Origin of the sequence: Micromonospora sp. NPDC007220 (genome assembly GCF_040634035.1) — a bacterium.
GTDB lineage: Bacteria > Actinomycetota > Actinomycetes > Mycobacteriales > Micromonosporaceae > Micromonospora > Micromonospora reichwaldensis.
In genome coordinates, this window is sequence record NZ_JBEYEU010000023.1 from 54358 (window position 1) to 102858 (window position 48501).

Sequence of the window (48501 nt, forward strand, 5' to 3'; positions counted from 1 at the left end):
CGGTGTGGGTCGTCGCCGCAGCGTCACCCACCGGTAATTCCCGTACCGCTCGACGGGCGTCCGACCGCACAGGTCGGGCGCCCGTTTCGCGTACGCCCGATCGTCTCGGTGCGCCCGGTTTCGCCCCCGCGCCCGGCCGCGCGTGATCGACCCGCTGCGGTACCGTCGCCTCTCTTTCGCCAACCGCCCACTGTCGTAAAGGAATTTTTCCTACTAAGGTGCGGCGGAGAAGGTTAGTGCCAAGCGGCGCGAGGGAGATGTGGCGTGAACAGGTGGAAGCGGCTGGCCCCGGTCACCGCCGTCGTGGCCTCGGCCGCGATGGTCCTGGCCGGTTGCGGTGGCTCGGATGACGACAAGGCCGCCGACAACAGCAAGCTGACGGTCTGGATGATGGGCGAGGGCAGCGAGGCGCAGACCAAGTTCCTCGACGGCGTCGAGACCGAGTTCCGGCAGAAGCACCCGGACACGGACGTGGTGGTCCAGTACATCCCCTGGCTCGAGGCGCCGAAGAAGTTCCAGGCCGCGCTCGCCGGTGGCGAGGGGCCGGACATCACCGAGCTGGGCAACACCGAGACCCAGGGCTGGGCGGCGCAGGAGGCGCTGGCCGACGTGACCGACCGGATGAACGGCTGGACCGAGGGCAAGGACCTCCTCCCCGACCTGGTCAAGAACGCCCAGCTCGACGGCAAGCAGTACGGCGTCCCGTGGTACGCCGGTGTCCGGGGGATGTACTACCGCGCCGACTGGTTCGCCGAGGCGGGTGTCAAGCCGCCGACCAACTGGGACGAGCTGGTCGCCGCCGCCAAGACCGTGCAGGCCAAGAAGCCGGGCACCTACGGCATCGCACTGCCGGGCAACTCCGAGCTGCCGTTCTACTCGTTCCTGTGGGGCGCCGGCGCGGAGATCGCCACGCAGCAGGGCGACTCCTGGAAGTCCGGCTACAACACGCCCGAGGCGCAGAAGGCCGTCAAGTTCTGGACGGACCTGGTGACCGTGCACAAGGTGGCCCCGCCGGCCGCCGCGGGCTGGAACGAGATCGACGCCCGGACCCAGTTCGCCACCGGCAAGGCGGCGATGGCCTTCGGCGGCAGCTGGCAGCAGGGCGCCATCAAGAAGGACAACCCGGAGATCGAGAAGGTCTGGGGTACGTTCCCGATCCCCGGCCCCGACGGCAAGGCGGCACCCGGCTTCGCCGGCGGCTCCGACGTCGCGGTCTGGAAGGACAGCGAGCGGCAGGATCTCGCCTGGGACTACCTGACCGTGCTGGTGAACAAGAAGAACGACCAGGCCTTCGCCGACAGCCTCGGCTTCTTCCCGGTCTACAAGGACCTGGTCGGCGGCGACAAGTACGCCAACGACAAGATCATGTCGGCGTTCGCCACCACGATGCAGAACACCAAGCTCACGCCGCTCACCCCGAAGTGGGTGGAGGTCAGCCGGACCAAGACGGTGACCCAGGCGATGAACAGCTCGGTCATGAAGGGTCAGAAGACGGTCGAGAAGGCTACCGCCGACGCGGCCGCGGAGATGGAAAGCATCCTCAACGCCAAGTGACCACGCTGACCGAGGCGCCGGAGACGGCCGCCGCGCGGGAGACCCCCGCGCGGCGGCGTCGCCGGGTGGACCGCCTGCCCTACCTGCTGCTCCTGCCCTGCCTGGTGATCATCGGCGTGCTGCTGCTCTGGCCGCTCGGCCAGGTGGTGGTGATGTCCTTCCACCAGCTCAACAACGTCCGACAGTTGCGCGGCGACCGTGAGTGGCCGTGGGTGGGCTTCGGCAACTACGCCGAGATCCTCAGCGATCCGTTCTTCCTGACGGTGCTGCGCAACACCGTGCTCTTCGCGGTGGCCAACGTCGTGCTCACGATGATCCTGGGCACCCTGGTCGGGCTGCTGCTCAACCGGCTCGGCAAGAAGATGGCCGCCTTCGTGGCCAGCTGCGTGATGCTCGCCTGGGCCACCCCGGCGCTGACCGGCACGATCGTCTGGAAATGGATCTTCGACGACACCAGCGGCCTGGTCACCTGGTTGTTCAACGCGCTGCCCGACGGGCTGTCGCAGAGCCTCTTCGGGCGCAGCGACTGGACGGGCTACGGCTGGTTCAACTCGCCGCTGCTGTTCTTCTCGATCCTGACGCTGGTGGTGGTCTGGCACTCGTTCCCGTTCATCGCGGTCAGCGTGCTCGCCGGGCTGAAGAGCGTGCCGAGTGAGCTGCACGAGGCGGCCCGGGTCGACGGAGCCGGACCGTGGAAGGTGTTCTGGAAGATCACCTTCCCGCTGCTGCGGCCGGTCTTCGGGATCCTGATCGTGCTCTCCACGATCTGGGACTTCAAGGTCTTCACCCAGCAGTTCGTGCTGGCCGGCGGCACGCAGGACCGGCCGACGTTCATGCTCTCCATCTACTCGTACGCCGAGGCGTTCTCACCCCCGCCGAAGTACGGTCTCGGCGCCGCGATCGCGGTGATCCTCACCCTGATCCTGCTGGTGGTGACCGGCCTCTACGTCCGCATGGTGCTCAAGCAGGAGGAGGACGCGTGACCCGACGCGGAGGCGGCGGGGGCGCGAAGCGACTCGCGCTCAACGGCGCGGGGCTGCTGGTGGCGCTCTTCGCCGCGTTCCCGGTCTACTGGATGATCGCGACCTCGCTGAAGCCGAGTTCGGAGATCTTCTCGTCCACCCCCCGGCCGGTGCCCACCGAGCCGACCCTGGAGCACTACCGGCAGATCCTCACCGGCAACCTGATCCCGGGCGTCACCTTCGGCGACTTCTTCCTCAACAGCGCGCTGGTGGCGGTCGCCACCGTGGTGCTCAGCGGTCTGGTGGCGCTGCTGGCCGCCACCGCCGTGGCCCGGTTCCGGTTCAAGCTGCGGACCACCTTCCTGATCATGCTGCTGATAGTGCAGATGATCCCGCTGGAGGCGCTGGTCATCCCGCTGTTCCTGATGATCCAGCGGCTCGGGCTCTACAACACCCTGCCGAGCCTGATCCTCACCTACCTCGGCTTCTCGCTGCCGTTTGCGGTCTGGATGCTGCGCGGCTTCGTCGCCGCGGTGCCCAAGGAACTGGAGGAGGCCGCCGCCATCGACGGGGCCAGCCGGGCGCAGATCTTCCGCAAGGTCCTCTTCCCGCTGGTGGCGCCCGGCCTGGTGGCGACGAGCATCTTCTCGTTCATCACCGCCTGGAACGAGCTGATCTTCGCGCTGACCTTCATCAACGACCAGGAGAGCTACACCCTGCCGGTCGCGATGACGTTCTTCTTCGGCCGCGACGACACCGCCTGGGGCCCGGTGATGGCCGCGTCCACGCTGTTCACCCTGCCGGTGATCATCTTCTTCCTGCTGGTGCAACGGCGGATGGTCTCCGGGCTGGTGGCCGGCGCCGTCAAGGGCTGACCCCCCGCACGGGGAGGAGCCGGCCCTGGCCGGCTCCAAACGCGCAGTGCAAGGAAGGGCCCTCGTGTACGAGGGCCCTTCCTTCGCGTGTCGGGGGCGTTCGGCAGCGGGCTAGGCTGACCGCCATGACGGGCAGGCTGGCTTCGGTGAACCTCGGCGGCGTGACCGAGGCGGAATGGGCGGGCGACGCGAGCGGCCGCAGCGGCATCGACAAGCGGCCCGTCGGCGGCCCGGTGCTGCTGCGCGTGGACGGGGTGGCCGGCGACTTCATCGGCGAACGCGCCCACCACGGCGGTCCGGAGCAGGCGGTCTACGCGTACGCCGAGGAGGACGCGTCCTGGTGGGCGGGGGAGATGGGCCGCAGCATCCGCCCCGGCGGCTTCGGGGAGAACCTGACCACGTACGCGGTGGACGTGACGGGGGCCGTGATCGGCGAGCAGTGGGCGGTCGGGTCCGCGCTGCTCCAGGTGACCAAGCCGCGCACGCCGTGCACCACCTTCGCCGGCTTCTGGGGCGTACCCGACCTGATCAAACGGTTCACGGTACGGGCGACGCCCGGGGCGTACCTGCGGGTGCTGCGCGAGGGGGAGGTCGGCGCGGGGGACCCGGTCGAGGTGGTGGACCGGCCCGCGCACGGGGTGACGATCGGCGAGGTGTTCCGGGCCCTGAGCCTGGAGCCTGAGCTGCTGCCCCGGCTGCTCGACGCGCCCGACCTGCCAGACGGGGTCCGGGAGAAGGTGCGCCGCCGGCTCGCCGGCCGGAGCTGACGGCGGGCGGGTGAACGGGAACGGGCCCCGTCCCGTGGGGGAGGGGGCCCGTCCGACGTCGGCTCGGCGCGCGCCGGGTGACCGGCTCAGCGCAGCCAGGGCACGTTGCGGTCGAGCAGGCCGCGCTGCTTGAGCTCCTTGCGCAGCGGGATCTCGTCGTCGATGTAGCCGTCCCAGTTGATGCCCCAGTAGTTGGCGGTGTGGGTGCCCTCACCGCAGAGCTGGCGCTGCACCGGCGTGCGGTTGGCCCACCACTCGCCGTCCTTGTCGATGTGCAGCTCGTCCAGCGGTCGGATCCACCGGTAGGTGTAGCCGACGAAGAGCATCTTGCGGGTGATGGTCGACAGGTTGGTGGACCGCGAGTGCCACTGGCGGCGGTCGAAGATGAAGGCGTCACCGGGGTTGGCGGTGATCTCCACCGTGCCCTCCGGGTCCGGGTTGTGCACGGAGGTGTCCGCCGGGCGGGGCAGCGAGTTCCACAGGTGGCTGCCCGGGATCACCTTGGTGGCGCCCCGGCCGTTCTCCGACAGGTCGGAGAGGACGTAGGCCACCTTGAGCGAGAACATCGGCCGGGGCAGGTTCGGGTCCATCGTCTCCGGGTCGGAGTTCTGCCGGTAGCCGTCCTGGTGCCACCCCCAGTAGGGCTTCTCCGGCTCCGCCGCCGGCGGGGTGACGTCCAGGTGGTTGTGGTGGGTGTAGATGTTCCAGCCGGCCAGGCCCCACATGTACGGGAAGGCGATCGGGTGGGTCAGCAGGTCGCCGAAGAGCTCGTCGCGCTCCAGGAAGCCCAACAGGTGCAGGGTGCCGTCCTTGGTGGTGGTGCCCTTCGCCTTCTCCTCGGCGTAGACGCGGTCCACCGCCGCCTCCAGCGCCGCCCGGTGGTCCTCCGTCAGGACGTTGCGCAGCAGGAGGAAGCCCTGCTCGTGGAACTCCTTGCGGTCGGTGTCACTGATCGGTTCGTAACCGGTCCGGTCGCCGTAGTCGAACACTTCGACGTACCCCTCCCCATGAGGCGAAACCATTGCTGGCACAGGCCGCCGATCGTAACCCGCTGGTTTCGGGGCGGGGTACTGCCCAGCACGATATGCGACCGTTGTCCGGACTGTGGGGAGCGGCGCGGTGACGATCTGTCAGAGCCGGGTGGCGTGGCGAGAGTTATCGCCGGTAATGCCGGTTTATGCGGTGACTGCCGGTAAGGAGATCGGGGGCCACTACGCCTCGGCGAAGACCTCCGCGACGACCCGCCCGGTGGCCGGCGTGTCGTCGGTCCGGTTCCAGGTGCCGTCGCGGGCCGTCCACTCCAGGTCGCCGAAGCGCACCCGCTTCACGCCGTGGTCCTGGGCGTGCGAGACCAGCCAGTGCGCGTACCGCCAGCCCCGCAGCTCGTCGGCGGCCGGGACCGTCAGGCCCGTCAGGTCCGCCGCGGTGGTCGCGCCGGCCAGGCCCCAGTCCAACGACAGGCCGCGGGTCAGCGCGGTCGCCGCGGCCTCGCCGCGCATCGCCGGGTCGCGGCCCACCGTGCAGGCGACCGCGCCGGTGGCGTGCCCGACCAGGGCCCGGGTCAGCACCTCGGACTCGTCGGCCCACTTCTCGTACGCCTCCGGGAAGGCCGAGCGCTGCACCTTCTGCGCCGCGTCGGTGACCCGCATCTGCTCCCAGCCGCGCACCTTCTTCAGCCCGGCGTAGAACTTCCTGGCCGCGTAGCGGGGGTCGCGGATCTGCTCCGGGGTGCCCCACCCCTGGCTGGGGCGCTGCTGGAACAGCCCGACCGAGTCGCGGTCGCCGCCCGCGAGGTTGCGCAGGCCGGATTCCTGGTAGGCGGTGGCCAGCGCCACGACGACGGCCCGCTCGGGCATCTTCCGCTGGATGCCGATGGCCGCGATCGTCGCCGCGTTGGCCATCTGGTCGGGGTCCAGCGCCACCCGGCCGTCCGCCTGCACCGTGCAGGTCCGGCTGGCCAGGGGAAGGCGCAGCTGCCCGCCCATCTGCCGGATGACGATCCAGATCCCGACCGCGACGAGGACGACGAGGACGACACCGCCCGCCACGACTGCCCGAGTACGCACCCACACCCCCTGATCGACAGTCCGACAAGCGTACGTCCCTCGTGGTGCCTTCCGGGTCGTCCGACCGGTTCTCCAAAAGCGCCGGGGCGTGGCACCGACCGCCGGGGCGGACGCCCGGCGGGCCGCCGGGACGCAACCCGCAGTCCCCGCTCACCGCGCGGCCACACCCCGCCCGACGCCACCCGGTGTTACCGGTCGGCGCCCGCGTCGCCGTCGGCGGGCACCCAGCGCGCCGGCCGCTTCTCCCGGAACGCCAGGACGCCCTCGCGTCCCTCCTCCGACAGGAAGTACCCGGTCGAGAGGGTGGACAGGTCGGCGATCTCCGCCCGCAGGTCCGTGGCGGGCGGCCGGCGCAACAGCTGCTTCGCCCCGGCCAGCGCGCCCGGTGCCCCCCGCACCAGAGAGTCGCAGTACCCCGCAACCGCCGCGTCCAGTCCGTCCGCCGGCACGGCGGCGGTGACCAGGCCGATCTCGGCCGCCCGCCGGCCGTCGAAGGTGTCGCCGGTCAGGTAGAGCTCGGCCGCCGCGCGGGGATGCAGGCGGGGCAGCACGGTCGCGGAGATGACCGCCGGCACCACGCCGATCCGCACCTCGGTGAAGGCGAACGTCGCCTCCCGCGCGCACACCGCCAGGTCGGCCGCCGCGATGAGACCGAGGCCGCCCGCCCGGGCCGGGCCGGCCACCTTCGCCACCACCGGCTTCGGGCACTCCCAGACCGCCGCGAGCACGTCGCCGAGCATCCCGGCCGGCACGCTCCCGCTGGCGTACGCGGCGGCCGTCTCCTTCAGGTCGGCGCCGGAACAGAAGACCGGGCCCGCGTGGTCGAGCACGACCACGCGTACGGCGTCGTCGGCGACCGCCTCGGCGAGGCCGGCCAGCAGCTGGGTCATCAGCGGCGTGGAGAGCGCGTTGCGATTGTGCGGGCTGTCCAGGGTGAGGGTGGTCACCCCACGGGCCGTGGCGACCCGCACGAGCACGTCTGGAGAGGTCATGCCGGGCACACTAGTGGCCATGCCCGGCGTCCTTCCAGAAGGCGAAACCGTCCCCGTCGACGGCTCGCTGCCCGCCACCGCCACCCGAGCCGTCGGCGCGCGCGGCTTCGGCGTGTACGTGCACGTGCCGTTCTGCGCCAGCCGCTGCGGCTACTGCGACTTCAACACGTACACGGCCGCCGAACTGGGCGGCGGGGCGGGCCGGGAGGACTACGCCGACACCGTGCTGGCCGAGCTGGCGCTCGCCCGCCGGGTGCTGGGCGACGCGCCCCCGCCCCGGGTGGACACGGTCTTCGTCGGCGGCGGCACCCCGACCCTGCTCCCCGCCGACGACCTGGCGCGGATCCTCGACGGCATCGACCGCACCTGGGGGCTCGCGCCCGGCGCCGAGGTGACCACCGAGGCCAATCCGGAATCGGTCACGCCCGAGTCGCTGAAGGCGCTGCGGGCCGCCGGCTACACCCGGATCTCGCTGGGCATGCAGTCCGCCGCGCCGGGGGTGCTGGCGATCCTCGACCGCACGCACAGCGCCGGCCGGGCCGTCGCCGCCGCCCGCGAGGCCCGCGACGCCGGGTTCGACCACGTCAACCTGGACCTGATCTACGGCACGCCGGGGGAGACCGAGGCGGACTTCGCCGCCTCCCTCGACCAGGTCGTCGCCGCTGGGGTGGACCACGTCAGCGCGTACGCCCTGATCGTGGAGGACGGCACGCGGCTGGCCGCCCGGATGCGGCGCGGCGAGCTGCCGTACCCCTCCGACGACGTCGCCGCGGACCGCTACCTCGCCGCGGAGGCCGCCCTCGGTGCGGCCGGCCTCTCCTGGTACGAGGTGTCGAACTGGGCCCGCGACGAGGCGGCCCGGTGCCGGCACAACCTGCTCTACTGGACCGGCGCCGACTGGTGGGGCCTCGGCCCGGGGGCGCACAGCCACGTCAGCGGCGTGCGCTGGTGGAACGTCAAGCACCCCACGACGTACGCGAAGCGGCTCGCCGGCGGCGAGTCGCCCGGCCTGGCCCGCGAGGTGCTCACGGCCGACGAGGCGCACATGGAGGACGTCATGCTCCGACTGCGCCTCGCCTCCGGGCTGCCCCTGGACGCCCTCGACGACGCCGGTCGGGCCGGTGCCGCACGGGCCCTCGCCGACGGGCTGCTGGCCGCCGACGAGCACGCGGCCGGCCGGGCCGTGCTGACCCTGCGGGGCCGGCTGCTCGCCGACGCGGTCGTCCGCGACCTGCTGCCCTGAACCGCGTGCCTGGGCCGGCCGGGGGAGCGGCCGACCCGGGTCACTTGGTGAAGGTGTAGGTCAACGGGTAGCGGTAGAGCACGCCCTCGTTGGCCTTGAGCCCGCCGATGATGCCGAAGATCAGCGGCACCAGCCAGACGAGCATGGGGACGAAGAACAGCACCCCGCAGGTGATCAGCGTGACCACCCAGCTCAGCACCCCGACGATCGTCCAGGTGAGCTGGAAGTTCAGCGCCGCGGCGGCGTGCGCCCGGGCGGTCGGCGACTGCTGCCCCCGGACCATCAGCGCGATGAGCGGCGCCAGCCAGCCGAGCATGCCGCCGCCGACGATCACGCCGGCCGCGCCGCCGAAATGGGCGATCAGGGCCCAGTTCTTGTCCTCGTTGCTGGCGTAGCCGCCCGTCGGTGGTCCGTAGCCGCCACCGGTCGGATAGCCGGCCCCCGGCGCTCCGTAGCCGCCGGGCGGTCCGTAGCCGCCGGGCGGCGGGTAGTCGCCGGGCGGTCCGTAGCCACCGGGCGGTGGGTAGTCGCCGGGCGGAGGGTAGCCGCCCGACGGCGGCTGGTCACCGGTGGGCGGCGGATAGCCACCGGGTGGAGGATGGCTGCCCGGGCCCGGTGCCCCGGACAGTGGTGCGGTGGGGTCGCCGGAGCCGGCGGGGCCGGGAACCCCCGACGGGGCGGTCGGGTCCGGCGGGAAGCCGGGGTCCCCCGCTCCGGGAGGGCGAGGTGGTTCAGTCATGAAGGTCACGGTAGGGGCAGCCGGCAAGGCGGCACCAGCGCGACACCGGCCGGGACGCCCGGAACACCGGCCCCACGGGGGCGTCGGGTGGGCCCGCGCGGTCGCCGATCGGACTGATCACCCCAGGTCGATCATCGCGCGGGCGGCCCCGCCGACGTAGACTGGCACTCGCTACAGTCGAGTGCCAGCAGCCCGCCCCGGCCCCCCGAGTGCCGGGGCCGACGTGCGACAGGAGGTGGGGAGGATGGGTCTCGACGACCGCAAGCTCGCCGTGCTGCGCGCGATCGTCGAGGACTACGTCGCCACGCAGGAGCCCGTCGGCAGCAAGGCGCTTGTCGAGCGGCACCAGCTGGGGGTCTCACCGGCGACCGTCCGCAACGACATGGCCGTGCTGGAGGAGGAGGGCTACATCCGCCAGCCGCACACCAGTGCCGGCCGGGTGCCCACCGACCGGGGCTACCGGCTCTTCGTGGACCGGCTGTCCCGGGTGAAGCCGCTCAGTCCGGCCGAGCGCCGGGCGATCGAGCGTTTCCTGGTCGGCGCCGTCGACCTCGACGACGTGGTGCACCGCACCGTCCGGCTGCTGGCGCAACTCACCCGGCAGGTCGCCGTCGTGCAGTACCCGAGCCTGGCCCGTTCCTCGGTGCGTCACCTGGAGCTGGTGCCGATTTCCACCACCCGGCTGATGCTGGTCATGATCGCCGACACCGGCCGGGTCGAGCAGCGGCTGGTCGAGCTGCCCGCGCCGATCCCCGCCGACGACGTCATGGACCTGCGCCGGCTGGTCAACGAGAAGCTGGTCGGCACCCGGCTGTCGGAGACCCCGCCGCTGGTGCAGGCGCTCGTCGAGGAGTCGGTGCCCCACCTGCGCCCGGCCATGACCACCCTCTCCACCGTGCTGCTGGAGACGCTGATCGAGCGGCACGAGGAGCGGATCGCGCTGGCCGGGACGGCCAACCTCACCCGCGGCGGCCTGCTCGACTTCCAGGGCTCCCTGCGCCCCATCCTGGAGGCGCTGGAGGAGGAGGTCGTCATGCTCAAGCTCATCGGCGAGGCGGAGCCGAGCACGACGCGGGTGCTGATCGGCGACGAGAACGAGATCGACAACCTGCGCGCCGCCTCGGTGGTCAGCACCGGCTACGGGCCGGGCGCGACCAGCGTCGGCGGCCTCGGCGTGCTGGGGCCGACCCGGATGGACTACCCCGGCACCATCGCCACGGTGCGGGCCGTGGCACGCTACGTGGGCGAGCTGCTGGCCCAGAACTGACCAGTCAGGGCCGACGGCCGGCTCCGGCCGCCGACCGGCGCAACGCGAGACGAACATGAGGACACGGAACGCAGTGGCCAGGGACTACTACGGCATTCTCGGCGTGAGCCGGGAAGCCTCCGACGACGAGATCAAGCGCGCCTACCGCAAGCTGGCGCGGCAGTTCCACCCGGACGTGAATCCGGATCCGGAGGCCCAGGAGAAGTTCAAGGACATCAACGCCGCGTACGAGGTCCTCTCGGACGACCGGAAACGGCAGATCGTCGACCTGGGCGGTGACCCGCTCGCCCCCGGGGGCGGGGGTGCGGGTGGCCCGGGCGGCCCCGGCGGCGCCGGACCGTTCGTCGGCTTCCAGGACATCATGGACGCGTTCTTCGGCGGCGCGGCCGGCGGTTCGCGGGGTCCGCGACCGCGTACCCGGCCCGGCGCCGACGCCATCCTGCGGCTGGAGCTGGACCTGCACGAGACCGCGTTCGGCGTCGAGGCGCCGATCACCGTCGACACCGCCGTGCTCTGCACCACCTGCTCCGGCGCCGGCACGGCGGCCGGCACCCACCTGGCCACCTGTGAGGCGTGCGCCGGCCGGGGCGAGGTGCAGTCCGTGCAGCGCACCTTCCTCGGCCAGGTGGTCTCCGCCCGGCCGTGCACGGTCTGCCAGGGCTACGGCACCACCATCCCGCACCCGTGCCCGACCTGCGCCGGCGACGGCCGCGTCCGCACCCGCCGCTCGCTGACCGTCAAGATCCCGGCCGGTGTCGAGGACGGCATGCGCATCCGCCTCGCCCAGCAGGGTGAGGTCGGCCCGGGCGGCGGCACGGCCGGCGACCTCTACGTGGAGATCCACGAGCGGCCGCACGACGTCTACTCCCGCAAGGGCGACGACCTGCACTGCCGCGTCACGGTGCCGATGACCGCGGCGGCCCTCGGCACCCGGCTCACCATCAAGACGCTGGACAGCGAGGAGACGGTCGACGTCAAGGCCGGCACCCAGCCGGGCAGCACGCTGCGGCTGCGCGCCCGGGGTGTGCCGCACCTGCGTGGCACCGGCCGGGGTGACCTCTACGTCCACCTCGACGTGCGCACCCCCACCAAGCTCGACGCCGACCAGGAGAAGATGCTGCGCGACTTCGCCAAGACCCGGGGCGAGGAGGTCGCCGAGCTCACCAAGCAGGGCGGCTTCTTCTCCCGGATGCGCGACGCCTTCAACGGCCACGCCTGAGCGGCCTGACCGCCCCGGCGTCCGCCGGGGCGGCTAGCCTGATCGTCGTGTCCGCGCCGCTGTTCCTGGTCGAGTCGCTGCCCACCGCCGACCAGCTCACCCTGGGCGGCCCCGAGGGGCACCACGCCGCCACGGTGCAACGACTGCGCGTCGGCGAGGAACTCCTGCTCGCCGACGGCCGGGGCGGCACCGCGTCCGCGGTGGTCACGGCCGTCGGCCGGGGCAGCCTCGAACTCGACGTCATCTCCCGGGGGTACGTCGACGCGGCCGTCCCCCGGCTCGTCGTGGTGCAGGGCATCGCCAAGGGCGACCGGGGCGAGCTGGCCGTGCAGGCGATGACCGAGGTCGGGGTGGACGAGATCGTGCCCTGGGCGGCGTCCCGCTCGGTGGCGCAGTGGCGCGGCGACCGGGGCGCCCGGGCCCGGGAGAAGTGGGTGGCGACGGCCCGCGAGGCGGCGAAGCAGGCCCGCCGGTCGTGGCTGCCCGTGGTGGCCGGCGCCCCCGACGAGTCCACCGCGACGGTGGCCCGCCGGATCGCGGGCGCCGCCGCGACGTTCGTCCTGCACGAGGAGGCGCGGGAGCGGCTGACCACCGTCGAGCTGCCCGCCGCCGGTGAGATCGTGCTGGTCGTCGGCCCGGAGGGCGGCATCGCCCCGGCCGAGCTGACCGCCTTCGCCGAGGCCGGCGCCCGGCCGGTGCGCCTGGGGCCCTCGGTGCTGCGTACGTCGACCGCCGGGGTGGCCGCCCTCAGTGTCCTGGCCACCCGCCTCGGCCACTGGTGACCGTCGGTACGCCGCAGCCGCATCGGGTTCCTTCCGGAGCTGTGCTCATCCCCGTGCGCCGGGCCGCTCGCGGCGGCGACGTGAACGCCTCGGGGGCTCAGCGCCGCAGCACCGCCATCGTGCCAGGGCTGTCGCGCATTCCGGTGGTCGGCGGCGGCGTCACGCCCGCGTGATCGCGGCGAGTCACTGCCGATCCGTCGGAGTGGCTTGACAGGGCCCCCTCACGCCTTCACCCTTTCACTATTGAAATAGTGAAAGGGGGCGGAGTTGATCGAGTTCCATCTGGATCGTGGGTCCGGGGTCTCCACCTATCTACAGCTCGTCCACCAGGTGAAACACGCGCTCCGGCTAGGGGTTCTTCAACCCGGCGACAAGCTTCCCACCGCCAAGGAGGTGGTGGCGCGGTTGGCGATCAACCCCAACACGGTGCTCAAGGCATACCGGGAGCTCGAGCGGGAGGGCCTCGCCATCGGCCGCCCGGGGCAGGGCACGTTCGTCCGTCGGTCGCTGCGGACCGCCGACGCGGGTGAGCAGGCCCGACTCGCCGCCCAGCTGTCCGCCTGGGTCGGCCAGGCCCGCCGCGCCGGCCTGGACCAGGAGGACGTGGAGGCGCTGTTCGCGTCGGTGTTGATGGATTCGTTCCGGCGGTCGGCGTGAGGACGAGTGAGGATGCGGTGGTCGTGAACATGCCAGGACTGGGCAGGTCTCCGGAGGAGCATCCGGCCCATGCGCGACGGGAGGGCAATGCGCTGGAGGCGACCGGGCTCGGCAAGCAGTACCGCCGTACCTGGGCGCTGCGCGAGTGTTCGGTGGCCGTACCGGCCGGTCGGGTCGCCGCGCTGGTCGGCCCCAACGGAGCGGGCAAGACGACCTTCCTCCACATGATCGTCGGATTGCTGCAACCCACTCGGGGGTCGGTCCGCGTCTTCGGCACGACGGTGGGACGCGACGGCGCCGCGCTGTCCCGGATCGCGTTCCTGGCCCAGGAGAAGCCTCTCTACGACGGTTTCACCGTCGCGGAGATGATGCGGTTCGGCCGGGTGATGAATCCGAACTGGGACGACGACCTGGCCCGCGGCAGGCTCGACGAGTTGAGGATCCCGCTCGACCGGCGGGTGGCGAGGCTCTCCGGCGGCCAGCAGACCCAGGTGGCGCTCACCCTGGCGATCGCCAAGCGGCCCGACCTGCTGGTGCTGGACGAGCCGCTCGCCGACCTGGACCCCCTGGCCCGACACGACGTGACGAGCAGCCTGATGTCCGCCGTGGCGGAGACGGGCATGACCGTCCTGCTCTCCTCGCACGTGGTGCCCGACCTTGCGGGCACCTGCGACTGGTTGGTCGTTCTCAACGGCGGCCGTGTGCAGGTCAGCGGGGACATCGACGACCTGCTCTCCGAGCACCGGCTGCTGACCGGTCCGGCGGACAGCGCCGAGGCGGTGGCCGCCCAGTTGCCCGTCGTAGCCCGTAGCAGCACCGGCCGGCAGGCCACGATGCTGGTCCGCGGCGCCGGTGCCGTTGCGGACCAGCGGTGGACCGAACGTCCCCTGTCCCTCGAGGACCTCGTCCTGACCTACCTGCGTGACCCCGACGCCGCAGCGCTGCCCCGCCCCAACATCGTCCGGGCGAACTGAGAAGGAGAGCAAGATGGTCTGGCTGACCTACCGTCAGCACCGCGCCCAGCTGCTGGTCACGTTCGGGGCGTTGATTCTGCTCGGCGGGACACTCCTGGTCTCCGCCCTCGAAGCCACCTCGTGGGCGGCAGGCCACGCTCCCGACGGTTGCCCGGGATCGTCGCCGGTGTGTCACGACTTCAACCGCGGGATGTTCGACCGTTACCACGCCGTCTACCAGGTCTTCGGCTACCTGCCCCTGGTGGGACCGGCACTGATCGGTGCCTTCTGGGGTGCGCCCCTCGTGGCTCGGGAGATGGAGCGCGGCACGTTCCGCATGGCCTGGACCCAGTCCGTGACGACGCTACGCTGGATCCTCGCCAAGCTTGGCCTGCTGTGCGTGGCCGTCGTGGTCGCCGGGGCAGCCCTGGCGGTGATGGTCGGTCGGTGGAACGCGGTGTTCGAGGGTGCCTTCCCTGACTCCTCCTTCACCAACCCCGGCAAGTTCAACATCGTCGGCCTCGCGCCTGCCGCGTGGTGGCTCTTCGCATTCGCAGTCGGCGCCGCCACCAGCGCCATCCTGCGCCGCACCGTGCCGGCCATGGCGGTCACCGTGGCGGTGATCGCCGTTGCCATCCCTGCGGTCATCGTCAGTCACGACCTCTACGCCAAGCCGGACCGGCAGGTCGGCGTGAGCCGGGACGCTCTCATCGCCAACGGGGACGTCATCGTCGCCGAGATGCGGGTGGCCCCGGACGGCCGGGTGGCGGACGGCGCGCTGTCCAGCGTGTGCCCACCCGCCGCCGGCGTCGACCCGTCGTCGAGCCGGGCCGAACTCGCCGAACAAGACTGCCTGCTCGCCAAGGGATACCAGGCGGCCTTCGACGTCCATCCAGCCAGTCGATTCTGGTTGTTCCAGTCGCTCCAGGCCCTCCTGCTGGTCGGCGGCGCTGTCGTCCTGCTCGTCGTCACGGTCCGCCGGACACTCCGGCTGCACTGAATCGTGAGCCAGCCTGTATTCGATACAGGACAGATCCTTTCGTACCCTGCTGTGGGCTGACCGCGACGACGGTGACCTCCGGCCCGGAGGCCGCGGCCCGACGGGTCGGTCACCAGCGGTGCGGGGCCCGTCCTTGACCGTCGCCGGCCAGGACATCTCGTCCGGCATGATCGGGGCGCGCGTCCGGCGGGGGTCAGAGCCTGGGAAAGACGTGCACCGTCTGCTCCTCCGGGTCCAGGTCCAGCCCGGCCGGGCCGATGATCAGCGGGTCCGGTACGCCGACCACCTCGTGGTCCTTGTCGTAGTAGTCGAAGCGGCTCAGTACGTGGCGCATCGCCTCGATCCGGGCCCGCTTCTTGTCGTTGCTCTTCAGCACCGTCCACGGTGCGTCGGCGGTGTCCGTGTAGAAGAACATCGCCTCCTTGGCCTCGGTGTACTCGTCCCACTTGTCGAGCGAGGCGATGTCCATGTCGGAGAGCTTCCACTGCCGCACCGGGTCCACCTGGCGGACGGCGAACCGGGTGCGCTGTTCGTTCTGGGACACCGAGAACCAGAACTTGACCAGGCGGATGCCCGAGCGCACCAGCATCCTCTCCAGTTCGGGGGCCTGGCGGAGGAACTCGAGGTACTCCTTGCGGGTGCAGAAGCCCATCACCCGCTCCACCCCGGCGCGGTTGTACCAGGACCGGTCGAACAGCACGATCTCGCCGGCCGCCGGCAGGTGCCCGAGCCACCGCTGGAAGTACCACTGGGTGGACTCCCGCTCGTTCGGCTTGGCGAGGGCCACCACCGACGCGCCGCGCGGATTGAGGTGCTCCATGAAGCGCTTGATCGTCCCGCCCTTGCCGGCCGCGTCGCGCCCCTCGAAGAGGATCACGAGCCGCTCACCGGACTCCCGGATCCAGTCCTGGAGCTTCAGCAGCTCGATCTGGAGCAGCCGCTTGTGGTGGTCGTACTCCGTGCGCTCCATGCGCTCGTCGTACGGGTAGTCCTCCCGCCAGGTGTCCACCGGGCTGCCGTCCGGGCGCAGCAGTACGGGATCGTCGTCGTGACCGTCGACCACCTGGTAGTCGTCGGTGAGGTCCAGCACGCTGTCCGTCATGCCGGCAACCCTTACCCCGGCACTGCCCACCGTCACCCCCGCCACGCTGGGAGTTTGTTGAGGAACGAAGCCGGTCAGCTGCGCAGGTAGGAGGCGCCGTTGAGGTCGACGATGGTGCCGGAGGCCCACTCCGCCTGCGGGGAGGCGAGCCAGTGCACGGCGGCGGCGATCTCCTCGGGGCGGGCCACCCGGTTGAACGGGCTCTGCGCCCGGATCGCGGCGCCCCGCTCCCCGCTCAGGTGTCCGGTGGTCATGTCGGTCTCCACGAAGCCCGGGGCGACCGTCGCGATCGTGATGCCGTACGGGGCGAGGGCCACCGCCAGCGACTGTCCCAGCGCGTTCAGCCCCGCCTTGCTCGCCCCGTACGCCGGCTGCTCCGGCTCGCCCCGGAACGCCCCGCGGGAGGAGACGTTGACGATCCGGCCGCCCCGGTCGCGCATGTGCTGCGCGGCGCACCAGATGACGTTGCCCGCGCCGGTCAGGTTGGTCTCCAGCACCTGCCGCCACTGCGCGCGCCACTGCTCGTAGGAGGCGCCGAAGACCGGGTGCGGGGCGTCCCGCTCGCCGTACACCCCGGCGTTGTTGACCAGTACGTCGAGCCCGCCGAGCAGGCCGGCCGCCTCGTCGACCATGGCCCGTACGGCGTCCGGGTCGGTCAGGTCGGCGCGGACCACGACGTGCCCCTCGCCGGGCAGTTCGGCGCGCAGCCCCCCGGCCAGTTCCGCCGAGTCCCGGTGGTGGATCGCCACCCGGTCGCCGCCTGCCGCGAACGCGGTCGCCACCGCCCGCCCGATGCCGCGCGAGGCTCCCGTCACCAGTACCGCCCGTGAAGTCACGCCGGCCATCATGCCTGGCCCACCCCCGGTGCGAGGAAGGGACCCTTCCGCTACCGAAGGCGTTGACAGGTGCCCTTCCTTACACTGCCCCGCATGGGAACCGACTGCCTCTTCTGCCGCATCGTCGCCGGGGAGATCCCGGCCACGATCGTCCGGGAAACCGCCACCACGCTCGCCTTCCGCGACATCGACCCGAAGGCGCCGGTGCACGTGCTGGTCATCCCGAAGGAGCACTACGCCGACGTGGCGGCGCTCGCCCAGGGCGATCCGGCGCTGGCCGGGGAGGTGCTCGCCACGGCCGCCGCCGTGGCCGAGGACGAGGGACTGCTCGGCGACGGCTTCCGGCTGATGTTCAACACCGGCGCGTACGGCGGCCAGGAGGTCTTCCACGTGCACGCGCACGTGCTCGGCGGGGCGCCGCTGGGCCCGATGCTGGCCCGGAACCTCGCGTGACGGTGGTCGACGACCGCCTGTCGCGGATGGTCCGGACGGTCCAGGCGCAGGCCCGGGTGCCGGCGGTGTCGGCGGCCCTGCACCGGGCGGACCGCCCGCTCTGGACGTGCGCCGTCGGCGGGACCGGCAACGACACCGAGCTGGGGCCGGGCACCCGGTTCCGGATCGGGTCGGTCACGAAGACGCTCACCGCCGTGCTGACCCTCCAGTGCCGCGACGACGGCCTGCTGGACCTCGACGACCCGCTGGGCCGACACCTGGACCCGCCGGCCCACGGCGAGCTGACGGTGCGCCGGCTGCTGTCGCACACCGCCGGCCTGCAACGCGAGCCGTACGGCGACGTCTGGGACACCCTGCGCATGCCGGACGCCGACGGGCTGGTCGCCGACCTGGCCCGGGCCGAGCGGGTGCTGCCCCCGGGCCGCCGCTACCACTACTCGAACCTCGGCATGGCGCTGCTCGGCCGGCTCGTCGGCCACCTGCGGGGCGGCACCTGGGCGGAGGTGCTCGCCGAGCGGGTGCTGACCCCGCTGGGGCTGGCCGGGACCTCGACGGAACCCGGGCCGCACGCCGCGACGGGGTTCCTGGTCGACGCCTACTCCGACGAGGCACGCCCCGAGCCGCCGACCGACTTCGGGGCGGTCGGCCCGGCGGCGCAGCTCTGGAGCACCGCCTCCGACATGGCCCGCTGGGCGGCCTTCCTCGCCGACCCGGCGGCGCTGGACCCGGCCGGCGCGGTGCTCGCCCCGGCCACGCTGGAGGAGATGCGCTGGCCGGCGACGGTCACCGACGAGACGCTCTGGGCCGACGGCTTCGGGCTCGGCCTGATCCTGGTGCCGCAGGGCGAACGGATCATGCACGTCGGGCACTACGGCGCGATGCCCGGCTTCCTGGCCAGCGTCTACGGACGGCGGGGCGGGGAAGGCACCCCCGGCGCGATGGGCGTCGCGGTGCTGGGCTCCTCCGGCACCGCCGGCGAGGTCCTCGACCTGCCGCACCGGCTGCTGGCTGCCGCGGTCGAGCACGACCCCGCCGACGTCACACCGTGGCAGCCGGGCCCGCCCGCCCCCGAGGGCGTACGCGGGCTGCTCGGCCGCTGGTGGGGGGAGGGTTTCGAGTACGTCTTCTCCTGGCACGACGGCGAGCTGCGGGCCCGGGGCGCCGACGATCCGGCGGGCAAGCCGCCGTCGGTCTTCGTCGCGCTGCCGGACCGGCCGGACGTGTTCCGCACGGTCTCCGGCCGGGAGGCGGGGGAGCTGCTCCGGCTGACCCGGGACGAGCACGGCACGGTGGTGCGGATGCACTGGGCGACCTACCGGTTCACCCGGCACCAGGAGACCTTCGAGCGGTACGACTTCCGAGCCGGCTCCTGACGCGCGCGACCGGACGGGCCGAGGACCTGCCCCGTCCGGTCCGCCCCGGCCGCGGAAGAGGTGACCGGTCCGCTCGTGCCCCACGCGCGGAAATGGGCAGGGTGCCACCGCTGTTGGAAAGATAAGATGGCAGTAACGTCAGCGCGCCGCGCCAGCAGGCCGGCGCCGAGATCGAGAGCAGGTGCGCAGGGCCCCTCGGCCCGACCTATGACCGGCACCCCACCTCCCGGCCCGCCCCGGGTGCAGACCAGGATCACCGTCCCGGATTCCAAGATCATGGTCAACCTGCTCGGCGCGGGTGACGAGATCCTGCGACTGGTCGAGCGCTCGGTCGACAGCGACGTGCACGTCCGGGGCAACGAGATCACCATCACCGGCGCCCCCGCCGACAACGCCCTCGCCGAGCGGATCTTCAGCGAGCTGCTGGAACTCATCGAGAAAGGCGAGACCCTGACCACTGACGCCGTGCGGCGTACCGTCGGCATGCTCGAGCAGGGCGGCGCCGAGCGGCCCGCCGAGGTCCTGACGCTGAACATCCTCTCCCGGCGCGGCCGCACCATCCGTCCCAAGACGCTGGGACAGAAGCGCTACGTCGACGCGATCGACGCGCACACCATCGTCTTCGGCATCGGCCCCGCCGGCACCGGCAAGACCTACCTGGCGATGGCGAAGGCCGTCCAGGCGTTGCAGGCCAAGCAGGTCAGCCGGATCATTCTCACCCGGCCGGCGGTCGAGGCGGGCGAGCGGCTCGGCTTCCTGCCCGGCACGCTCAACGAGAAGATCGACCCCTACCTGCGCCCGCTCTACGACGCGCTGCACGACATGCTCGACCCCGACTCCATCCCCAAGCTGATGGCAGCGGGCACGATCGAGGTCGCGCCGCTGGCATATATGCGGGGAAGAACCCTAAATGACGCGTTCATCATCCTCGACGAGGCGCAGAACACCACGCCCGAGCAGATGAAGATGTTCCTCACCCGGCTCGGCTTCAATTCCAAGATCGTCGTCACCGGTGACGTCACCCAGGTGGACCTTCCCGGCGGCACGACCAGCGGCCTGCGGGTGGTCCGGGAGATCCTGGAGAACGTGGAGGACGTGCACTTCGCCGAGCTCTCCAGCTCCGACGTGGTCCGCCACCGGCTGGTCGGGGAGATCGTCGACGCGTACGCCCGCTGGGACGAGCGGGAGAACCAGCAGGCGCAGAGCGTGCACGCCGTGCCGGGGCGGTCCGCCCAGGGCGGCCGGGCCGGCCGGCGCCGCTAGACCGAGGGAAGACTGTTGTCCATCGAGATCGCCAACGAGTCGGGTGTCGACGTCGACACCGACGCCGTGCTCGCCGTGGCCCGGCACGCCCTCGACGAGATGGGGGTCAACCCCCTCGCCGAGCTGTCCGTGCTGCTGGTCGACATCGACTACATGACCGAGCTCAACCACCGGTGGATGGGCGGCGACGGCCCCACCGACGTGCTCGCCTTCCCCATGGACGAGGGCAGCGTCGACCACGGGCCCGGTGAGACGTCCGCCGCCGGCGGCGAGCCCGCACTGCTCGGCGACATCGTGCTCTGCCCGGAGGTGGCGGCCAAGCAGGCGGCCACCGCCGGTCACGCCGCCGCCGACGAGCTGCACCTGCTCACCGTGCACGGGGTGCTGCACCTGCTCGGCTACGACCACGCCGAGCCGGAGGAGGAACGGGAGATGTTCGCTCTCCAGGCCCGGCTGCTGGCGAGCTGGCGGTCGACCCGGTCCCGGTGATGGCCACCCCGACACTGGCGGCCGCCGCCACCGGCCTGCCCGACCTGCAACTGCTGGTCTTCGCGGCCGGCCTGGTGGTGCTGGCCGGCCTCATCGCCATGACCGAGGCGGCCCTCGCCGCGGTCTCGCCCGCCCGTGCCGCCGAGCTGGCCCGCGACGGCGCGCGGGGCGCACGCACGCTCCAGGCCGTCGCCGGGGACGTGGTCCGCCACCTCAACCTCCTGCTCCTGCTGCGGCTGCTCGCCGAGCTGACCGCCACCACCCTGGTGGCGCTGGTCGCGGTCGACACCTTCGGCGCGGGCTGGCGCGCTGCGCTGGTCACCGCCGGCGCGATGACCGTGATCAGCTTCGTGGTGGTCGGGGTCGGCCCCCGGACCATCGGCCGGCAGCACGCGTACGTGGTCGGGCGGTCCGTCGCCCCGCTGGTCCGCTGGCTGGGCCGGGCGCTCAACCCGCTCGCCTCGCTGCTGATCCTGATCGGCAACGCGGTCACGCCGGGCCGGGGCTTCCGGGAGGGCCCGTTCGCCACCCAGGTGGAGCTGCGCGAGCTGGTCGACCTGGCCGAGCAGCGCGGTGTCGTGGAGCACGGCGAGCGGCAGATGATCCACTCGGTCTTCGCGCTCGGCGACACCATCGCCCGGGAGGTGATGGTGCCGCGTACCGAGATGGTGTGGATTGAGGAGCGCAAGACGCTCTCCCAGGCGTTGGCGCTCTTCCTGCGCTCCGGTTTCTCCCGCATCCCGGTCATCGGCGAGAGCGTCGACGACGTGCTCGGCGTGCTCTACCTCAAGGACCTGATCCGGCGGACCCAGGGCGGTGCCCCGGAGGACCGGCAGCTCCCGGTCGCCGAGCTGATGCGCCCCGCCACCTTCGTGCCCGAGTCCAAGCCGGTCGACGACCTGCTCTCGGAGATGCAGGCCGCCCGCAACCACCTGGTCATCGTCGTCGACGAGTACGGCGGCACCGGCGGGCTGGTCACCATCGAGGACATCCTGGAGGAGATCGTCGGTGAGATCACCGACGAGTACGATGTCGAGCGCCCGCCGGTCGAGCACCTCGACGACGGGGCGGTGCGGGTGACCGCGCGGCTCCCGGTGGAGGATCTGGGCGAGCTGTTCGACACCGACCTCCCCACCGACGAGGTGGAGACCGTCGGCGGCCTGCTGGCCCAGTCCCTGGGCCGGGTCCCGATCCCCGGGGCGCAGGTCGAGGTCGCCGGGCTCCAGCTGGTCGCCGAGGGCACCACCGGCCGACGCAACCGGATCGACACCGTGCTGGTGAACCGGGCGGAGTCGACCGACACGCAGAACGGCCCGGGGCGTGGCGAGCACGCCGAGCCCCGGGACGACACGAACCGATCCGAGGAGAGGCAACCCGCCGATGCCTGAGTCACCCGCCGTACCGGCCGCCCGGCCCACCCCGTCCGACCCGGTCGAGCTGAGCGCCGAGGACGGCAAGCTGGTCGTCCTGGCGCGGGGCGCGCGTGGCCGGGTGGGCGCCGTGGAGGGCGCGGCGGTCCGCGACCAGGACGGTCGGACGTACGCGGCGGCCAGCGTGTCGCTGCCGTCGTTGACGATCACCGCGCTCCAGCTCGCGGTGGCGTCCGCGGTGGCGGCCGGCGCGACCCGGCTGGAGGCGGCCGTGGTGGTCACCGAGGCGTCGACGCTGGACGGCGCGGGGCACGCGGCGGTACGCGACCTCGCCGCGGACGCGCCGATCCACGTGGCCGCCCCGGACGGGTCCGTCCTCGGCACGGTGGTCGAGTGAGCGATCTCCAGCCGCGCCCCTACCGGGCCGGGTTCGCCTGTTTCGTCGGCCGGCCGAACGCCGGCAAGTCGACGCTGACCAACGCGATCGTCGGGCAGAAGATCGCCATCACCTCGAACAAGCCGCAGACGACCAGGCACATCATCCGGGCCGTCCTGCACCGCCCGGAGTCCCAGCTCGTGCTGGTCGACACCCCGGGCCTGCACCGCCCCCGTACGCTGCTCGGCGAGCGCCTCAACGACCTGGTCCGGCAGACCTGGAGCGAGGTCGACGTGATCGGCCTCTGCATCCCGGCGGACGAGCCGATCGGGCGGGGTGACCGGTTCATCACCGGCGAGCTGGCCGAGTTGAAGGCCACCGTGCTGGCGGTGGTCACGAAGACCGACCTGGTGGACCGCAAGCGGCTGGCCGAGCAACTGCTCGCGGTCAGCGAGCTGGGTGAGTTCGCCGAGGTGGTGCCGGTCAGCGCGGTCTCCGGGCACCAGGTGGACACCCTGGTCGACGTGATGACCGGCTACCTGCCCGAGTCGCCGCAGCTCTACCCCGACGACATGCTCACCGACGACCCGGAGCAGGTGCTGGTCGCCGAGCTGATCCGGGAGGCCGCCCTGGAGGGCGTCCGCGACGAGCTGCCGCACTCCATCGCGGTGGTCGTCGAGGAGATGGTCCCCGAGGGCCGGCTCATGAAGATCTACGCCGATGTCTACGTCGAGCGCCCCAGCCAGAAGGCGATCGTGATCGGCCACCGGGCGAGCCGGCTCAAGCACGTCGGCACCACCGCCCGCCGGCAGATCGAGGAGCTGCTCGGCACCCGGGTCTACCTCGATCTGCACGTCCGGGTGGCGAAGGACTGGCAGCGGGATCCGAAGCAGCTGCGCAAGCTGGGCTTCTGACGCCAGGGGCCGGGACGCGCCGCGTCCCGGCCCAGAGCCCGTCCGACGCATGATCGGTATCGGTCGGACGTATGGAAGATGTCACCTTCTGGTGGGTTCTCTTCTGTTTGGCGTGCTCGGCCCGGAGGGTAGGGGGTAAGACAGCCCCCGTATCCCCGGACATAGATGCAGGCTGATGCGAAACCGATACCTGGACCTGCTCCGCTTCCTGGCCATCGTTCGAGTCGTCGTCTACCACGTCACCGGTTGGGCCACGCTGACCCTCGTCTTCCCGGCGATGTCGGTGATGTTCGCGCTCGCCGGCTCGCTGATGGCGGCCTCACTGCACCGGTGGGGGCCGGGGGCGGTCGTGCGCCGGCTGCGGCGCCTGCTGCCGTCGCTGTGGGTGCTCGCCGCCGTCTTCGTGCCGGCCATGCTGCTCACCGGGTTGCCGCTGAGCCCGAAGGTGCTGCTCTGGCTCTTCCCCATCGCCGACCCGCCGGCCAACGGCTGGGGCGCGATCGCGCTCAGCGTGATCTGGTACCTGCGCGACTACCTCTGGTTCGTGCTCGCCTCGCCGGTGGCCCTCTGGCTGTTCCGGCGCGCCCCGGTGCCCACCCTGATCGCCCCGTACGCCCTGCTCGCGGCGGCCGAACTGGGCCTGCTCCCGGCGCTGCCGGTGGCGCTGCACCAGTTCGGGCTCTACTTCGGGGCCTGGCTGCTCGGTTTCGCCCACCAGGCCGGCATGCTGCGCCGCCTCGCCAACCGGGTGCTGGTCCCGGTCGCGCTGGCCCTCGCCGCCGCCGGGGCCGCCTGGATCGTCACCCACCCCGGACCGCGCGGGTACGACCTGAACGACAACCCCCTGGGCAACGCCCTCTGGTCGGCGGCCTTCGTCCTCGTGCTGCTCGGTCGGGGTCCGGCGAGCGCACCCTGGGTGGACCGCAGCGCCGCGTTCGGCCGGGTGGTGACCATGTTCAACCGGCGGGCGCTCACCGTCTACCTGTGGCACATGCCGTTCGTGGTGGCGCTCACCCCGCTGGTCGACGTGGTGGGCTGGTCGCACCAGGACCCGCTCGGCCTGGCGATCCGGGTGGCGCTGGTCTTCGCGCTGGTCGCGGCGGTGACCGCCCTCGTCGGCTGGGTGGAGGACGTGGCCGCCCGCAGGCCGCCGGAGCTGGTCCCGGGCCGGGCCCGCCCCGGCCCGGCCACCGTCGACGCGGCCGCCGACGGCAGGACCGGCGGACCGGCCACCCGGCACGGGGTCGACGGCAGGGCCGGTGGACCGGTCAGCGGGCGGGCGGTGGTGCCGGCGCCCCGGGCCGCGCGGGAGCCGGAGACCGTCGAGATCAACGCTGGGTGACCCTGATGTCGCCGCTGCCGGTGGAGAGGTCGAGCACCAGCGTGGCGGACGGGTCGTCGGTGACGCCCAGTTCGGCGTCGCCGCCGTCGGTGTTGGAGCGGACCCGGTAGCGGCCCGCCGGCACGACCAGATCGACGCTCCCGCTGGAGGCGTGCACCCGCGCCGAGGCGGGCGTCGTCAGGTCGACGGCGATGTCCCCCGAGCCCGTCTCCGCGTCCACCCCGCCGCCGAGGCGGTGCCCGGTGATGTCGCCCGACGAGGTACGCAGCGTGACCGCGGCGGCGACCTCGTCGACCTCGACGTTGCCGGAGCCGGTCTGGGCGCGTACGGGCCCGCCGGCGCCGGCCACCTGGATGTTGCCGGAGCCGGTCTCCGCGCGTACGGGGCCGCTGGAGGCGGTCACCCGGATGTTGCCCGAGCCGAGCCGCATCTCCACCGGGCCCACCCTGCTCAGGTCGACGTCACCGGAGCCGGTCTCGCCCTTCACGCTCACCCCGTCCGGGGCGGTGACCTCGTAGGAGATGCTGCACCGGGAACCGCAGTCGGTGTCCAGCACCAGCTCGCCGCCCTTGATCTCGTACGTCGCGTCGGGCTGACCGCCCTGGTAGCGCACCACCCGCTTGATCCGCACCTCGTCCTGCGCGCCGATGGCGCGGACGGTCACGTCGCCGGCCCCCGGGAGCACCCGGATGCTGCTGATCCGGACCGCCTCGGTGTTGTCGTAGTCGAGCCGGCGGAAGGACAGGTTGTCGCACCCGGCGGCGACGATCAGGGTGGTGGCCGCAGCGAGCGCGGCGGCGGTGCGGTGCAGAGCCATGCGAGCACGCTACGAGGCGTGACGGCCCCCGCGCATCGGGGTTCCGCGCGCGGACACCCCGAGCTGACCCTGATTCCGCACCCCGAGAGAGAATGGTCCGATGGCCGGGTACCGCCGACAGCTCTACCGCGACGACGCGGTGGTCCTGCGTGCGCAGAAGCTCGGCGAGTCCGACCGGATCATCACCCTGCTCACCCGCCGGCACGGCCGGCTCCGCGCGGTGGCCCGGGGGATCCGCCGCACCACCAGCAAGTTCGGGGCCCGGCTGGAGCCGTTCGGTCACGTCGACCTCCAGCTCGCCGGCGACCCGAAGGGCAACCTGGGCAGCTCGCTGCACACGGTCAGCCAGGTCGAGGGCATCGACCTCTACGGCAAGCGGTTCCTCGGCGACTATCCCCGCTACACGGCGGCCAACGCGATCGCCGAGACCGCCGAGCGGCTCACCCCCGTCGAACGGGAGCCCTCGCTGCGGCTGTTCCAGCTCACCCTGGGCGCGCTGCGGGCGCTCGCCGAGGGCAGCCACGCCACCACCCTGGTGCTCGACGCGTACCTGCTGCGGGGCATGACGCTCGCCGGCTGGGCGCCGGCGCTGACCGCCTGCGCCGTCTGCGGCACGCCGGGGCGGCACCGGGCGTTCTCCGTACCGGCGGGTGGCGCGGTCTGCCCGGACTGCCGGCCGCCCGGCGCGGCCCATCCCGCCCCGGCCACCATCGACCTGATGTCCGCGCTGACCAGCGGCGACTGGCGGGTCGCCGACGCCACCGAGACCGGCGTACGCCGGGAGTGCAGCGGGCTGGTCGCGGCACACCTGCAGTGGCACCTGGAGCGCGCGCTACGCTCGCTGCCGCTGGTCGACCGGGGCGCCCCGGGGGCCGGTCCGGTCCCGCCGTCGCCTGGCGCCGGGTCCGGTGCGGACGGCGTGAACAGGGGGAGAACTGAGTGATCCGATCGATGAGGGCCGGCCGTCGCGAGCCGGTGCCGCCGACTCCGCACCCGTCGGGCGCCCGGCCGCCGGCGCTGCCCGCCGACGCGGTGCCGAAGCACGTCGCCGTGGTGATGGACGGCAACGGCCGGTGGGCCAAGGATCGCGGGCTGCCCCGCACCAAGGGCCACGAGGCGGGGGAGTTCTCCCTCTTCGACACGGTCGAGGGCGCCATCGAGCTGGGCATCCCCTACCTGTCGGCGTACGCCTTCTCCACCGAGAACTGGCGGCGCTCGCCGGACGAGGTCCGGTTCCTGATGGGCTTCAACCGCGACGTCATCCGCCGCCGCCGTGACCAGCTGGTCGACCTGGGGGTGCGGGTGGTCTGGTCCGGCCGGGCCGGCCGGCTCTGGAAGAGCGTCATCTCCGAGTTGCAGACGGCGGAGGAGATGTCCCGGGGCAACTCGACGCTGACCCTCCAGTTCTGCGTCAACTACGGCGGTCAGGCCGAGATCGCCGATGCCGCCGCCGCCATCGCCCGCGACGTGGCGGCGGGCCGGCTGGACCCCGGGAAGGTCAACGAGAAGACCGTCGCGAAGTACCTCTACCACCCGGAGATCCCCGAGGTGGACCTGTTCCTGCGTCCCTCCGGCGAGGAGCGGATCTCGAACTTCCTGCTCTGGCAGACCGCGTACGCCGAGCTGATCTTCCTCGACACGCTCTGGCCCGACTTCGACCGCCGCCACCTCTGGTACGCCTGCGAGCTGTACGCGCAGCGGGACCGTCGCTTCGGCGGCGCGCTGCCCAACCCGGTCGCCCCGCCGCCCGCCTGAGGCTTACCGCCCGGTCGTACGGGGTACCACGGTGGTCAGCAGCCACCGACGGAGGTGAACCCACATGATCCAGAAGCGTATTGCCCAGTGGGCGATGATGGCCGTCGCCGTGCCGTTGGCGGCGGCGGGCGCGCGCCGGCTCAGCCACACGCTGGAGGCCCGCCGCGGCCCGACCGGGGTGAGCCGCCTGCTCACCAAGGGCGCCGACATGCTCCGCCCCCAGAAGGCGAAGCGCCGCCGCTTCTTCTGACCCAACCCAGCCGTGACCTGACCCCACCCCCGACCCGTTCGTCGATCATGCAGTCGTGGTGCCCCGCGAAAGCCCCACACCGGGGCGTTCCGACCATCAGAAGTGCATGATCGGCTCGCGGGTCGGGGGTTTGGGTTTGGGTGGGGGTCAGGTTTTGGTTTCGGTGCGGTCGGTGGGCCAGCGGGTGTGGAAGGTGCCCTCGCGGTCCACGCGCTGGTAGGTGTGCGCCCCGAAGTTGTCCCGCAGCGCCTGGATCAGGGCGGCCGGCAGCCGCTGGGCGCGCAGCGCGTCGAAGTACGCCAGCGACGAGGCGAACGCCGGGGCCGGCACGCCCGCCCGCGCCGCGTCGGCCACCACCCGCCGCCAGCTCGGCACGCCGTCGTTCACGGTGTCCGCGAACCACGGCGCCACCAGCAGCGTCGGCAGGTCGGGCCGCTCGTCGTACGCCTGGCGGATGCGGTCGAGGAAACGGGCCCGGATGATGCAGCCGCCCCGCCAGATCGTCGCGGTGCCGCCCAGGTCGATGCCCCAGTCGTACTCGCGGGAGCCGGCGCGGATGTGGTCGAAGCCCTGCGCGTACGCGACGATCTTCGAGGCGAGCAGGGCGCGGCGCACGTCCTCGACGAAGCCGTCGGGGTCCTCGACCCGCCAGGTCGCGCCCGCGTCCGGGAACGCCTGCCGGGCCGCCTTGCGCTGGTCGGCGTGCCCGGAGAGCGAGCGGGCGAAGGTCGCCTCGGCGATGCCGGTGATGGGGATGCCCAGGTCGAGCGCGCTCTGCACCGTCCAGCGGCCGGTGCCCTTCTGCTCGGCGCGGTCCAGCACGACGTCCACGAACGCCCGCCCGGTGGCCGCGTCGGTGTGCGCCAGCACGTCGGCGGTGATCTCGATCAGGAAGGACTCCAGCTCGCCGGAGTTCCAGCCACGGAAGATCTCCGCGATCTCCGCCGGCTGCGCGCCCAGTCCGGCCCGCAGCAGGTCGTACGCCTCCGCGATGAGCTGCATGTCGGCGTACTCGATGCCGTTGTGCACCATCTTGACGAAGTGCCCGGCCCCGTCCGGCCCGATGTGCCGGCAGCACGGCACCCCGTCCACCTGGGCGGCGATCCGCTCGAAGATCGGCCCGAGCGTGCGGTACGACTCCGCGGATCCGCCCGGCATGATGCTCGGGCCGCGCAGGGCGCCCTCCTCGCCACCGGAGACGCCGGTGCCGACGAAGTGCAGGCCGTGGGCCCGTAGCGCCTCCTCCCGCCGGCGGGTGTCGGCGAAGTGCGCGTTGCCGCAGTCCACGACGATGTCGCCCGCGTCGAGCAGCGGGACCAGTTCGTCGACCACGGCGTCGGTGGGGCCGCCCGCCTTGACCATCACGATGACCGCCCGGGGCCGCTCCAGCGACGCGACGAAGTCGGCCATCGACTCGGCGGGGAGGAACGTCCCCTCGTCCCCGTGCTCCGCGACGAGGTCGCGGGTGCGCTCCGGCGACCGGTTGTGCACCGCCACGGCGAAACCGTTGCGGGCCAGGTTGCGGGCCAGGTTCCGGCCCATCACCGCCAGCCCGGTCACGCCGATCCGTGCCGTCGCCCGCCCGGCCATCCGTCCACCCTCCGCCGTCGACAACCGCCGGTGCGACCGTATCGCCTGCGGGGCGGCCCGGAGAGCGTGTCGGGCACCCCGTCACCGCCACGTGGCTGTCGTCCTGAAGGGCGCGGGGGCCGGCCGGATCCTGCGCCGGGCGGCCTCCGCGGGGCCCGGCCGGCCGGCTGCGGACCCCGCCGGGCGGCCTCGTGGGACGCGAGCGGCCGGCCGGCCGCGGATCCCGCCGGGCGGCCTCCGCGGGGCCCTACTGACCGGCTGCGGATCCCCGCCGGTAATTCGGGTGCGCGCGACCGGTCGGGCGGCTAGCGTGTGGGCATGCGCAACTGACGCCCCACTTCCGAGCCGACCCGCCGCCGCATCGCCGCGGGTCCGCGTGCTCCCGGGCGTCCGCATTCCGCACCTGCCGTCGAACGGCGGTGCTCCTCGTGGCCGATCCCGGGCAGCTGTCCCGATCCCGCCCGACCGTCGCGCGACGGTCGCCGAACGAGGCGGGCCCCGGTCACCGGACGTCGTTCCGGTGCGGCAGGGCCCGCAGACCGAGGAGGCACCGGATGCCCGCCAGGCGCAACCCGAAGAAGTCCCGTACCACCGTCCCCACGCCGTCCGTCGCGGACCTGACGCCCGTCAACCTCGACGAGGTGGCGGTCGCGCCGGTCGTGCCGGCGCTGCCGGTCGACCGACCGACGGCGCCGAAGGCCGGTCCGCCGGTCTCCGGCGCCGGCCGCTCCGGCCCGCTGCGCGGCCAGAAGGCCGGGCAGGCCCGCCGGTACGCCTTCCGGCGCAGCTGACGGTGCCGGCCGGGTGGAGCGTCGTCACCGGCGACTCCACCCGGCCCGCCCGCGCCCGACCACCCGGGCATGCGCCTCCGCCCGGCCCGCTCGCCGGACGACCAGCCCGCTGCGCGCCCGGTCGGCGCCTCCACCCGGGCCCGCCCGCCGATCAACGGGCGGCGTCAGCCGATCAGCGGGCGGAAGGTGCCGAGCAGCACGCTGACGGTCAGCGCGGCCCCGGCGAGCACCGCCGCGCCGGCGATCAGCAGGCCGTCGGCGGCGACGAAGCGCTGTCGCCGGGCGACGGTGCGCGGGACCCCGGCGTCGAAGCCCCGGGCGTCCATCGCCACGGCCAGCCGGGTGCCCCGGCGGATCGCCCCGACGAGCAGCGCGAAGGCCGTCGACACGAACAGCCGAAGTTTCGCCAGCGGGTTGCGGCCGGCCTCGACCCCCCGGGCGCGACGCGCCATGGAGATCATCTGCCACTCCTGCCCCAGCAGCGGCACGAGCCGGAACGCGGCCAGCGCCCCGATGGCGAACCGGGCCGGTGCCTTCGCGTTCTGGATCAGCGCGTCCGCCAGGTCGGTCGGGTCGGTGGTGGCGAAGACGATCACGCCGGGCAGCGCCACCGCGAACATGCGCAGCACCAGGCCGAGCGCGGTGAGCAGCACCCCGGAGGTGACCACCACCGGGCCGGCCTCGACCAGGACCCGGCCGGAGCGCTCGGCGGCGAAGAGCACCAGCGTCACCACCACGCCGACCGCGCCGACGAGCAGCGGCCAGGCCCGCCGCGCCAACACCCGGAAACGGACCCCGAACAGCGGCAGCAGGGCCAACTCGACGGCGATCGCGATGGCCGGGGCCACCGGGTCCAGGGTGGCGATCAGGATGAACGAGAACACCAGCGCCGCGGCGAGCTTGGCCACCGGGTTGCGCCGGGCCAGCAACGCCTTCGGCGCGGCGACCGGCTCGAAACTGATCACGCCCGCCCCAGGGTGCGGCGGCGATCCGGGTGGGTGACCGGTGCGGCGTTCGGGCTGGTCACGCCCGCCCCCAGGGCGGGGCGACGGTCCGGGTGGGTGACCGGTGCGGCGGTTCGGTCGCTGGTCACGGGCGCTCCAGGGTGAGGCGGCGATCTGCCAGGGCGGCGACGAACTCCGGGTCGTGGGTGACGGCGACCAGGCCGTGCCCGGCGTCGCGCAGCTCGGCGAAGAGGTCCACCAGCTCCAGCCAGGTCCGCCGGTCCTGGCCGAAGGTCGGTTCGTCGCAGACGAGCAGGCGGGGCGCGGTGGCCAGGGCGGTCGCCACGCTCAGCCGCCGCGCCTCCCCGCCGGAGAGGGTGTACGGGTTGGCGGCGGCGAGTTTCGTCAACCGCAGCCGGGACAGCAGGGTGTCGACGGTGGTCCGGACCGCCGTCTCGGGCTGGCCGGTGCGGCGCGGGCCGAGCGCCAGCTCGTCGAAGACGGTGTTGGTGACGAACTGGTGCTCCGGGTCCTGGAAGACCGAGCCGATCCGGCGGGCCAGTGCCGGGGCGCGCCAGCGGTGCGGGGGCGTGCGGGCGTCGCCTCCGGCCAGTGCCGTCGTCGCCGCGATCCGGCCGGCCCCGGGCTTGAGCAGCCCGCCGAGCAGCAGGGCGAGGGTCGACTTGCCGGCCCCGTTGGGCCCGACGACGGCGAGCGCCTCGCCGGCGCGTACCGCCAGGTCGACGGGGGCCAGCCGGGGCGGCAGGCCGAGCCGGTCGGCGGTGAGCAACACGTCGCCGGGCGGCGCGGTCGCGTGGCGGGGTGGTACCGGGCGGCCGGGCACCCAGACGCCCTCGTCGGCGAGCGCGTCGCCGTGCGTACCGAAGACGGCCTCGGGCGTGCCGTCGGCGCGGACGCCGCCGCCGGGTTCGAGCACGACCACCCGGTCGACCAGGGGCAACGACTCGGCGACGCGGTGTTCGACCAGGATCAGCGTGGTGTCGGCGTCGAGCGCGCCGGCCACCGCCGCCCGGATCAGCGCCGCGCCGGTCGGGTCGAGGTTGGCGGTCGGCTCGTCGAGCAGCAGCAGGCCGGGGCGCAGGGCCAGCACCCCGGCCAGGGCGAGCCGCTGCTGCTCGCCGCCGGAGAGCGCGGCCGTGTGGCGGTCCCGGGGGTACGGGAAACCGACCCGAGCCAGCGCCTCGTCGACGCGGGGCCAGATCTCCCCGGCGGGGGTGCCGCGGTTCTCCAACCCGAACGCCACGTCGTCGCCGCTGCGGGCCATCACGAGCTGGGTCTGCGGGTCCTGGAAGACGATGCCGACCCGCTCCCGGCCCTTGCGAGGGTCGAGCCCGTCGATCTCGACGGTGCCCTCCTGCTCGCCCGAGTCCTCGGGCAGCAGCCCGGCCAGCGCGGCGAGCAGCGTGCTCTTGCCGGCCCCGGAGGGCCCCAGCAGCAGCACCCGCTCGCCAACCTCGACGCGCAGGTCCACCCCGCGTACGGCCCAGGCCCGCCGTCCGGCATGCCGCCACCCGAACCCCCGCAACGTCACCGCCCCCACGCCGCCCCCTTCCTTCCTGCCCGCCCGCGGGCGTTGATCATGAGGTTGTTGTCGTTCGGCACGGCGTGTCGTGGCAACAACTTCATGATCAACGCGCCGGGTCGTGGGGGTGAGGTGGGTGGGGAGAGGGGGTGGGTCAGATTGGGGTGCGGTCTCGGGCGGCGGGGAAGCGGTCGAGGGCGCCCGTGGTGGCCAGGGCGCGGGTCAGGGCCCAGCCGCCGGCACCCGCGACGATCGTGGCGCTGACGATGGTGAGCAGGGCGTACGGGATGCGGTAGCTGCCCAGGGCGTACTCGCTGTTCCAGACGAAGAAGTCGAACAGGGCCGCGCCGAGGCCGGTCAGCGCGCCCGCGATCAGCGCGGTGGGCAGCCGGAACGAGCGGTACCGGAACGCGGCGAAGGCCAACTCGGCGCCGAGCCCCTGGATCAGGCCCTGGACGATGGTGACGCCGCCCCACTCCGAGCCGAGCAGCGCGGAGACCGTCGCCGCCACCGCCTCGCAGAAGAGCGCCGCGCCGGGCTTGCGGATCACCAGACCGCCGAGGACGGCCGGGACCAGCCACACGCCGTACATGATCGCCTGGCTGGCGGGGAAGAACGCGAACGCCGGGTCGACGGCCCGCCACAGCAGGCCCCAGGCCCAGAAGATGACGCCGAAGGCCACCGCGATCACGGCCGCGACGACGACATCGACGGTACGCCACCGGGTGGCGGTGTTGTTGTCTCGCATGATTGCTCCCAGTCCCTAACGAGAACCAGGAGAAGACGCACGCCGCGCCCGGAACGTGCCGGACGTCGACGCGGCTGGAGGTCGACCGAACTCCCTGCGCTGGCATTACCCAGATCAGGTTCGAGGGTCTGCGGGCGGTGCCCGCACTCTCAGCGCTGTGCGCTCCCCTGTCGGATGTGAAGTTGTGGCCCGACGCTAACACCTTTGAAGATCATCGGGCAAAGTGATCTTTCCGCAGCTCACCAGCGCAGTCGATCGACGGCGTCGATTCCGGCCCGGTACTCTCGGGCGGCCACTGGGAATCCGGCAGAGGGACACGTACGTGACATCCGAGGCTGACCGCCGCGCGCCGGACGGGTCGCACCCGGGCGCGGTGGGCGTGGCCGCCCCGGGCGTACGCGAGGAGAAGCCGGCGGCGCCCCGCGGCCCGGACCGGCGGGTCGGGTCGGTGGAGGTCCTCGCCGGCCTGCTGATCCTGCTGGTCGTCTTCCGCGAGCCGCTCGCCCGGGCCCTCTCCGCGCCCCGCTTGCAGACCTGGACCACCGTCTTCGTCTCGGTCATGGTGCAGGCGGTGCCGTTCCTGGTCTTCGGGGTGCTGCTCTCCGCGGTGATCGCCGTCTTCGTGCCCCGGTCGTTCTGGGCCCGGGCGCTGCCGCGTCACCCCGCGCTCGCGGTGCCGGTGGCCAGCGCGGCCGGCGTGGTGCTGCCCGGCTGCGAGTGCGGGGCGGTGCCGATCGCCGGGTCGCTGATCCGGCGCGGGGTCACCCCGGCCGCCGCGTTGGCGTTCCTGCTCGCCGCCCCGGCGATCAACCCGATCGTGCTGACCGCCACCGCCGTGGCCTTCCCCGACGACCCGGCGATGGTCCTCGGCCGGGCCGTCGCGAGCCTGCTCGTGGCGATGGTCATGGGCTGGCTGTGGCTGCGCCTCGGCCGGGCCGACTGGATCCGGCTGCCGCGCCGGCCGGAGCTGGACGGCGGCCCGCGCGGGCGGGCGTTCTGGGGGGCGGTCCGGCACGACGTCACGCACGCCGGCGGGTTCCTGGTGATCGGCGCGGCGGCCGCCGCCACGATCAACGTCGTGGTGCCGGAGCGCTGGTTGCAGACCCTCGCCGACGAGCCGGTGCTGTCGGTGCTCGCGCTGGCCGCGCTCGCCGTGCTGCTCTCCCTCTGCTCCGAGGCGGACGCCTTCGTCGCCGCCTCGCTGTCGCAGTTCTCGCTGACCTCCCGACTGGTCTTCCTGGTGGTGGGGCCGATGGTCGACCTCAAGCTCATCTCGATGCAGGCCGGAGTCTTCGGCCGGCGGTTCGCGCTGCGGTTCGCCCCGACCACCTTCGCGGTGGCCGTCGCGGTGGCCGCCGTGACCGGGGCGGTGCTGCTGTGAACCGGCAGGCGCAGGCCGTCGTCCTGCTGCTGCTCGGCGGCGCGGTGGTCCGGGCCAGCCTCACCGACCTGCACCTGCGCTACGTCAAGGAGGGGCTGCGGCCCTTCCTGATCGCCGCCGGCCTGCTGCTGGTGGCCGCCGCGGTCATGACCCTCTTCTACGAGCTGCGCCCGCTCCTGCGGCGCACGCCCGCCGGCCACCACGACGGCCCGGCCGGTGGGTGGCGGCCCCGGCGCACACCCGGCCCCGAGGCTCACGGCGACGGCTACGACGGGCACGACGGCTACGACGGGCACGGCGGTGACGACGGGCACGGCCACCACGAGCCGCGGGTCGGCTGGCTGCTGATCCTGCCCGTGCTGGGCCTGCTGCTGGTCGCCCCGCCGGCCCTGGGCTCGTACGCGGCCGGTCAGGCCGGCACCGCCGTCACCACCCGGCAGCAGCCGTCCGACTATCCGCCGCTGCCCGCCGGCGACCCGGTGCGGGTGACCGTGCTCGACTACGCCTCCCGGGCCCTGTTCGACCGGGGCACCTCGATCGGCGAGCGCCGGGTCCAGCTGACCGGCTTCGTCACCACCGGCCCCGACGGCCGGCCGCTGCTGGCCCGGATGGTGCTCTCCTGCTGCGCCGCCGACGGGCGGCCGGTCAAGCTGGGCCTGACCGGCGCGGCCCCCGACGGGCTCGCCGACGACACCTGGATCGAGGTGACGGGTCGCTACAGCGACCGCATCGCCCGCGACCCGGTCAACGACGCCGAGATTCCCTACCTGGACGTGGAGTCCTGGCGGCAGGTGCCCGTCCCCCGGCAACAGTACGAGTGACAGGTGGGCCCGGCAGTCCCGGGCGGCCAGGTGCGGCGCTGGGTAGGCTCACGATCATGCGGATCGAGGCCCGGGGGTTCACGTTCGACGTCCGTGTCGGCGGACCGGAGGGCGGCACGCCCGTCCTGCTGCTGCACGGCTTCCCCCAGCACGGCGGGGAGTTCGACGACGTGGTGCCCGCGCTGCACGCCGCGGGCCTGCGCACGTACGCGCCGGACCAGCGCGGCTACTCGCCGGGCGCGCGGCCCGAGGCGGTCGAGGCGTACCGGCTGCCGGAACTGGTCGCCGACGCGGTGGGCGTACTCGACGCGTTGGGCGTCGACGCGGCGCACCTGGTGGGGCACGACTGGGGCGCGGTCGTCGCCTGGGCCGTCGCGGCCCACCATCCCGAGCGGGTCCGCACGCTGACCGCGGTCTCCGTGCCGCACCCCGCCGCCATGGCGTGGGCGCTGGCCGAGGACGCGGGGCAGAAGGCGCGCTCGGCGTACATGACGGTGTTCCGCAAGCCGGGCACGGCGGAGAAGGCGCTGCTGGTGCTGGGCGCGACCGGGCTGCGCCGGATGCTGCACGGGGTCGGCGACGACGCGCGGGTGGCCGCGTACGCGGACCCGATGCGCGAGCCGGGCGCGCTGACCGCCGCCCTGAACTGGTACCGCGCGATGTCCCGCCGGGACCTGGCCGCCACCGGGCCGGTGGCGGTGCCGACCACGTACGTGTGGAGCGGTCGCGACATCGCGATCGGCCGGACCGCCGCCGAGGCGTGCGCCGAGCACGTGACCGCCGACTACCGCTTCGTCGAGCTGCCCCGGGTGAGCCACTGGATCCCCGACGAGGCGCCCGCCGCGCTGGCCGAGGCGATCCTGGCCCGGGTGCACGACCCGGTCTGACCTTCCCCGCGACACCGGCCGGCGGAGGCCGGGCCCACCCCTGACGGAGGTACGACATGGACCGAGCAGACACGACGGTGAAGGCCGAGGACTTCCTGGCCGTGGTGACCGACACGATGCACCGGGTCGCCGAGAGCCAGCGCGAGGCGGTGGGGCGGGCCGCCGACCTGATCGCCGAGGCGGTACGCGCCGTCGGCGTGGTCCACGCGTTCGGCACCGGCCACTCCGAGGCGCTGGCCATGGAGATCGCCGGGCGGGCCGGCGGGCTGGTCCCGACGAACCGCATCGCCCTGCGGGACCTGGTGCTGCGCGGCGGCGCCCCGGCCGACGTGCTCGGGCCGCTGCTGGAGCGCGACCCGTCGGTGGCGCACCGCCTCTACGAGTTGGCTCCCGTCAGCCCCCGGGACGTCTTCGTGCTCGCCTCCAACTCCGGCGTGAACGGCGCCATGGTGGAGTTCGCGTCGCTGGTCAGGGAGAAGGGCCACGGGCTGGTCGCGATCACCTCGGCGCAGCACTCCGGGCAGATGACCTCGCGCCACCCGTCGGGACGCAAGCTCGCCGACTTCGCCGACGTGGTGCTCGACAACGGCGCCCCGTACGGCGACGCGACGCTGCCACTGCCCGGCGGAGGTGCGGTCGGCGCGGTCTCGTCGATCACCGCGGCGCTACTGGCGCAGCAGATCACGGTCGAGGTGGTGGCGCGGCTGCTGGCGGCGGGGGAGCGGCCCCCGGTCTACCTGTCGGCCAACATCGCCGGGGGCGACGAGCACAACAACGCCCTCGAGGCCCGGTACGCGGGCCGGATCCGCCGCGGCTCCTGACGGGTTGTCGCTACGGTCGGCCGCATCATGGTCGATACGGAATCGGGGCGTCAGACAGTGACGTGAGTCGGTTTCGCGCGTCGACGGGTGGGGCATCAGCGATGCTGCCGCCGGCCGCCCCCGCCGGCAGTACCGTCTGACCGGAGGTAGCGCGTGTCCAAGGAAACCGAGAAGCAGCGCTGGCAGCGCAACTTCGCCGACCTGCTCCAGGAGCTTCGGGTCGCCCAGACCGGCGTGCAGATCCTCTTCGCGTTCCTGCTCACCCTGCCGTTCAGCAACGGCTTCACCCGTACGAGTGGCTTCCAGAAGGATGTCTACATCGTCGCGTTGCTGGCCGCGGCCGCGGCCACCGCGATGATCATCTCTCCGGTGGCGTTCCACCGCGCGCTGTTCCGGCAGGGCCGCAAGCCGGAGCTGGTCCGGTTCGCCCACCGGATGGCCAGCGGCGGGCTCGCCTTCATGCTGATCTCGATGGTCAGCGCGGTGCTGCTGATCACCGACTTCGTGCTGGACCGGAGCATCGCCCTGGTGCTCAGCGGCCTCACCGGCCTCTGGTTCCTCACCTTCTGGGCGTTCCTGCCGTTCTCCCGCCGCAACTGGGGCGACGACGACACCGACGACGACGAGAACGAGCCACGGTCCCTCAGCGACTGACGAAGGTCGACACAACTCGATATTTACCAATCGCTACCCCTGGGTAACACCCGGGGGTAGCGTGCTGTTCGCCGAGCACGTTGACGCATCCGGACCGAGGTTCGAGGGGGCCGCCGTGACCGCGACACACAACAGCCGACCCGCGCCCGACGGATCAGGCGCCGACCAGCCGCCGCCGTCGGCCGACGCCCCGCCTGCGGCCGCCGACGCCCCGCCTGCTGCCGCCGGCACCCCGCCTGCTGCCGCCGGCACCCCGCCTGCTGCCGCCGGCAACGCGCCTGCGGCCGCCGACGCCCCGCCCGCGACCGCCGGCAACGCGCCTGCGGCCGCCGACGCCCCGCCCGCGGCCGGTGCGGCCGGGCCCCTGCCGACCGAGGCCGGTCAGGTCTCCGAGAAGGAGGCACGACAGGTCGCCGAGGCGGCCCGGGAGTCCACCTGGGATCGTCCCAGCTTCGGCAAGGAACTCTTCCTCGGCCGGTTCCGGCTCGACCTGATCAACCCTTGGCCGCGCTCCGACCCGGCGGACGTCGCCCGCGCCGACGAGTTCCTCGGCCGGTTCCGCGAGTTCCTCACCTCCGACGTGGACGGTGCGGCGATCGAGCGGGACGCGTCCATCCCGGACGAGGTGTTCCAAGGAATGGCCCGGCTCGGCGCGTTCGGCATGAAGATCGACCGGTCGTACGGCGGGCTCGGGCTCAGCAACCTGCACTACTGCCGGGCGCTCATGCTGGCCGGCTCGGTCAGCCCGGCGATCGGCGCGCTGCTCTCGGCGCACCAGTCGATCGGGGTGCCGCAGCCGCTGAAGATGTTCGGCACCGCCGAGCAGAAGCAGCGCTTCCTGCCCCGGCTCGCCGCCGGTGAGGTCTCCGCGTTCCTGCTCACCGAGCCGGACGTCGGCTCCGACCCGGCCCGACTGGCCACCACCGCCGAGCCCACGCCCGACGGCACCGGCTACCGCCTCAACGGCGTGAAGCTGTGGGCCACCAACGGCACCGTCGCCTCCCTGCTCGTGGTGATGGCCCGGGTGCCCGCCGCCGAGGGGCGGCGCGGCGGGATCACCGCCTTCGTCGTCGAGGGCGACACCGAGGGCATCACGGTCGAACGGCGCAACGCCTTCATCGGCCTGCGCGGCCTGGAGAACAGCCTGACCCGCTTCCACGACGTCTTCGTACCGAAGGAGAACGTCATCGGTGGCGAGGGAAAGGGCCTGAAGATCGCGCTGACCACCCTGAACACCGGGCGGCTGTCGCTGCCGGCGATGTGTGTCGGCGCCGGCAAGTGGGCGCTGAACGTGGCCCGGGAGTGGGCCGTCGACCGGGTGCAGTGGGGCCGGCCCGTGGGCGAGCACGAGGCGGTGGCCCAGAAGCTGTCCTTCATCGCCGCGACGACGTACGGCATGGAGACCATGCTGGACCTCTGCTGCCTGCTCGCCGACGACGACCGTAACGACATCCGGATCGAGGCGGCGCTGGTCAAGCTCTACGCCAGCGAGATGGCCTGGAAGATCGCCGACGAACTGGTGCAGATCCGGGGCGGCCGCGGCTACGAGACGGCCGACTCCCTCGCCGCGCGGGGCGAGCGACCGGCCGCCGTCGAGCAGCTGCTGCGCGACCTGCGGATCAACCGCATCTTCGAGGGCTCCACCGAGATCATGCACCTGCTCATCGCCCGGGAGGCGGTCGACGCGCACCTGTCCGTCGCCGGTGACATCATCGACCCGGACGCCGGGCTCGGCCGCAAGGCGAAGGCCGGGGCGCGGGCCGGCGCCTTCTACGCGAAGTGGCTGCCGACTCTCGCCGTCGGCAGGGGACAGCGCCCGTCGGCGTACGCCGAGTTCGGCCCGCTCGCCGGCCACCTGCGGCAGGTGGAGCGCGCCTCGCGCAAGCTGGCCCGCTCGACGTTCTACGCGATGTCCCGCTGGCAGGGCAAGATGGAGCGCAAGCAGGCGTTCCTCGGCCGGGTGGTGGACATCGGCGCGGAGCTGTTCGCGATGTCCGCGGTCTGCGTGCGCGCCTACGCCGAGCGGGACACCCGCCCCGAGAACGTCGAGCTGGCCGACCTGTTCTGCCGGCAGGCCCGGGTCCGCGTCGACGCGCTCTTCACCGCCCTGTGGGACAACACCGACTCCGTCGACACGGCCGCCGCGAAGCGGATCCTGGCCGGGCGCTACGCCGCTTTGGAGGACGGCGTGATCACCCCCGCCGACGACCTGCCCTGGGTGGCACCCTGGTCGCCCGGCCCGTCCACCGCCGCCGACACCCGCCGCCGCATCCCACCCCCGCCCCCACCCTCCTCCTGACCAACCCGCCCCGCCCCGCCCTCTCACCCTGGCGTCGATCATGCAGTTGTGGTGCCCCGCAAAAGGGGCTAAAGCTGCCGTTCCGGGCACCATAACTGCATGATCGCCAGGCCGGCCAGCCTGGCGGGCCGAGCCGGGCGGGCCGAGCTGGGCCGGGCGGGCCGGGCTGGGCCGGGCGGGCCGGGCTGGGCCGGGCGGGCCGGGCTGGGCCGGGCGGGCCGGGCTGGGCCGGGCGGGGCCGGGGTGGGGTGAGGTGAGGCAGGGGGTCAGCGACCGGGGCGTAGGCCGAGGTGGCGTAGTTCCAGGGCGGCGAGGGCGTCGACGGTGGCGTCGTCGCCGCGCCGCCACGACTCGGCCACGTCGGGGGCGATCCGGGTCAGTCGCCCCAGCGGCTGGGTGGCCAGCGCGCGCAGGGCGAGCAGGTCCCGGCCGGCGGGCGCGGCGGCCAGCTTCGCGGCCGAGCCGGCCCGGCGCATCCAGCGCACCCGTAGCGGCAGCCAGCCGAAGAGCACCAGGCCGAGCGGGAAGACCAGCACGGCGACGGCCAGCGCGAGGGCGAGCTGGTCGACCAGCTCCTGCTGGTCGCGCCCCGCCTCGGCCAGCGAGCGGGCGGCGGTGGCGGCCCGCTCGAACGGCGCGGTCAGCTCGTCGCCGACCAGCGGCACCCGGCCGACCTTGCCGCTGGCGTCGGCCAGGTTGTCGGCCAGGCCGCCGCCGGCCCCCTCCAGCTTCTGCCCGGGTACGGCGAGCTTCTGGACCAGGTCGTGCAGCCACAGCGCGCCACGGATCGCGCCGTACACCCAGGCGACGACGAGCAGGTCAGTGATCAACTGTCGGACGGCGGTCGGGAAACGATCGGCGTAGATCTTCACGCCGGACAGCGTGCCATGTGCGCGGGCCCCTGGCACGGCGCGAACGACGGCACTCAGCCCGGCGGACGGCGGGCGCCGACGCAACGGGGCCCGGCGGACGGCGCTACGGGCGGGGTCAGCTCGCGCAGGCCGGGCAGGTGCCGAAGATCTCCAGGGTGTGGCTGACGTCGGCGTAGCCGTGCTTCGCCGCCACCCGCTCGGCCCAGCTCTCCACCGTCGGCCCCGCCACCTCCACGGTGCGGCCGCAGGTCCGGCAGACCAGATGGTGGTGGTGGCCCTCGCTGCACCGGCGGTAGAGGTGCTCGCCGCCCGGCGGGCGCATCACGTCGATCTCGCCCGTGTCGGCGAGCCCCTGGAGCGTGCGGTAGACGGTGGTCAGCCCGACCCGCTCGCCGCGCTCGCGCAGCATCGCGTGCAGCTCCTGCGCGCTGTGGAAGCCCTCCAGCTCGCCGAGCAGCGCGCTCACCGCCGAGCGCTGCCGGGTGTTGCGGACCGTGGAACCCGCCATGATCATGATCCCTCCCCGGCGTGGCTCACCGCGTCGGCCACGATGTGTGCGACGTGCTCGTCGACCAGCGCGTACGCGATCTCGCGACCCCGCCGGGAGCCGCGCACCACGCCGGCGCCCCGCAGCACCCGCAGGTGCTGGGAGACCAGCGGCTGGGCGGCGCCGAGCTTGTCGACCAGCTCGTGCACGCAGCGCTCGCCCTCGGCGAGCTCGCTGACGATGGCCAGCCGGATCGGTGCCGAGAGGGCACGCAGCAGCTCGCTCGCGCCCTCGAAGGCGTCGTAGCCTGATCCGTCGGTCACCCTGTAACGGTAACCAATCCCACTGACACGGCGCTGACCAGGATCAGTGGAGCACGACCTCGTGCGGCTCCGGCGTGGGCGCGGCGGCGGGGGTGCGCCGCCGGCGCAGCATCCGCCACGCCGCGCCGAGGACCGCGACCACCCCGAACGAGGCGATCGCCATCAGCACCACCGAGGCGCCGGGGGCGGTGTCGGCGTTCGCGGCCACCCAGACCCCGGAGCCGGCGGCGAAGAGCCCGAGCGCCATCGCCGCCGCCATCGTGCTGCGGAACCCCCGGGTCACCTGCTGCGCGGTGGCCACAGGCACCACCATCAGCGCGCTGATCAGCAGCACCCCGACGGCCCGCATGGCGATCGTCACCGTGACGGCGGTGGCCACGGCGAGCAGCAGGTTGAGCGTGCGCACCGGCAGGCCGGAGACGCGGGCGTACTCCTCGTCGTGGCAGACCGCGAAGAGGGCCGGGCGCAGCGCCAGCATGGTCACCCCGATCGCGATGCCGAGCACCGCGATGGTGGTCAGGTCCTGCGGGGAGATCGTGGTCAGCGACCCGAACAGGTAGGCGTTGAGGTTGGCGCTGGTGCTGTCGGAGAGCCCGACCAGCGTCACGCCGCCGGCGATGCCGCCGTAGAAGAGCAGGGCCAGAGCCAGGTCGCCGGAGGTGCGCCCGCGGGCGCGGACCAGCTCGATGGTGATCGCGCCGGCGGTCGCCACGGCCACCGCGACGAGCACGGGGGAGCGGTTGAGCAGCAGGCCCGCGCCGACGCCGGTGAGCGCCACGTGCCCGACCCCGTCGCCGATCAGGGCGAGCTTCCGCTGCACCAGGTAGATGCCGAGCGCCGGGGCGGCCAGGCCGATGATCAGCGCGCCGATCAGGGCCCGCTGCATGTAGGGGTACTGGAAGAGTTCCATCTCAGCTGCTCCACAGCCCGGCGGGCTCGTCGGGACCGTGCGGGTGCACGTGGTCGTGGTCGGGCTCCGCGTGGTGGCCGGCAGGCTCGGGCACCGCGCCGTCGTGGCAGATCCCACCCTGGTGTACGACGACCGCCCGGCTGATCAGCGGCCGCAGCGGCCCGAGCTCGTGGGCCACCAGCAGCACCGTGCCGCCACCGGCGACGAAGGCGTGCAGCGCATTGGCGAACGCCTCCTGGCTGGCGGCGTCGACCCCGGCGGTCGGCTCGTCGAGGACCAGCAGCTCCGGCTCCCCGGCCAGCGCCCGGGCGATCAGGGTGCGCTGCTGCTGCCCGCCGGAGAGGGTGGCCACGGGATCGCGGGCCCGGTCGGCGAGCCCGACCGCCTCCAGCGCGGCGGTCACCGCCGCCCGGTCCGCCGCGCCGGCCGGGCGCAGCACCCCGCGCCGGGCGAGCCGGCCGGAGGCCACCACCTCGCGGACGGTGGCCGGTACGCCGCTGCCGGCGCCGAGGCGCTGCGGGACGTACCCGATCCGGTGCCACTGCCGGAAGCGGCGCAACGGACGGTCGAAGAGGGTGACCGACCCGGAGCTGAGCGGCACCAGGCCGAGCGCGGCGCGGATCAGGGTGGACTTGCCGGAGCCGTTGGCGCCGAGCACCGCGACCACCTCGCCGGCGGTCACGGTCAGTGAGACGTCGCGCAGCACGGGGCGGCCGTCGTAGCCGACCACTCCGTGCGCGACGGTGATGACTGGGGATGTCACGAGCAGCTCAGCGCCGTTCGCAGGGTGGCAAGGTTGGTGCGCATGACCGAAAGGTAGTCGCCGCCGCCGGTGGACAGCCCCTCCAGGGGGTCCAGCACCGCGGTCTTCGCGCCGACCTCGGCGGCGATGGTCTCGGCCACCTTCGGGCTGACCAGCGTCTCGAAGAAGATCGTGGTGGCCTTGTGCTCCCGGGCCTCCTGGGCGACCTGGGCCAGGCGCTGCGGGGACGGCTCGTTGTCGGGGCTGAGCCCGGTGATGCCGATCTGCTCCAGCTGGTAGCGCCCGGTCAGGTAGCCGAAGGCGGTGTGGCTCACCACGATCTCCCGCCGCTGGCAGGTCTTCAGCCCGGCCGTGAACTCGGCGTCCAGCTTCTCCAGCTCGACGCGCAGCGCCTTGGCGCGGGCCGTGTAGTCGGCGGCGCGGTCCGGGTCGGCCCGGCCGAGCCGCTCGGCGAGCTTGTCGCCGACCGTGGCGAGGCGGGTCGGGTCCAGCCAGAGGTGCGGGTCCTTGGCGCCGCCCTCCTCGTGGCCGGGCTCCTCGGGGTGGGCGTGCTCCCCGCCCTCGTGGTCGTGGCCGCCCGCGGCGGCGTCAAGCAGCGGCTGCACGGTCGACACGTCGAACGCGCGCTCCTTGGCGTTCTGCTCGACGGCCTCGTCCAGCGCCGGCTGGAAGCCCTTGAGGAGCACGACCAGCTCCGCCTCGGCGACCTGGCCGACCTGGCCCGGGTTCAGTTCCAGGTCGTGCGGCTCCGCCCCGGGCTTGACCAGGTTGCTCACCTTCACCGCGTCGCCGCCGATGCGCTCGGCGAGGAACTGCAACGGGTAGAAGGCGGCCACCACGTCGACCCGCTGCGGATCGGCGCCGGTCGTGCCGTCGTCGGAACAGGCCGTGACGCCACCCAGGGCGAGCAGGGCGGTGGCGGCGACGGCCAGGGTGCGCGGGGCGGAGCGGATGTTCATGCCATGAACTCTCCGCGACAACGATAATGATTGTCAAAAACGCATGCTTGCATGTCAGAGCAGCTTCACCAGGCCCGCGGTGACCAGCAGGGTGAGCGCCACCAGCCGGATCACCCGGGTCGGCGCCGTCTGCACCGACCAGGTGGTGACCAGCAGCGCGGCCACGGCCGCGGCGAGCAGCAGGGTCAACAACCCGCCGACCACGCCGGGGGTGAAGAACGCGACAAGCACCAGCACGAGGGTGACCAGGAACACCGTCGTCGGGTTCGCCCGGGCCAACCGGGCCGGCATCCGGCTCTGCGTACGCTGCATCCCACAGACTCTACGAGGAGGAACCCCGTGCTGGTGACGAACCGGTTCGTGGTGGACGTCGATGTCGCCGACGAGTTCACCGAGCGGGCGCACGCCGCCCTCGCCGCCCTCGCGGCCCGCCCCGGTTACCTGCGCGGCCAACTGGTCCGGGCGCTGGACGACCCCCGGCACTGGTGCCTGGTCACCGAGTGGGAGTCGGTCGGCACCTACCGGCGGGCCCTGGGCGGCTTCGACGTCAAGATCACCGCTGTGCCGCTGCTCGCCGAGTCGCTCGACGAACCGTCGGCGTACGAGGCGCTCGCCACCGCCGCCCCGGGCGGGGACGTCGTCGCGGCCGCCAGCGATCGGGCCGCTGGTCCTTACCGCTGAGCCCGTGGGCACTACATTGCTTGCATGACCGCTCCCGGACCGGCGACCCCGCCGGCGTACCCTCCGTCGCCCGGCCAGCAGGGGGCGCAGCCGCCCGCCGTGCCCGGCCCGCCGGCGGACCCGGGCGTGCCCGCCCCGCCGGCCGGGCCGGGGGTCACCCCGCCGTTCGCGGCGCCCCCCACCGAGGGGCGCAACACCCGGCTCTGGCTCGGGCTGGGCGCCGGGGCGCTCGCCGTGCTGCTCTGCTGCGGCGGTGGCGGCGCGGCCGTGGTGGGCCTGGCCGTGACCGGGGTGCAGGCCGTGCGCGAGCAGGGACGCACCGTCTCCACCGACTACTACCGCGCGCTGGTGGAGCGGAAGTACGGCGCGGCGTACGACCAGCTCTGCGACGACGCGCAGCGGCGCGAGTCACGCCGCGAGTTCGAGCGCCGGGTGGCCGCCGAGCCGCAGATCGCGACCTTCCGGGTGGGCGACGTGGACGCCGTCTCCCTCACCGTGCCCGTCGACGTCACCTACACGGGCGGCCGGCAGGACCGGCAGGAGGTCACCCTCGGGCAGGACCAGCAGACCGGCGGCATGGAGGTGTGCGGGGTGAGCTGACCCGCCCCCGGTATTCTGCTGGGCCCGGGACGGCACGGGTCGTACCGTTGTCCCGAACTGTTCCTTCCGTCCTTACCGCGTCCCCGCCGACCGCCAGTCGGCGTAGGAGGAAACATGCCAGCCGACCGTATCGACGCCGTCGTCAGCCTCGCCAAGCGCCGAGGCTTCGTCTTCCCCTCCAGCGAGATCTACGGAGGCACCCGGTCGGCGTGGGACTACGGTCCGCTCGGCGTGGAGCTCAAGGAGAACGTCCGCCGGCAGTGGTGGAAGACGATGGTCCAGCAGCGCGACGACGTGGTCGGCCTCGACTCCGCCGTCATCCTGGCCCGCGACGTCTGGGCCGCCTCCGGCCACCTGGACGCCTTCGTCGACCCGCTGACCGAGTGCCAGTCGTGCCACAAGCGGTTCCGGGCCGACCACCTCGAGGAGGCGTACGAGGCCAAGCACGGCAAGCCGCCGGCCTCGCTGACCGAGCTGAACTGCCCGAACTGCGGCAACAAGGGCACCTTCACCGAGCCGAAGATGTTCAACGGCCTGATGAAGACCTTCCTCGGCCCGGTCGAGAGCGAGGAGGGCATGCACTACCTGCGGCCCGAGACCGCCCAGGGCATCTTCGTGAACTACAAGAACGTGGAGACGGTCGCCCGCAAGAAGCCGCCGTTCGGCATCGCCCAGACCGGCAAGTCGTTCCGCAACGAGATCACCCCGGGCAACTTCATCTTCCGCACCCGCGAGTTCGAGCAGATGGAGATGGAGTTCTTCGTCGAGCCGGGCTCGGACGAGCAGTGGCACGAGTACTGGCTCTCCGAGCGCTGGAACTGGTACCTCGACCTGGGCCTGTCGGAGAGCAACCTGCGCTTCTACGAGCACCCGAAGGAGAAGCTCTCCCACTACTCGAAGCGCACCGTCGACATCGAGTACCGCTTCCAGTTCGGCGGGACCGAGTTCGCGGAGCTGGAGGGCATCGCCAACCGCACCGACTTCGACCTCACCACGCACAGCAAGCACTCCGGCGTCGACCTGTCCTACTTCGACCAGGCCAAGGGCGAGCGCTGGATGCCGTACGTCATCGAGCCGGCCGCCGGCCTCACCCGCGCGGTGCTCGCGTTCCTGCTCGAGGCGTACGACGAGGACGAGGCGCCGAACACCAAGGGCGGCGTGGACAAGCGCACGGTGATGCGCTTCGACCCGCGGCTGGCCCCCGTCAAGGTGGCCGTGCTGCCGCTGTCGCGCAACGAGGCGCTCTCGCCGAAGGCGAAGGGCCTCGCCGCCGACCTGCGCAAGCGCTGGGTGGTGGAGTTCGACGACTCGCAGGCGATCGGCCGCCGCTACCGCCGCCAGGACGAGATCGGCACCCCGTTCTGCGTGACTGTCGACTTCGACACCCTGGACGACAACGCGGTGACCGTCCGGAACCGGGACACCATGGCCCAGGAGCGCATCGCGCTGGACCAGGTCGAGCGCTACCTGATCGAGCGCCTCCCCGGCTGCTGAGCTGCGGCGGGCCCCGGCCGGTGCGGAAGTTGCGCCGGCTGGGGCCCGTACACTTGTCCGGTGACCGCGCCGACCGTTCCCGCACTGCGCCCGTTGACCATCGGGCGGCACGAGGTGTGGCCGCCGGTGGTGCTCGCGCCGATGGCCGGCATCACCAACGTCGGCTTCCGGCAGCTCTGCCGGGAGCAGGGCGGCGGCATCTACGTCTGCGAGATGATCACCACCGTCGCGCTGGTCGAGCGGAACCCGAAGACGCTGCGCATGATCGCGTTCGGCGACGACGAGCGGCCCCGCAGCCTCCAGCTCTACGGCACCGACCCCGAGATCACCGCCGCCGCCGTGCGGATCGTGGTGGAGAAGGACCTCGCCGACCACATCGACCTCAACTTCGGCTGCCCGGTTCCCAAGGTCACCCGCAAGGGCGGCGGCTCGGCGCTGCCGTGGCGCCGCCGGCTCTTCGCGCGGCTGGTCAGGGCCGCGGTGGACGCCGCGTCGCCCGCCGGGGTGCCGGTCACGGTCAAGATGCGCAAGGGCATCGACGACGACCACCTGACGTACGTCGAAGCGGGCCTCGCCGCCCAGGACGCGGGCGTGGCGTCGGTCGCCCTGCACGGGCGTACGGCCGCGCAGCGCTACTCCGGCACGGCGGACTGGGACGCCATCGCGACGCTCAAGCAGGCCCTCGACGTGCCGGTGCTCGGCAACGGCGACATCTGGGAGGCCGACGACGCGCTGCGGATGGTGGCGCACACGGGCGTCGACGGGGTGGTGATCGGCCGGGGCTGCCTGGGTCGACCGTGGCTCTTCGCCGACCTGGAGGCCGCGTTCGACGGCCGCCCGGAACGCCGCCTGCCCACCCTCGGCGAGGTGGCGCGGACGATGCGCCGCCACGCCGAACTGCTGGTCGACCAGTTCACCGCCGGCTCCCGTACCCCCGCCCGGGGCGAGCGGGACGGCTGCACCGACTTCCGCAAGCACGTCGCCTGGTACCTCAAGGGCTTCCCGGTCGGCAGTGAGCTGCGCCGCGAGCTGGCCATGATCGAGAGCCTGGCCCAGCTCGACGACCTGCTCGGCAAGCTGGACCCGACCGAGCCCTTTCCCGTGGCCACCTTGGGCCAGCCGCGCGGCCGCACCAACTCGCCCGGCAAGGTCTTCCTGCCGGACGGCTGGCTGGCCAGCCGCGACGACGACACCGTCCCGGAGGGCGCCGAACTGGCTGACTCGGGCGGCTGAGCCCTCGGCCGCCACCCGGGCCTCGGCTGCCTCGGCGCTCCCGGCTGCGGCTCGGCCCGGCCTACCCGGCTACGGACGCTGGGTGAAGGTGAAGACGACGAAAGGGCCGGCCCCTTGTGGGGGCCGGCCCTTGTCGCTGGGTGGTGCGCCTGTCGCTGGGTGGTGCGCGGTGCTGGGTGGTGTCGTTGTCGTGTCGCTGTGGGGTCAGGCGGTGTAGCCGCGGGTGGCGATCCAGTCGGCGAGGTTGTCGACGCTCATGCGGTAGGAGGCCTGGTTGGGGTTGG

The 48501-nt window shown here is 73.0% G+C and carries 53 protein-coding genes and 1 riboswitch; of the genes, 34 read left to right on the forward strand and 19 right to left on the reverse strand.

Annotated elements, in window-relative coordinates:
• Positions 1-264 precede the first annotated feature (264 nt).
• The 4 genes from ABZ573_RS26925 (at position 265) to ABZ573_RS26940 (ending at position 4158) form a co-directional block, all read left to right on the forward strand.
• On the forward strand, positions 265-1554 hold the full coding sequence (locus tag ABZ573_RS26925) for a sugar ABC transporter substrate-binding protein (protein WP_358121797.1): 1290 nt from the start codon (positions 265-267) through the stop codon (positions 1552-1554).
• A complete protein-coding gene (locus ABZ573_RS26930; protein WP_151452808.1) occupies positions 1551-2537 on the forward strand; it encodes a sugar ABC transporter permease in 987 nt (328 codons plus the stop codon). The genes ABZ573_RS26925 and ABZ573_RS26930 overlap by 4 nt, the downstream gene beginning before the upstream one ends.
• Entirely contained in the window at positions 2534-3391 is an 858-nt protein-coding gene (locus ABZ573_RS26935; RefSeq protein ID WP_151452809.1) for a carbohydrate ABC transporter permease, read from the forward strand. Before ABZ573_RS26930 ends, ABZ573_RS26935 begins: the two co-directional genes overlap by 4 nt.
• A 125-nt stretch (positions 3392-3516) precedes the next feature.
• Positions 3517-4158: an MOSC domain-containing protein gene (locus tag ABZ573_RS26940; protein WP_151452810.1), complete on the forward strand. Its 642-nt coding sequence runs from the start codon at positions 3517-3519 to the stop codon at positions 4156-4158.
• An 86-nt stretch (positions 4159-4244) separates the two neighbouring features.
• Here ABZ573_RS26940 and ABZ573_RS26945 read toward each other — a convergent pair whose 3' ends face one another.
• From ABZ573_RS26945 to ABZ573_RS26955, 3 genes are all read right to left on the reverse strand, one after another.
• Entirely contained in the window at positions 4245-5147 is a 903-nt protein-coding gene (locus tag ABZ573_RS26945; protein ID WP_357577604.1) for a phytanoyl-CoA dioxygenase family protein, read from the reverse strand.
• A 222-nt stretch (positions 5148-5369) separates the two neighbouring features.
• Entirely contained in the window at positions 5370-6230 is an 861-nt protein-coding gene (locus ABZ573_RS26950) for a hypothetical protein (RefSeq protein WP_192581257.1), read from the reverse strand.
• A gap of 182 nt (positions 6231-6412) precedes the next feature.
• Entirely contained in the window at positions 6413-7216 is an 804-nt protein-coding gene (locus tag ABZ573_RS26955; protein WP_358121801.1) for an enoyl-CoA hydratase-related protein, read from the reverse strand.
• A gap of 19 nt (positions 7217-7235) precedes the next feature.
• On the opposite strand from ABZ573_RS26955, the gene hemW reads away from it, so the two are divergent.
• Positions 7236-8459, forward strand: a complete 1224-nt coding sequence (hemW, locus tag ABZ573_RS26960; protein ID WP_358121832.1) for a radical SAM family heme chaperone HemW — start codon at positions 7236-7238, stop codon at positions 8457-8459.
• Between the two features lie 40 nt (positions 8460-8499).
• On the opposite strand, the gene ABZ573_RS26965 is transcribed toward hemW, so the two are convergent.
• On the reverse strand, positions 8500-9198 hold the full coding sequence (locus ABZ573_RS26965; RefSeq protein WP_358121803.1) for a DUF4870 domain-containing protein: 699 nt from the start codon (positions 9196-9198) through the stop codon (positions 8500-8502).
• 244 nt (positions 9199-9442) lie between these two features.
• On the opposite strand from ABZ573_RS26965, the gene hrcA reads away from it, so the two are divergent.
• The 6 genes from hrcA (at position 9443) to ABZ573_RS26995 (ending at position 15076) form a co-directional block, all read left to right on the forward strand.
• Positions 9443-10465: a heat-inducible transcriptional repressor HrcA gene (gene hrcA, locus ABZ573_RS26970; protein WP_358121805.1), complete on the forward strand. Its 1023-nt coding sequence runs from the start codon at positions 9443-9445 to the stop codon at positions 10463-10465.
• 73 nt (positions 10466-10538) lie between these two features.
• Entirely contained in the window at positions 10539-11684 is a 1146-nt protein-coding gene (gene dnaJ, locus ABZ573_RS26975; protein ID WP_192581261.1) for a molecular chaperone DnaJ, read from the forward strand.
• A 47-nt stretch (positions 11685-11731) separates the two neighbouring features.
• Complete coding sequence (locus ABZ573_RS26980) at positions 11732-12466, forward strand: 16S rRNA (uracil(1498)-N(3))-methyltransferase (RefSeq protein ID WP_151452816.1); 735 nt, start codon at positions 11732-11734, stop codon at positions 12464-12466.
• 267 nt (positions 12467-12733) lie between these two features.
• A complete protein-coding gene (locus ABZ573_RS26985) occupies positions 12734-13123 on the forward strand; it encodes a GntR family transcriptional regulator (RefSeq protein ID WP_151452817.1) in 390 nt (129 codons plus the stop codon).
• Positions 13124-13152: 29 nt separating this feature from the next.
• Positions 13153-14097, forward strand: coding sequence for an ABC transporter ATP-binding protein (locus ABZ573_RS26990; protein ID WP_151452837.1), 945 nt, complete (start codon positions 13153-13155; stop codon positions 14095-14097).
• 13 nt (positions 14098-14110) lie between these two features.
• Complete coding sequence (locus ABZ573_RS26995) at positions 14111-15076, forward strand: hypothetical protein (RefSeq protein ID WP_358121808.1); 966 nt, start codon at positions 14111-14113, stop codon at positions 15074-15076.
• Positions 15077-15269: 193 nt separating this feature from the next.
• On the opposite strand, the gene ppk2 is transcribed toward ABZ573_RS26995, so the two are convergent.
• Positions 15270-16178 (reverse strand): polyphosphate kinase 2, encoded by a 909-nt coding sequence (ppk2, locus tag ABZ573_RS27000; protein ID WP_151452819.1) that lies wholly within the window; start codon positions 16176-16178, stop codon positions 15270-15272.
• 74 nt (positions 16179-16252) lie between these two features.
• A complete protein-coding gene (locus tag ABZ573_RS27005) occupies positions 16253-17014 on the reverse strand; it encodes an SDR family oxidoreductase (RefSeq protein ID WP_327029321.1) in 762 nt (253 codons plus the stop codon).
• Between the two features lie 93 nt (positions 17015-17107).
• Between ABZ573_RS27005 and ABZ573_RS27010 the strand changes: the two genes are divergently transcribed.
• The 8 genes from ABZ573_RS27010 (at position 17108) to ABZ573_RS27045 (ending at position 24594) form a co-directional block, all read left to right on the forward strand.
• Positions 17108-17467 (forward strand): histidine triad nucleotide-binding protein, encoded by a 360-nt coding sequence (locus ABZ573_RS27010; RefSeq protein WP_327029320.1) that lies wholly within the window; start codon positions 17108-17110, stop codon positions 17465-17467.
• On the forward strand, positions 17464-18840 hold the full coding sequence (locus ABZ573_RS27015; RefSeq protein WP_151452822.1) for a serine hydrolase domain-containing protein: 1377 nt from the start codon (positions 17464-17466) through the stop codon (positions 18838-18840). The genes ABZ573_RS27010 and ABZ573_RS27015 overlap by 4 nt, the downstream gene beginning before the upstream one ends.
• Positions 18841-19047: 207 nt before the next feature.
• Positions 19048-20103 carry a PhoH family protein gene (locus tag ABZ573_RS27020; RefSeq protein ID WP_151452823.1) on the forward strand — a complete coding sequence of 352 codons (1056 nt, stop codon included), beginning with the start codon at positions 19048-19050 and terminating at the stop codon, positions 20101-20103.
• Between the two features lie 15 nt (positions 20104-20118).
• On the forward strand, positions 20119-20592 hold the full coding sequence (ybeY, locus tag ABZ573_RS27025) for an rRNA maturation RNase YbeY (protein ID WP_132240405.1): 474 nt from the start codon (positions 20119-20121) through the stop codon (positions 20590-20592).
• Positions 20568-21980, forward strand: coding sequence for a hemolysin family protein (locus tag ABZ573_RS27030; RefSeq protein WP_358121834.1), 1413 nt, complete (start codon positions 20568-20570; stop codon positions 21978-21980). Before ybeY ends, ABZ573_RS27030 begins: the two co-directional genes overlap by 25 nt.
• Entirely contained in the window at positions 21973-22359 is a 387-nt protein-coding gene (locus ABZ573_RS27035; protein WP_101412356.1) for a cytidine deaminase, read from the forward strand. The genes ABZ573_RS27030 and ABZ573_RS27035 overlap by 8 nt, the downstream gene beginning before the upstream one ends.
• Positions 22356-23252, forward strand: a complete 897-nt coding sequence (gene era, locus ABZ573_RS27040; RefSeq protein WP_151452825.1) for a GTPase Era — start codon at positions 22356-22358, stop codon at positions 23250-23252. The genes ABZ573_RS27035 and era overlap by 4 nt, the downstream gene beginning before the upstream one ends.
• 175 nt (positions 23253-23427) lie before the next feature.
• Complete coding sequence (locus ABZ573_RS27045; protein ID WP_151452826.1) at positions 23428-24594, forward strand: acyltransferase; 1167 nt, start codon at positions 23428-23430, stop codon at positions 24592-24594.
• Here ABZ573_RS27045 and ABZ573_RS27050 read toward each other — a convergent pair.
• A complete protein-coding gene (locus ABZ573_RS27050) occupies positions 24581-25411 on the reverse strand; it encodes a DUF4097 family beta strand repeat-containing protein (protein ID WP_151452827.1) in 831 nt (276 codons plus the stop codon). The genes ABZ573_RS27045 and ABZ573_RS27050 overlap by 14 nt on opposite strands.
• Before the next feature lie 100 nt (positions 25412-25511).
• On the opposite strand from ABZ573_RS27050, the gene recO reads away from it, so the two are divergent.
• The 3 genes from recO to ABZ573_RS27065 all read left to right on the forward strand — a co-directional run bounded on the left by recO (position 25512) and on the right by ABZ573_RS27065 (position 27416).
• A complete protein-coding gene (gene recO / locus ABZ573_RS27055) occupies positions 25512-26354 on the forward strand; it encodes a DNA repair protein RecO (RefSeq protein ID WP_327029319.1) in 843 nt (280 codons plus the stop codon).
• An 8-nt stretch (positions 26355-26362) separates the two neighbouring features.
• The gene (locus tag ABZ573_RS27060; protein WP_327031280.1) at positions 26363-27166 is read left to right on the forward strand and encodes an isoprenyl transferase; all 804 of its coding nucleotides are present in this window, start codon (positions 26363-26365) and stop codon (positions 27164-27166) included.
• A gap of 64 nt (positions 27167-27230) precedes the next feature.
• Positions 27231-27416, forward strand: a complete 186-nt coding sequence (locus ABZ573_RS27065; protein WP_311413809.1) for a hypothetical protein — start codon at positions 27231-27233, stop codon at positions 27414-27416.
• 147 nt (positions 27417-27563) lie between these two features.
• On the opposite strand, the gene gndA is transcribed toward ABZ573_RS27065, so the two are convergent.
• Positions 27564-29006 carry an NADP-dependent phosphogluconate dehydrogenase gene (gene gndA / locus ABZ573_RS27070; RefSeq protein WP_358121814.1) on the reverse strand — a complete coding sequence of 481 codons (1443 nt, stop codon included), beginning with the start codon at positions 29004-29006 and terminating at the stop codon, positions 27564-27566.
• A 554-nt stretch (positions 29007-29560) separates the two neighbouring features.
• On the opposite strand from gndA, the gene ABZ573_RS27075 reads away from it, so the two are divergent.
• Positions 29561-29797, forward strand: a complete 237-nt coding sequence (locus ABZ573_RS27075; RefSeq protein ID WP_151452831.1) for a hypothetical protein — start codon at positions 29561-29563, stop codon at positions 29795-29797.
• A 164-nt stretch (positions 29798-29961) separates the two neighbouring features.
• On the opposite strand, the gene ABZ573_RS27080 is transcribed toward ABZ573_RS27075, so the two are convergent.
• The 4 genes from ABZ573_RS27080 to ABZ573_RS27095 all read right to left on the reverse strand — a co-directional run bounded on the left by ABZ573_RS27080 (position 29962) and on the right by ABZ573_RS27095 (position 33032).
• The gene (locus ABZ573_RS27080) at positions 29962-30762 is read right to left on the reverse strand and encodes an energy-coupling factor transporter transmembrane component T (RefSeq protein ID WP_358121816.1); all 801 of its coding nucleotides are present in this window, start codon (positions 30760-30762) and stop codon (positions 29962-29964) included.
• The gene (locus tag ABZ573_RS27085) at positions 30759-30890 is read right to left on the reverse strand and encodes a hypothetical protein (RefSeq protein ID WP_255474683.1); all 132 of its coding nucleotides are present in this window, start codon (positions 30888-30890) and stop codon (positions 30759-30761) included. Before ABZ573_RS27085 ends, ABZ573_RS27080 begins: the two co-directional genes overlap by 4 nt.
• A complete protein-coding gene (locus ABZ573_RS27090; RefSeq protein WP_327029316.1) occupies positions 30887-32302 on the reverse strand; it encodes an ABC transporter ATP-binding protein in 1416 nt (471 codons plus the stop codon). The genes ABZ573_RS27085 and ABZ573_RS27090 overlap by 4 nt, the downstream gene beginning before the upstream one ends.
• Positions 32303-32438: 136 nt before the next feature.
• On the reverse strand, positions 32439-33032 hold the full coding sequence (locus ABZ573_RS27095; protein WP_132240395.1) for an ECF transporter S component: 594 nt from the start codon (positions 33030-33032) through the stop codon (positions 32439-32441).
• A 73-nt stretch (positions 33033-33105) separates the two neighbouring features.
• A riboswitch (TPP riboswitch) is annotated at positions 33106-33211 on the reverse strand.
• 200 nt (positions 33212-33411) lie between these two features.
• On the opposite strand from ABZ573_RS27095, the gene ABZ573_RS27100 reads away from it, so the two are divergent.
• From ABZ573_RS27100 to ABZ573_RS27130, 7 genes are all read left to right on the forward strand, one after another.
• The gene (locus ABZ573_RS27100; RefSeq protein ID WP_192581572.1) at positions 33412-34413 is read left to right on the forward strand and encodes a permease; all 1002 of its coding nucleotides are present in this window, start codon (positions 33412-33414) and stop codon (positions 34411-34413) included.
• A complete protein-coding gene (locus tag ABZ573_RS27105; protein WP_358121819.1) occupies positions 34410-35234 on the forward strand; it encodes a TIGR03943 family protein in 825 nt (274 codons plus the stop codon). The genes ABZ573_RS27100 and ABZ573_RS27105 overlap by 4 nt, the downstream gene beginning before the upstream one ends.
• A 56-nt stretch (positions 35235-35290) precedes the next feature.
• Positions 35291-36121, forward strand: a complete 831-nt coding sequence (locus ABZ573_RS27110) for an alpha/beta hydrolase (protein ID WP_151457137.1) — start codon at positions 35291-35293, stop codon at positions 36119-36121.
• Between the two features lie 56 nt (positions 36122-36177).
• The gene (locus ABZ573_RS27115; RefSeq protein ID WP_358121821.1) at positions 36178-36942 is read left to right on the forward strand and encodes an SIS domain-containing protein; all 765 of its coding nucleotides are present in this window, start codon (positions 36178-36180) and stop codon (positions 36940-36942) included.
• Between the two features lie 153 nt (positions 36943-37095).
• On the forward strand, positions 37096-37596 hold the full coding sequence (locus ABZ573_RS27120) for a DUF6328 family protein (RefSeq protein WP_311414937.1): 501 nt from the start codon (positions 37096-37098) through the stop codon (positions 37594-37596).
• A 364-nt stretch (positions 37597-37960) separates the two neighbouring features.
• On the forward strand, positions 37961-39895 hold the full coding sequence (locus tag ABZ573_RS27125; RefSeq protein WP_327031279.1) for an acyl-CoA dehydrogenase family protein: 1935 nt from the start codon (positions 37961-37963) through the stop codon (positions 39893-39895).
• Positions 39896-39994: 99 nt separating this feature from the next.
• Positions 39995-40147 (forward strand): hypothetical protein, encoded by a 153-nt coding sequence (locus tag ABZ573_RS27130; protein ID WP_358121823.1) that lies wholly within the window; start codon positions 39995-39997, stop codon positions 40145-40147.
• A 14-nt stretch (positions 40148-40161) separates the two neighbouring features.
• On the opposite strand, the gene ABZ573_RS27135 is transcribed toward ABZ573_RS27130, so the two are convergent.
• The 7 genes from ABZ573_RS27135 to ABZ573_RS27165 form a co-directional block, all read right to left on the reverse strand.
• Positions 40162-40767 (reverse strand): hypothetical protein, encoded by a 606-nt coding sequence (locus tag ABZ573_RS27135; protein WP_151456942.1) that lies wholly within the window; start codon positions 40765-40767, stop codon positions 40162-40164.
• Positions 40768-40882: 115 nt separating this feature from the next.
• Positions 40883-41281, reverse strand: a complete 399-nt coding sequence (locus tag ABZ573_RS27140; RefSeq protein ID WP_151456941.1) for a transcriptional repressor — start codon at positions 41279-41281, stop codon at positions 40883-40885.
• On the reverse strand, positions 41278-41577 hold the full coding sequence (locus ABZ573_RS27145; RefSeq protein WP_088998913.1) for a metalloregulator ArsR/SmtB family transcription factor: 300 nt from the start codon (positions 41575-41577) through the stop codon (positions 41278-41280). Before ABZ573_RS27145 ends, ABZ573_RS27140 begins: the two co-directional genes overlap by 4 nt.
• Before the next feature lie 43 nt (positions 41578-41620).
• Positions 41621-42487, reverse strand: a complete 867-nt coding sequence (locus tag ABZ573_RS27150; RefSeq protein ID WP_151456940.1) for a metal ABC transporter permease — start codon at positions 42485-42487, stop codon at positions 41621-41623.
• 1 nt (position 42488) lies between these two features.
• Entirely contained in the window at positions 42489-43250 is a 762-nt protein-coding gene (locus ABZ573_RS27155; RefSeq protein WP_358121826.1) for a metal ABC transporter ATP-binding protein, read from the reverse strand.
• On the reverse strand, positions 43247-44209 hold the full coding sequence (locus ABZ573_RS27160) for a metal ABC transporter substrate-binding protein (RefSeq protein WP_327029311.1): 963 nt from the start codon (positions 44207-44209) through the stop codon (positions 43247-43249). The genes ABZ573_RS27155 and ABZ573_RS27160 overlap by 4 nt, the downstream gene beginning before the upstream one ends.
• A 54-nt stretch (positions 44210-44263) precedes the next feature.
• On the reverse strand, positions 44264-44521 hold the full coding sequence (locus ABZ573_RS27165) for a hypothetical protein (RefSeq protein ID WP_151456937.1): 258 nt from the start codon (positions 44519-44521) through the stop codon (positions 44264-44266).
• A 27-nt stretch (positions 44522-44548) separates the two neighbouring features.
• Between ABZ573_RS27165 and ABZ573_RS27170 the strand changes: the two genes are divergently transcribed.
• The 4 genes from ABZ573_RS27170 to dusB all read left to right on the forward strand — a co-directional run bounded on the left by ABZ573_RS27170 (position 44549) and on the right by dusB (position 48217).
• Positions 44549-44890: an antibiotic biosynthesis monooxygenase gene (locus ABZ573_RS27170; RefSeq protein ID WP_151456936.1), complete on the forward strand. Its 342-nt coding sequence runs from the start codon at positions 44549-44551 to the stop codon at positions 44888-44890.
• Between the two features lie 126 nt (positions 44891-45016).
• Entirely contained in the window at positions 45017-45490 is a 474-nt protein-coding gene (locus ABZ573_RS27175; RefSeq protein ID WP_132240457.1) for a hypothetical protein, read from the forward strand.
• Positions 45491-45604: 114 nt separating this feature from the next.
• Entirely contained in the window at positions 45605-46984 is a 1380-nt protein-coding gene (locus ABZ573_RS27180; RefSeq protein WP_101412337.1) for a glycine--tRNA ligase, read from the forward strand.
• A gap of 60 nt (positions 46985-47044) precedes the next feature.
• The gene (gene dusB, locus ABZ573_RS27185) at positions 47045-48217 is read left to right on the forward strand and encodes a tRNA dihydrouridine synthase DusB (protein ID WP_151456935.1); all 1173 of its coding nucleotides are present in this window, start codon (positions 47045-47047) and stop codon (positions 48215-48217) included.
• The last annotated feature ends 284 nt before the right edge of the window (positions 48218-48501 follow it).

Bases quoted from the DNA above. Each gene is read 5' to 3' on its own strand.
- ABZ573_RS27140 (WP_151456941.1), bottom strand. From the start codon at position 41,281: ATGATCATGGCGGGTTCCACGGTCCGCAACACCCGGCAGCGCTCGGCG.
- ABZ573_RS27020 (WP_151452823.1), top strand. From the start codon at position 19,048: ATGACCGGCACCCCACCTCCCGGCCCGCCCCGGGTGCAGACCAGGATC.
- ABZ573_RS27165 (WP_151456937.1), bottom strand. From the start codon at position 44,521: ATGCAGCGTACGCAGAGCCGGATGCCGGCCCGGTTGGCCCGGGCGAAC.
- ABZ573_RS27045 (WP_151452826.1), top strand. From the start codon at position 23,428: ATGCGAAACCGATACCTGGACCTGCTCCGCTTCCTGGCCATCGTTCGA.
- gndA (WP_358121814.1), bottom strand. From the start codon at position 29,006: ATGGCCGGGCGGGCGACGGCACGGATCGGCGTGACCGGGCTGGCGGTG.
- ABZ573_RS27050 (WP_151452827.1), bottom strand. From the start codon at position 25,411: ATGGCTCTGCACCGCACCGCCGCCGCGCTCGCTGCGGCCACCACCCTG.
- ABZ573_RS27035 (WP_101412356.1), top strand. From the start codon at position 21,973: ATGCCTGAGTCACCCGCCGTACCGGCCGCCCGGCCCACCCCGTCCGAC.
- ABZ573_RS27095 (WP_132240395.1), bottom strand. From the start codon at position 33,032: ATGCGAGACAACAACACCGCCACCCGGTGGCGTACCGTCGATGTCGTC.
- ABZ573_RS27180 (WP_101412337.1), top strand. From the start codon at position 45,605: ATGCCAGCCGACCGTATCGACGCCGTCGTCAGCCTCGCCAAGCGCCGA.
- ppk2 (WP_151452819.1), bottom strand. From the start codon at position 16,178: ATGACGGACAGCGTGCTGGACCTCACCGACGACTACCAGGTGGTCGAC.
- ABZ573_RS26990 (WP_151452837.1), top strand. From the start codon at position 13,153: ATGCCAGGACTGGGCAGGTCTCCGGAGGAGCATCCGGCCCATGCGCGA.
- ABZ573_RS26995 (WP_358121808.1), top strand. From the start codon at position 14,111: ATGGTCTGGCTGACCTACCGTCAGCACCGCGCCCAGCTGCTGGTCACG.
- ABZ573_RS27150 (WP_151456940.1), bottom strand. From the start codon at position 42,487: ATGGAACTCTTCCAGTACCCCTACATGCAGCGGGCCCTGATCGGCGCG.
- ABZ573_RS27065 (WP_311413809.1), top strand. From the start codon at position 27,231: ATGATCCAGAAGCGTATTGCCCAGTGGGCGATGATGGCCGTCGCCGTG.
- hemW (WP_358121832.1), top strand. From the start codon at position 7,236: ATGCCCGGCGTCCTTCCAGAAGGCGAAACCGTCCCCGTCGACGGCTCG.
- recO (WP_327029319.1), top strand. From the start codon at position 25,512: ATGGCCGGGTACCGCCGACAGCTCTACCGCGACGACGCGGTGGTCCTG.
- ABZ573_RS26955 (WP_358121801.1), bottom strand. From the start codon at position 7,216: ATGACCTCTCCAGACGTGCTCGTGCGGGTCGCCACGGCCCGTGGGGTG.
- ABZ573_RS26965 (WP_358121803.1), bottom strand. From the start codon at position 9,198: ATGACTGAACCACCTCGCCCTCCCGGAGCGGGGGACCCCGGCTTCCCG.
- hrcA (WP_358121805.1), top strand. From the start codon at position 9,443: ATGGGTCTCGACGACCGCAAGCTCGCCGTGCTGCGCGCGATCGTCGAG.
- ABZ573_RS27115 (WP_358121821.1), top strand. From the start codon at position 36,178: ATGGACCGAGCAGACACGACGGTGAAGGCCGAGGACTTCCTGGCCGTG.
- ABZ573_RS27010 (WP_327029320.1), top strand. From the start codon at position 17,108: ATGGGAACCGACTGCCTCTTCTGCCGCATCGTCGCCGGGGAGATCCCG.
- ABZ573_RS27160 (WP_327029311.1), bottom strand. From the start codon at position 44,209: ATGAACATCCGCTCCGCCCCGCGCACCCTGGCCGTCGCCGCCACCGCC.
- ABZ573_RS27110 (WP_151457137.1), top strand. From the start codon at position 35,291: ATGCGGATCGAGGCCCGGGGGTTCACGTTCGACGTCCGTGTCGGCGGA.
- ABZ573_RS27130 (WP_358121823.1), top strand. From the start codon at position 39,995: ATGATCGCCAGGCCGGCCAGCCTGGCGGGCCGAGCCGGGCGGGCCGAG.
- ABZ573_RS27075 (WP_151452831.1), top strand. From the start codon at position 29,561: ATGCCCGCCAGGCGCAACCCGAAGAAGTCCCGTACCACCGTCCCCACG.
- ABZ573_RS27060 (WP_327031280.1), top strand. From the start codon at position 26,363: ATGAGGGCCGGCCGTCGCGAGCCGGTGCCGCCGACTCCGCACCCGTCG.
- ABZ573_RS26940 (WP_151452810.1), top strand. From the start codon at position 3,517: ATGACGGGCAGGCTGGCTTCGGTGAACCTCGGCGGCGTGACCGAGGCG.